Source organism: Frankia sp. CcI156 (assembly GCF_001983015.1).
Classification (GTDB): domain Bacteria; phylum Actinomycetota; class Actinomycetes; order Frankiales; family Frankiaceae; genus Frankia; species Frankia casuarinae.
In genome coordinates, this window is record NZ_MOMD01000020.1 from 1 (window position 1) to 54,157 (window position 54,157).

Sequence of the window (54,157 nt, forward strand, 5' to 3'; positions counted from 1 at the left end):
GACCGTTGGAACATCCGCAGCGCTTCCCCCGTTCCTCCCAGGGTTCGCAGCGCCCCGGCAAGATTATTCAAGGCCGCTACGGAGGCTATGTGGTGAGGGCCGTAGGCGGCCTCGGTGATGGCGAGGGACCGTTGGAACATCGGCAGTGCTTCCCCGGCCTGGCCGTGTTCCTGAAGGTAGGTCGCGGCCCGGTCACACAACCACACTAGATCAACGATCTCCATAGGCGCCGCGCTCTCAGGGCCGCGCGACGTTTCGYCCGGATCGGGCACCCGACTGACGACCGTGCGGACGTGCAGGAGTAGTTCCCGCCACCGGGGCCAGTTCTGCGGAGAACGCACGATGTCACCGGGCAGGTCGGCGCGCAGCAGCCGCAGCAACGTCGCGAGGACCACCGGTCGTCGATCGTCCGAGGTGCGCCGACGGGTTGTGGCCTGCACCAGCCGGTGCACCGACACCGCGTCCACGTCCCGGCTGGCCAGCCCATAGCCGACCAGCGCACCCACTACCCGGGTCCACGCCAAACGGTCCGCCACCGCCACCGCCAGCGAACCGTCACCCAGCAACTCCGACCGGCCCGCGAACAGATCCAGCGGAAGCACTTCGGGACCGCAGAACCCCAGCAGTTCCAACAGCTCCACCGCGGCCGGCATCTCCACGGMGAGCCGGGTGACCGACACCTCCCACAAGGTCGCCACCGTCACCCTGGCCCGTTCCGCCACCTCTCCCAGCTCAACAACCTCCTCCAACCGCTCCTCCAACAGCTCGGCGAACTCCCCGGCCGGGGTACCGGTCTGCTCACAGAACGCCGCCGCCTGCTCCACCGCCAACGCCAGATCTCCCAACAGCTCGGCGATCCGATCCGCCGTCACCGCATCCACCCGCGGAACACGACCCGACAGCAGCGTCACCGACTCCGACCGGGACAGCGTCGGGACCTCCACCACCGCACCCACCGCGCGCCAGCCCGCGCGCCGCGACGTCACCACCACCCGACCTCGCCCATCCGACGGACGAAACGGCGCCACCGCGCCGATCTGTTCGGCGTTGTCGAACACCAGCAGCCACCGCCACCCCCGCCGTCGCAACTCACCGAACACCCCCGCCGGCTCCACCCCCACCGGCAACCCCAACGCCTCCCCAAACGCCCCGATCTGCTCCGCCACCGTGTCCGACTGCTCCGCCTCCACCCACCACACCGCATCGAAATCCGACGCATGCCGATGCACGTATTCCACCGCCAACGACGTCTTTCCCACCCCGCCCATACCGGCCAGCGCCACCACCGACGAGCCCCGCAGCGCCTCCGCCAGTTCCTCCAACTGCCCCGACCGGCCGACGAATTGCCCCAGCCGTGCCGGCACGTTCCACACCCCCGGCACCCCACCCGGGAACGTCGCCCGCCCTGGCACCGCCCGCAGATCCGGCGGGAACGGCGGAGCTACCTCCGGCTTGTTCCGCCCCCCCGACACCGCCAACCGTGCCGCGCTCACCAACTCCGCCCGCGCCGCCTGCTCCGCACAGCCGAACAGATCGACGCCCACCACCTGCCCCAACAACCCCGGACGATCACAATCCGCGACCCGGAACACCAGCAGCTTGCGCTTCTCGCCCTTCGGATCCGCGGCCCACGCCGCCTGCCACTCCGCAGCCCCAAACACCGACCGGGTATACGCCTCTGACAGGATCGCCACCGTCCGCTGAGCCCGCCGCACCCCCTCATCCATCCCCGCCACCCAGTTCGTGCCCGGCACCAGGTCCCACGCCTGCACCAGAACCCGGAACCCCACCTCCTCCAACGCCCACGCCACCCACACCGCCCACGGCCGGTCCACAACCGTGTACGACACGAAGAAATCCCACCCGCCGTCGTCATCCACGACGCCCCCGCCCGTCACGCCGACAGTGTCCACCCCCACCCGGGCACACAGACCATCGCGGTACGACATCAGACAATCGCTCTCACGCACACCGGCGAGYCGGCCAGCGACGACAGCCCGTCCACCGGGCAGCGACTCGTGTAGCCAACCGTGTAGCCCAGCCGGCAGACCGGGGCGGACCACGGTGGACGCCAGTGGAACCGACACCGGCTCTGGGCCGCACCAGCGGACATCCATGGACGCCCGTGGACGAACCGGACCGACTTTGCAAGGCAGGGGTTAGGGGTTCGAGTCCCCTCGTCTCCACGCGCCGGCTTCGGCTGCTTGCCGATCTTTGATCGGCTGCGCCATCGGCCGTTATGCCTGCCCGGGGGGCGACCCCCGGACCCCCGAGTGTCGGGCTTCGCCCGACCTGGCGGGGGCTGGGTTGTTCGTTATGTAGCCACAGACGGACGGAGCATAATGATCTTGCCGGTTATGCTTCTGGATGAGCACCGCCACCTGGCTGGCCGATGGGCGGCGGGGCCGCGTCAGACGCGGAAGGGCCTCCTATCCGCCAGTCCCGGTGCTGGCGGGGCCGCCTCCTCGGTGCCCGGGGGCAGTCCTACCAGGTGTTCGGCCGTGTGTGGAGGCCGGACAACGCGGCCGACTCGACGAGCACGCGCCCTCACAGCATCGCGTCGGACCGGGACATCGCGGCGTGGACACAGGGGAGGGGACACAGGGGAGGGGACATAKGGGAGTGACGTGGGGATCGGAGTAACCGTTGCATAAGAGCGCCCGATAGCGGCGCTCATGCCGCCTCACCTTGCGGTGAGGCACTCCCGGTCTGACCGGCCGGAGCCGTGCCGGGTTCCCGTTTCCCAGCCGCCCGCCCCGYGGACGGGGTCTTACGGTCGGCTCCACGGGCGTTTACCGTCTCCGATGTACTGGCGGCGACGAGGTTGGACAGGTTGACCGCGGCGTTCAGGTCGCGGTCGCCTACCAGCCCGCAGGACTGGCAGGTGAACGTGCGTTCGGACAGTGTCAGGCTTGCGTGCGGCCGGGCGCACAGCGACGTCAGGATCTCGGTGACGTCGCGCACCAGGTCGTCGTCGACCTCGGCCGGGTCGACGACCAGCAGCCGCCGGCCCAGCGGGGCGAGCATGGCAGCGACGTCCGTGCCGGGGTGGGCGCGGCGGTGCCGGCCCACCCCGAGCTGTCGGGCTACTCGTAGGACAGGTTCGACTGCCCTTCGATCACGCGGCCAGCGATGTAGAGGTCTCCGTTGGAGTCCAGTACTGCGATGATCTTTTTCTGGTTGCCGTGGTGGGTCGTGAAGAAGATCTTGTCGGCTTCCTGGGAGGTGGAGTAGTTTGTGTTGACCGAGAGTTCGATGCTCACCGGTGAGCTGATGAGCACATCCTTCTTGGGCGAGTTCGGGTACTTCTGGTTCTGCCTCAACCTGATTCGGCCGTGGGTGTCGCCCTCATCCCAGTCCGTGGCCAATCCGAGATCAATTTCCGCCATGGTCTGCTCCATTCTGGCTTGCGCGGGAAACCTCTCCTGGCTGGAGTAGGTTCGTATGGTTTCGAGAAAAACCCGGCCATCGGCAAACAGGAGTTAGCAGGAGGCATCTCTGCGTGCGCCGGCGTGGAGAGAACACCGCACGTTCCGGCCGGAATTTTCTCGACTGCCGGCTGCGCTCCTGGCCAATTTTTCTACCCGATCGGACCAGTAAACGGGTGCGTGGAAGTCTCAATAGACAGGAACGATCGCTTCCTTGATCTCCGTATTCCCTGTTCCGGATGGGGCCGTTCAACCATCCGAGTCACAGGCATGAGGGCCACAACACCTCTCCCCCCAGAGCTAGTGATGGAAGCGTATCTCGCGTACGTAGCGTCACATGTCGGAGACGGTGGCGCACGGATATTACCTAAATATATCAAACCAGTTAACCACTGTCCGCTTTTGGGGGRAATCGAACCAGAGTTCCTACCTGGAGCTGTGTCCRATCTCGGCGGGGATCGAGTGGTCCGAGTCGGGTACCTCGCGGATACCGGCCCACACGCTGTCTCGTGCCCTCGTGATGGCCACGTACATCTGTCGGCGTTCCAACTGGGTTCGCTCGCGAAACGCGTCGGCCGATTCGGACGGYCGCCGCGGCTTTGGGAAGAGGTTGCGGTCGGGAATACAGACATGGGCGAAGTCGAGGCTCTTGACCCGGTGGTACGTCCCGACCTTGACCGCCTCACAGCTGGTTCCGTCATACTCCTTGAGGGAAACCGCTGGAATGCCCCGCTCGGTGAGGACGCGCAGCCACCGCGCAGCCGCGGCGTTCGTCGGCACGAGCACCGCCATATCGCCGTAACGGACGTTCCGATTGTCATGGAATTCCACGAGGTGCTCGCAGAGCGCCGCATCCTGCGCCACGGTGCCCGACACCGTGACCTCGCGGATCTCGCCTCCCGGCCGGTCGACGTCGACCTCGCGCCGCCCGCGTTCCTGGACGCCGTCGAGGTCGTCGAAGCTGTCGTCGGCGACTACCGCCTGAGCGTAGCGCAGGATCTTCTCGCGATTACGGTAGTTTCTCCCGAGCACGGTGGAGCGTCCGACGACGGCGACGCCGGCCTCGGCGAGGGTGAAACCGCCGGGATAGATGGACTGCTGGCCATCGCCGACCACGAGCAGGCCGTCCGGCTTGTCGCCGACGAAGGCATGCAGCAGTTGCAGACCGACGCACGTCAGGTCCTGTACCTCGTCAACGATCACCGCGTCGTACCGGGTGTCGGAACTCTCGCGCACCAGGTCGCGAGCCAGGAGCAGCACGTCGTCGCGATCGAGGACGCCGCGCTCTGTCCGGAGCTGCTCGTACCGTTCGTACAGCTCCCACACCGCACGTCGGTGGGTCGGTTGCAAGGGAGTGCTGCGCCCGACGCGTGCCAGCTTGGCGTACTGCTCGAAGTCGGTCAGGCCTCGGCCCTTGACGACTGTCGCGATCTCGTCCTTCCAATATCCGGGAGCCAGGCCGAGCCCGGGCAGAACCGAGAACTGCCCGACCTGCCCCCAGGCGCGCCAGAAACAGGTGTCGGCGGCCTCCTGCTGGTGCCGGTCTGCCAAGCCGTGTTCGCGAAGACAACGTGTGGCGACGGCGTGGACGGTGGCGAACTCGATCCGGTCGACGTGCTCGGGGGCCATCCGGGTCAGCAGTGCGCGGTAGACCGGCCCCAGCGTACGCACCAGCGAGGTGAACAACACCCGTTCCCCGCGGGCGGCCAGATACTTGGCGCGGTGCAACGCGACAACCGTCTTGCCGGTACCGGCTGCGCCGCGGACGCGGGCCGGACCCGACCACTGCCGGCCGGCCAGGCGGGCCTGCGTCGGGTGCAGCCAGGTCATCCACGTCTCGATCGGCTCTCGGGCGGCGGCGTCGAGAAGTTCTTGCCACAGCTCCTCGCGGCTCAGCAGCGCATCCTGATCTGGTGGAACCGATTGCTCGGGCGGCGACAGCGGCTCGGAAGAAGTCGGACGCCCGGCCGGAGCCGGACAGTAGGCCTGAGTGGGACGCTCGATAGCGGCTGGGCTTTCGGTCGCGGCCGTACCGTTCGAAGAGGGACCTGCCCGGCGCGCGACCGGACGGCGGACAGACCGTGAGGTCGGCGCCTCGGCGACCGTGACGGTGGTGACGGCGGCGGCGCGGGGCATCGGCGGGCAACCGCGTGCCAGACGGTCCAGTAGTTGTTCAACGAGGTCCGGTGCCAGGCGTGCGCCACGACGCGCCAGGTCGCGGGTCAGGTCCTGCTCGCCGAGCACCGTCACCCGGTCGAGTTGTGCCCGGACGTTTTTCCGCCTGGCCAGAACCAGCAGCGGAACCACCTCGGTCGGTGGCAGACCTGCCTCTACCAGCACCTCCTCCACCGCTACGGTCTGATCCAGAAGTTTGCGGACGTCGTCGTCCGCGTCGGCGTCGCCACGCCATAACCGGCCGCGTTCGACGGTGATCTCTCGCCAGTTCTTCACGTCTACCACGAAGACTCCGCCAGGCCCCACCACGATCACGTCGATGTTGGCCCGGCGGGTGCCTGGCCACCGTCGGTCCGGCAGCACGTGCCACCCTGCGTCGTCCATACCGACCAGCACTCGGACCACACTCTGCTCGGCCCGGCCACCGGCTTCCCAGTGCTGGCGGTGGCGGCGTAACTGCTTCAGCACGTCGGTCAGGTGCTGGATCTGTCGCTGGACTCCGTCGATCTCCATCCCGAGCAGGACGGCTTGACCGAGGGCCGACGGTTCTGGCAGCGGGTCGGCGTCTCGCGTCGACGAGGCGGTCGTCGACGAGGCGGTCGTCGGCGGATGGGCGGTCGACGTGCCGGCGGTCGACGCAGCGGTGGCGGGGATGCGCGCTGCCGGTCCATCCAAAAGCACGTCACTACTCCCTCACCTTATGTCACAGGTAAGAGTACGGTAATGAGCCATCGTTTGGCTACGTTTACGGGCAACGGTGGTCTGCAGGCCCTAGGGAAGAGCGGTTGTTCTTGTAAAGGTAAGTCCACTTTCGAACGCTGGTTCGAGCGTGCCGACTCGAACTCTTCGAACACTCTGGCCACGGCCGCTTTCGGCAGAGAAAGATCACGTAAGTTCGGTCTAGACCGCCAGCACGATGGCGGCGCTGATGCCGCCGAGGCCGAGGGCGAAGGCCGCCTCGGGCAGCCCGCCGTCGCGCCGCCGGAAGAGGCGGTCGAGCGCCAGCCGCCCGGCACCGACCGCAGCCACCGTGATCGCGACCACCGCGACGCACAGCGGGTACTCCATGCCGCCGTCGGTTTCCCACAGTCCGTTTGGTGCGGTCACGATCATTGCGTTGATCATCACACCGATCACGGCCGCGGCCGCCAACGGAGTCAGCAGGCCCACCGCCAGGCCGAGGCCGCCGAGGAACTCGGACGCGCCGGCCAGCCCGGCGAAGAAGGTGCCGGGATGGTAACCCAGCTGGGCGAATCCCTTGCCGGTCGCGGTGAGGCCGTGGCCGCCGAACATGCCGAAGAGCTTCTGCGCACCGTGCCCGGCGAGCAGCAGACCGAAGGTCATCCGAAGCAGCAGCAGCCCGAGGTCGGCTGCGGACACGGCCGTGCGGGACGGGCCCGTKCGGGACGGGCCCGGGTGGGAGGCGTCGGGCGGTGCGGGGGTGGCGGGTGCCAGGTGGAGGGATGCCCGGTGCCGCGTAGCGAGCAGTTTCATGTCGAAACCCTGATCCAGGCGAAAGCATACGGTGAAGCTTTGGTCACTACTGTGCCTGCCYGCTCTGCCGGGCAGATACCACCTCGGTCCTCCCCACGCCCGTGGGGGTGATCCGACCGGGGGCAGCGCGCACCTGAGCGGATAGATGGCGATCATCGGCGTCCTGCCGAGATGGAGCGGCCGGGGCGAGCTAGCCCGTCGTGGGCCTGGATCTGGCCGGTCTGTGGTTCRGGCGAGCCAGGCGTGGGTAGAGACTGAAAGTGGTCAGAATGGACACGCTGGGTGATGATCTGCATTCTTCTAGGGAGAAGAGAAGATTGTGACCTTACCCGCGCGACTCKGCGACCGTCTGGCGACGCTCATCCGGTGGCATCTGGACCCGTCTACAACGGGCCGGCGGCGTCCGGCAGGCGGGCGTGTGTGGCGCCGGCTGGGCCGGGYAGCTGCCTGCCGCCAGGACGGAACAACCAGATGGCGAGCATGGAACGCCAGCGCCCTCGGCGGAACTGGTCCGATCTGTTGGGTCTGCCCAGGTCGCAGGCGCGGACGTCCGCGGCGGGGCTGCTCGGCCGGCGCGGGGCTGGGGCCAGGGGTCACTGCCCGGGGGCGAGCACCTTCCTGGAGGGGTAAGCATGGCCGACATTCGTAGCACGATCGTCCGGCTGCCGGTCACCGTGGAGCGGTCCACCACGGTTCGGGACGCGGCGGCGCAGATGGAACGGCAGGGCGTGGGCGCGCTCCTCGTCATGGAGAACGACCGCCTGGTCGGGATCGTCACCGACCRCGACATCGTGCTACGCGGCGTTGCCCGCGGTATCCCGWCGGACAGCCGGATCGACGCCCTCATGACCACCGAGGTCATCACCGTACCGTCCGGCGTTGACCTCGAACGGGCCTACGAAATCTTCCGTGACCACGCGATCCGCCGGCTCCCGGTCGTCGACGGCCGCCGGCTCGTCGGCCTGCTGTCCGTCGACGATCTGCTCATCCGCACCGAGCACGAGATGGCCGAGCTGGTACACCCGCTCGCCGATGAGGTCTTTGCCCCCCACCGCGAGGCCCCACCGCTGGCTACCACCGGCGAGGAGCCCGTCGAGCTGGCGCTCGAACTGCCGCCCCGGCGTAGGGCGATGCGCGCCCATCCCGGCGACACCCTGGTTGTCCACCGTCCCACCGTCACGCAACCGGACCGCCTTGGGGAGATCCTTGAGGTGCGCTCGCCTGCCGGCGACCCACYGTTCACCGTCCGCTGGTCCGACACCGGGCACGTCAGCYTCGTCTACCCGGGACCGGACGCCGAGGTCCGCCACCCTCCCGAGGAGGCCCGCAGCGGCACCGGCTGAAAAGGACGACGGGTTCAACCCTGCATGCGTGACAAACACGCACCGTCAGGCTAATCATGCTACGGGATCGTGACGTTCCGCTGCGACCAGCCTGCCGGGAGGGCAGTGCAGCAGCCAGAAGCCGCCCTCCCGTACCCCGAGCTGGTCCGGGACCGGCCAGCACCAGCCGTCCAGGAGCCGTCGGATCAGGTCGGCAACGATGGTGCGCTGGCTACAGATCGCCGTCGGAGTCCCGGACGCCGCGAGCCCCATCAAGGTAGCGACCACCCTCGCCTCCGATCCGGGATAGCCGGTGTCCGCCAGCGCCGGCTCCGGTTCGACGGCGAGCCCGGCCGCGCGCGCGTACGGGGCGAGCGTGGCGGTGCAGCAGGGCAGGTCGGCGCTGATCAACAGGCGAATCCCCAGGCTGGTCAGCAGCGGCACCAGTGCGTTCGCCTGGGCCCGGCCGCGCTCATCGAGCGGGCGTAGCCGGTCAGGCCCGTCCCAGCGCCGATGGTGGGCGGCCCGAGCGTGGCGGATGACGACGAGTGCGGCCGTCGGCGCCGGCAGCCGACCCGCCGGCAGCCGACCAAACTCGGCGAGGACGTGGCGGTCGGTGTCGTAGCTGACCCGGCGCGCCRCATCCCCCTTCGCCAGCCAGGCAAGCCTGTCCACCTCCCGGGTGGGGACGAACGTGCCGGAACGGGCCTGCATCGCCCAGTACCGGACCGTCTTCACCGTCCTGCCGCCGTCCGTCAGGTAGCGGTACTCGCCGAGCGGGGGCCCGAGCCAGGCCCGGTAACCAGTCTCCTCCTCGACCTCCCGCAACGCACCGAGCAACGGATGTTCCCGCCGACGCAGCTTGCCCTTGGGCAGGGACCAGTCGTCGTACCGCGGCCGGTGCACGACCGCGATCTGCCGCCCGTCCCGCGTGGGCCGCCACAGCACCCCACCGGCGGCACCTACGACCCGTACCGGCCTATCCCAGGGATCAGCCGACGACTTCATGCCGTCCAGTCTTCGGCTCCAGCCGCCGCGGCGCCAGGACGACGGGCACATCCCCGCAAGACCCGGTCCCGCAAGCCTCGGTCGACAACCCGCCGCCGGCGGCGCGGATCGCGGTCGGGCCGTCCGCGGCGTCCATCGCTACCAGGGCGGGGATCCCCACCTGAAGCGCATGTTCCCCGACGGCACCCAGGGGTATGGAACTCGCCACAGAAGGTTACCGCTGTCCGGGGAGTGGAGGGTGAGGTGACGGACGCAGGTGTGGCCGAGCTCGTCGTCGAGCCGGCGGTGCTCGGGACGCTCGTTGACGTGCTGCGTGCACGCGGGTATCAGGTCGTCGGCCCGACGGTGCGGGATGGCGCGATCGTGTACGACAAGATCAGTAGCGCGGCGCAGCTCCCGGTGGGGTGGACCGATGTCCAGGAGGCGGGTCGTTACCGGCTCGAGCGTCGTCGCGACGCGGCGCTGTTCGGTTACGCGGTGGGGCCGCATTCGTGGAAGCAGAACCTGCTGCCGCCCCGGCTGCGCCTGCTGACGACCCGCCGCGACGGCGATGGCGGCTTCGGCGATGGCGGCTTCGGGGACGGCGGCTTCGGGGACGGCGGCTTCGAGGTGGCGGAGGAACCGCTACCGCGGGCAGCGGTGGCATTCCTCGGCGTCCGTTCCTGTGAGCTGCAGGCCATCGCGACCCAGGACCGGATCCTGCTCGGGGGGCGCCACGCCGACCGCGACTACGCTGCTCGCCGCAGCGATGTGTTCATCGTCGCGGTGAACTGCCACGAGCCGGGTGGGACCTGCTTCTGCGTGTCGATGAACACGGGCCCGGCGGTGCGGGAGGGCTACGACCTGGTCCTCAGCGAAGTCCTGGCCGGTGACCACCGGCTGCTCGTCGAGGCGGGCACCCCCCGGGGTGTCGAGATACTGGGCGAGCTGGCGGGGCGCCCGGGCGAAGCCGCCGACCGGAGCGCGGCCCAGGCGGCCGTGGATGGGGCGGCCGACCGGATGGGACGCACCGTCGACGCGGCCGACCTGCGTGACCTGCTCGCGGACAACCTCGAACATCCACGGTGGGACGAGGTGGCGCAGCGGTGCCTGAGCTGCGGCAACTGCACGATGGTGTGCCCAACCTGCTTCTGCACCTCGGTGGAGGACGTCAGCGACCTCACCGGAAGTGAGGCGGAGCGCTGGCGCAGCTGGGAGTCCTGCTTCTCGCTGGACCACTCCTACCTCCACGGCGGCAACGTCCGTGCCTCCGGACGCTCCCGCTACCGCCAGTGGTTGACCCACAAGTTCGGCACCTGGCACGACCAGTTCGGAACGTCCGGATGCGTCGGCTGCGGACGGTGCATCACCTGGTGTCCCGTCGGCATCGACGTCACCGAGGAACTGACCGCCATTCGAGCGAACTCCGCGGCYGGCGATGACGTTGGTTGAGGCACCGCTCGGCGAGGTCGGCGTCTTCGCCGGTATGCACCCGGACCACCTCGCCCTCCTCGCCGGGTGTGCCCGGCACGCCATCTTCCGCCCGGGCGACGTACTCCTGCGGGAAGGCGACCCGGCCGACACCCTCTACGTCATCCGGCACGGCACGGTCGCGATCGAAACCTTCGTCCCGACCCGGGGTCTGGTCCCCATCGAGACCGTCGGAGCCGGCAATGTGGTGGGCTGGTCCTGGCTGTTCCCGCCGTACCGGCTCCATTTCGACGCYCGTGCCCTCTCGCTGGTCCGCGCCACCGCCATCGACGGTGCCTGCCTACGCGGGAAGTTCTCCCAGGACCCGGCGCTGGGCTACGACGTGCTGTCCCACCTTGCGCAGGTGCTCATCGAGCGCTTGCAGGCCACCCGGTTGCGGCTGCTCGATGTCTACGCAAACCCGGGCCAGGGCTGACGGCGCGGCCGGGGAGATGACCCCTCGGCCGTTCCGGGTGACCCGCCGCCACCAGGAGACGGGTGACACGTGGACCCTGGAACTCGCGCCGCTCTCCGACGTTCCGATCATCGCCGCACCCGGCCAGTTCACCATGGTCTACGCTTTCGGCGTCGGCGAGGTCCCCCTGTCCGTGACGGGCTGCGACCCGGCGATGGGCGACGACTCCGTGGCGGGCGACGACTCCGTGGCGGGCGACGACTCCGTGGCGGGCGACGAATCCGTGGCGGGCGACGACTCCGTGGCGGCTGGTACCGACAGCCCGCTTGTGCACACCGTCCGAGCGGTCGGCGCGGTGACGGAAGCGATCTGCGCGTCCCGCCYGGGCGACGTCCTCGGGGTGCGTGGCCCGTTCGGGCGAGGCTGGCCGGTAGGCGCCGCAGCCGGGCTGGACGTCGTCGTGGTCGCGGGCGGGCTCGGGCTGGCGCCGCTGCGGCCGGTCGTCCGGCAGATCCTGCGACGGCGCGCCGACTACGGCAACGTGGTCGTGCTCGTCGGCACCCGTACACCCGCGGACATCCTCTACCGCCGGGAGCTGGCCGGTTGGCAGGACCGCACCGACCTCCAAGCCCTGGTGACCGTCGACGGTGCGCGGCCCGGATGGGACGRCCGGGTCGGCGTCGTCACCACCCTCCTCCCGCACGTGCGTTTCGATCCGGCCAGAACCGTCGCGTTCACCTGCGGACCCGAGATCATGATGCGGCTGACCGCACGGGCCCTGGTCGACGCCGGCGTACTCGCCGACCGCATCCACCTGTCCATGGAACGCAACATGCACTGCGGCCTCGGTCACTGCGGCCGCTGCCAGCTCGGCCCGCTGATGCTCTGTCTGGACGGACCGGTCTGCGGCTACGACCGCCTKGAACCGTTGCTCGCCGTCCGGGAGCTGTGATGCCGATGCCGATGTCTACGCCGACGCCGACRCCGACCAGCCCAGCCAGGCCCCGGCTCGCCGTCTGGAAGTTCGCCTCCTGCGACGGCTGCCAGCTCACCCTGCTCGACTGCGAAGATGAGCTGCTCTCGCTCGCCGGCGAGATCGACGTCTCCTACTTCCTGGAGGCATCCAGCGCGACCGTCGACGGTCCCTACGACCTCTCCCTCGTCGAGGGCTCGGTCACCACCGAACAGGACGTGGAACGCATCCACCAGGTCCGGGCCGCGTCCCGGCGTCTGGTCACAATCGGCGCCTGCGCGACCGCCGGCGGCATCCAGGCGCTCCGCAACTTCGCCGACGTCGGTGACTTCCTCGCGGCCGTCTACGCCACCCCGGCGTACGTCTCGACGTTGGCGACCTCCACCCCGATCTCCACGCACGTCCGGGTGGACTTCGAACTCCAGGGCTGCCCRATCAACCCTCGCCAGCTCCTCGAAGTCATCAGCGCGTTCCTCGCTCGCCGACGCCCGAACATCTCCTCGTCCGCCGTCTGCACCGAATGCAAACGGCGGGGGACGGTGTGCGTGATGGTCGCGCACGGCACGCCGTGCCTCGGCCCCGTCACGCATGCCGGATGCGGTGCGATCTGCCCGGCCTATCACCGCGGCTGTTACGGCTGTTTCGGCCCGATGGAGAGCCCCAACACCCCCGCGTTGATCCGCCAGCTACGGGTCCTCGGGATGAACGAGGACAACGTCGACCGAGTGTTCCGGACGTTCAACACCGCCGCGCCGGCATTCCGCGACGCCCCCGGCGAGGGTTCGGGAAGCGGTGAGACCGATGCGCGCGACTAGGACCATCGCACCTCCCCCACTCACCAGGGTCGAGGGCGAAGGAAGGCTGCTAATCAAGATCACCGACGGGCGGGTGGACGAGGCCCACCTGAAGATCTTCGAACCGCCGCGCTTCTTTGAGGCGTTCCTCCGYGGMCGGGCCTACACCGAGCCACCCGACATCACCGCCCGGATCTGCGGCATCTGCCCGGTCGCCTACCAGATGAGCGCGCTGGCGGCCATCGAACAAATCTGCGACGTCACGGTCACCGGCCCACCCGCCGCCCTACGGCGGCTCATCTACTGCGGTGAATGGATCGAGAGTCACGCACTACACGTCTTCCTGCTGCACCTACCGGACTTCCTCGGCTACGACAGCGCACTGCATCTTGCCCAGGACCAGCCCGCCCTGGTCAAGCTGGGACTCACGCTGAAGAAGGCCGGCAACACGCTCATGACGGTCATCGGCGGCCGCGCGATCCACCCCGTCAACGCGCGGGTCGGCGGCTGGTACCGGGCACCACGCCGGCGTGACCTGACCGAGCTTGTCGGGCAACTGGAACAGGCGCGAGACATCGCCCGGGACACGGCCCGATTCACCGCCGCCCTGGACTTCCCCGAAGACGAACTCCACCAGACCTTCGTCGCGCTCCACCAACCTGGCGAATACCCCGTTGAGCGCGGCCGGATCGCCTCCACCGCTGGCCTCGACATCGCCCCGGCCGACTACGACCGGCACTTCACCGAAGAACAGGTGCCCTGGTCGAACGCCCTGCACTCGACCCTGGCCGCGGGCGGCTCCTACCTCACCGGACCGCTGGCTCGCTTCGCGCTGGGCGCGGAGCGGCTGGCGCCCGCCGCCCGCGAGACCGCCGCCGAGATCGGCCTGCGCCCACCGGAGCGCAACCCCTACCGCAGCATCATCGTGCGCTGCATCGAGATGGTCCACGCCGCCGACGAGGCGCTGCGGATCATCGCGGACTACACCGAGCCCGACCCCTCCGCGCTGGAGGCCCCGCCCCGGGCGGGAACCGGATACGGGGTCACGGAGGCACCCCGCGGCCTGCTTTACCACCGCTACACGATCGACCACAACGGCACCATCCTCGACGCAAAGATCGTGCCACCAACCGCCCAGAACCAACGTCCGATCGAAGAAGACCTGCRCGGTGTGGTGGAACGCTTCATGAACCTGCCGGAGCCCGAACTCGCCCTGCGCTGCGAACGGGCCATCCGCAACTACGACCCCTGCATCTCATGTGCGACCCACTTCCTGACTCTCCACATCGAACACGGCTGACCGTCATCGGGATCGGCAATCCCTACCGACACGACGACGCCGTCGGCCTKGCAGTCGCGCGGCAGCTACGCTGCACGCTCCCAGYCGGCGTCGACGTACTCGAAGGCGCCGGCGAGCCGACAGGGCTGTTCGCCGCCTGGGAAGGGGCCGACGCCGTCTGGATCATCGACGCCGCCCATTCCGCGGCCCCGCCCGGAACTGTGCACCGCATACCGGCCAACGAGCGCACACTACCGGCGGATCTCGTCGGGCCATCGACCCACGCACTCGGCCTCGCGGACACCATCGAGATCAGCCGAACACTCGGCTGGCTTCCCCGGCATCTCGTCATCTACGCAATCTGCGGCCATACCTTCTCCGCAGGCCTCGGACTTGACCCCGAGGTCGCGGCGGCGGCCCGAAACGTGGCCGCCGCCATCCGCGCCGAAACAGCGATCTATGCCGCCAGGGAACCTGACGATGCCGCCAGGGAACCCCACGATCTCCGCTGACCGCCGCCAACCGCGGTAGCCGAAGGCCCGCGTTGGCGGTGGGGTTCGGTCACGGGACTTCGCGCGGCCCGGGGGCGGCGTTCATCAGCCACGTCACCGTGCGGCTGATGTCCGACAGGGACAGGATCCCGACGAGTCTGCCTTGATCCATCACCAGGACGCGGTGCTCGGCGCCGGGCTCCATGCGCGGCAGCAGATCCGCCAGCGGGTCGTCGGGACCCGCGATGGTGGTCCGCGACAGTGGCACCATCACCTCGCTTACCGTTACCGTGCCGCTCTTCTCCGGCGGCACCTGCTTGGCGCCGTCCAGGGTCACCAGCCCGACCGGGACTCCGTTCTCGCCGGTCACCGGGAACGCCGAGTGCCGGTACCGGTACAGCGGGCCGGCCAGCAGGTCCGCGACGGTCAGGGCCGCGGGCACCGTGAGCGGTTTCGTCGTCATGGCGTCATGTACCGGGACGCCGGCGAGCACACCGCGCAACTGCGCCTRCCGTCCCTCGGCGGTGGCGGCCGCGATGAGGAACGAGCCGATCAGGGCCAGYCAGAGCCAGCCGAATCCGCCGCCTCTCATGAACACGAGGAGTCCCAGAACGACGAGCAGCCAGCCGAGGACGCGTCCGGCCGCGGTGGCCCCGGCGGTCGCCCGCAGCCGATCTCCCGTACGCCACCACAGGAAGGCGCGCAGCAGCCGCCCACCGTCGAGCGGAGCGGCCGGAAAGGCGTTGAAGACGGCGAGCAGCAGGTTGATGCCCGCCAGCCAGGCCACCACCTCGACCAGGAGTTCGGGCGCGGACGCCAGGGCGAGCAGCCAGGCGCCCAGCACGAGGAGCCCGCCCAGCAAGAGGCTGACGAGTGGGCCGACACCCGCGATCCGCAGCTCCGCTGCCGGGCTCGACGCCTCCGACTTCAGCCGGGCCACCCCGCCCAGCAGCCACAACACGATGTCGTCCACGGCCACCCCGTTGCGCCGGGCCACCACGGCGTGCGCCACCTCGTGGGCGAGCAGCGAGGCGAAGAAAACCACTGCGGCGGCAAGAGCCGCCACCCAGTACACCACCAGGGCATGGCCCGGGTAGGCCTGTGGGAGGCGGCCCTGCGCGAGGCCGAACGCGATGATGCCGAAGATGAGCAGCACGCTCCAGTGGACCCCGATCCGGACTCCAGCGATCCGTCCCACCACGAAGGTCGCCCGCACAGCGTCTCTCCCCTGTTCGAACGTGCCCCGGGACCAAGACCCGGCTCGACTCCGCGGTTAAGCGCGCAGYCGGCCCCGTCAGGCTGTCGCGAGGGCCACCTCCGTCGACTTGACCAGGGCAGTCACCGAGGAACCCGCGGCCAGAGCGAGGTCGGTCGCGGCGGCCAGGGTGATCGCCGCGGTGAGCACGCCGCCACCGTCGAGGGCGATGTGCACGACGGCCATGGCACCGCCGGTCTCCAGGCTGGATACCGTGCCGCGCAGCCGGTTACGGATGCTCAGACCGTCCACGCCGCCCGTGGCCAGCGCCACCTCGGTGGACTTGATCAGAATCTCGACGGYGGCCCCCACCGAGAGGCCGAGATCCTTGATCGCATCAAGGGTCACCGCGGCGGTGACGGTCTGCCCGCCGGAAAGATCGACGGTCACGGTGCTCATCACCGCACCTTCGGTGATGTCGGTGACGGTTCCGGTCAGTCGGTTGCGGATGCTCAGGCTCATCGGTCCACCTTGTCCTCTCGGGTGCCGCCAGGTGCCGTCAGTCAACTCCTACCCGTCCGTCCGTGCCGCGTACATGCCTCACCTGCAGAAGAGTCGTGCGGAACAGTCGTGCGGAAGGGTCCTGYGGACGAGTGATGTCCGACAGGCGGTCGCGCCTGATCGGTCCGTGCGGGTCGCACCGCCCGCGTCGGGGGGAGCGGGCAGTGCGGTGCCACCGGTTCGCCTACCCCGAACAGGTCGATGTCGACCACCGACCCCGAGAGTCCGGCCTCCCGCACGCAGGCGCCCCGCACCGACAGAACACTGCCTTGACACAACGGATAGGCAGGAAATGTCGCCAGAAGCTCTACTGTTACCCACTGTCATGTCAGACAACACACCTACCTCGCCGCCAGCATGGGCGCCAGGTCACCCGCGCCTGATCCACCCACGTCTGCGACCCAAAGAAATCCCGGCCTCCCTCGGCGGCAGCCCCGCCGATCATCCGACTGGCGTCCACCCCCGCAACAACAGATCATCGTCGTATGACATCGGGCAATCGTGCTGAAGCAACGAAAGCGCACAACATTAAACAACGGCAACTCTCGGCGGACCGTCCGAGCGGCTGCCCCGGGTAGCCGACCGGGTAGCCGAGCCGCGGAGAATCACGATGGCCGATGGCCGATGGCCGATGGCCGGCGGCCGATGGCAACGGCTGCCGACGGTGGAACCGGCGCCTAGGCCGGACTACCCCCAGACTAACCCCCGAGCCAACCTCCGGACTAACCCCGTAGGGGGCTTGCGGAGGGCCTCGTAGGGCTGTTTTCGCTGTACCCGGCTGTCCCCGTCATCCGTATTCCCGACACGCCTGCGGGGAACGGTGTTCAGGGAAGCCGAGAATGTTCCGGGCCATGGCCTACCTCCCGATGAGGGGGCCAGAAGGGGTACCCCCGCTTCCGGTGTCGGACTACCTCGTAGGGGTGCGCATCCCTCGCGCTGGAACCGCCGCTGGAGTGCTCCGGAACGGGCGTCGGTCAACGACGTTGAGGGGACCGTTCCTCCTCGGCACCGCGTTCATGGTCGGCCGGATGTCTGGATGTGCGGCTGGCTGTGCATTGTGATCGGTGCGRCGCGGTCGCCCGATCCGCTCGTCGCGCGGCGGTGGTATCACTGGACCGGTCCGACGAGACGGACTGACCTTCGATAAGCCGGACGAGAAGTGGTCGAGCGGTGATTGCCGTGCTAGCTGATACGCTTTCAACAGTTAGCGCCCGCCTGCTAGCTCGGCTGCCGGCTGGAGTTAGCGCAAGTGCGCGCTCACTCATCACTTGCTATAGCGGCACGCCTGCGCCGGTCGCGGCGCTTGGTCGGTTGGGGGCATGGTTGCGGTATGGAAAAAGGCTTCTCGGTTTCCTGCGGAGCCTTTCACGTACGCGTGGTGTTGGCGGCGTTGCGTCGCGCGACCATCGATCCGGGGTTCGGAGCGTTCCTGTGGGTGGTGCCGCGGACCCCCGTCAGCAGTCGTCGGCTCTCGGCCGGCGATCCGCGGCGGCCGACATCTCTCGGCTGATCGGGGTCAGCCAATCGGGACCTGCGTCGAAGCCCGTGACGGGGCCCGTGACGGGACCTGCGTCGAAGCCCGTGACGGGGCCCGTGACGGGGCCTACGTCGAAGCCCGTGACGGGGCCCGTGACGGGGCCTACGTCGAAGCCCGTGACGAGGCCCGTGACGCGGCCTACGTCGAAGCCTGTGACGCGGTCTGGGCCGAATCCTGCGGCTCCCAGCGGGTGCTCGGATACGCCCGACGCAGTTCGGGGGGCGACGCAGTTCGGGGGGCGACGTCGGCGGCGAACCACTCAAGCTGCTCGCGCTGCCAGTCCACCGGCAGTGAGTCGACGCCGATACCGGTGAGCTGCTGGCCGTACAGTTCCCGGTAGTGGTCATCGATAACAGTCGAACCACCGGATTGCCGGCGTCGAATCCCGCCCGCCTGCCTCCGTCGACGGGGCCGGCCGGAACAACCGGCACCGCGGCCTGACTCCACCCCTGACGCCACGGATACGGGACGCCGGACCGGGCGGCCACCGAAGGCATCCACGTCTGTTCCGGGCGCTCAATGCAAGTGCAGCGGCGTCCGGCGAATGCGAGTGCAGCGGCGTCCGGCGAATGCGAGTGCAGCGGCGTCCGGCGAATGCGAGTGCAGCGGCGTCCGGCGAATGCGAGTGCTCAACAACAATGCGGGGCGCCGGGTAAATACGGGGGCAGGCCGACAGCGCAGGTGCGTTCCGGCAAATGCAAGTGCGCTCCGCGAATGCGGGGGCCGTCCCGGCGATGCGGGATTCGATCGACGGTGCATTGTCTCATGGCGTTCAACGCCAAGCTCAACGGCGAGTTCAATGCCKAAGACGGCGGGTGGCGTTGGAAAACRCCGCCCGCCGTCCCGGTCCGTGCCGCCAACCATGACGGTCAGCCACGATATGGCCACTTCCACTGGGCGATGGCGTGGGCGGAGCGGGACAGCGCCGTCGCCACGATGACGCTTTGTCGCCGTCGTTCCCACGCCGTGGTTCGCGGCCATGATCAAACATAGGCGTGACGAACACGAAGCTGCCGGATTTCCCCCGGTTGACCTGGCGGTCCACCGCCTCCGGCAGCCACGACCAGACACCTCCGTCGCCGACCGTCAGGCCGGCGACGGAGGTGACGGCCACCGGTCGCTTAATGCAGCGGGCGCATGCAGTCCCGGCAGCGGTCGTTCAGAATCGAGAGGAGCTCGACAGCCTTGAGTGAGGCGTCGCGCACCTTCGCGATGTCCTGCGAGGAGTTCAGCCTGACCAGCGCGGATTCAGCTCCGTCGGAGGCGCCCTCCCGGACCGCCTCGACGATCTCTGCYGCCGGTGTGCCGAACTGGAAGAGCAGAACCTCTTTGTCCTGGTAGGACGGTAGTTCCGTGGGCAGGTGCCCGAGACCGATGCCGGCGAGGTTCCGGCTCAGGATCTGCCGCACGTTGGTACCCAATCGGCCATAGCCGCCGATCTCCCGCAGTGTCCCCATGTTGATCCGGAAGACACCGTTGTTGCCTACTACGGTCGCACGCAGGTCCTCCCACGTTCCCGGCGGGTCGGACGGCACGCCGACCATCTGCGTGTCCGTCATCTCTACCATCCCGACTGGCAACCCAAGTACTCCACGTATGCGCGAACCGACACGCCCAGCTCCTTCCGCTCTCCATAGGAAAGCACTGCGTGCTGCCAGGTCGGCGTCGCCCGGCGTCGCCCGGCGGAAAATAACTGTTATCCATAAGATAACCGACTCCTCGGGCGAGGTCCACTCACGACGGACCTTGTCGGTTTCGGAAAAGTTAATCCTGGTGATCGGGATCGCGCGGCGGTCGGGAAGCTGCCAACATGAATGTGAGTCATCTTGTTCATCCGCCGTGACCAGCATCGATAGCGCCGACATCTCTACGTAACATGGCAGGTACCTCGCTKAAACTCTTGTTCGAATGTTCCGATAACATCTCATCTKCACGGGGCGTTTGCTACTGTCATCTACATCGCGCCGACGGAGCTGGGGGATCCCCGTAATCGGGCGATCTTCCTGGCGTACCGTGTGCTCCGGACCACTTCGGCGGCGCGCCCGGGGCTATGTGGGCGGCGCCACGGGGGAAAGTTTCCAGGAAAATTTTAATTAAAGATTTTTCCTTGAGAATATCCTTCGAGGTATCTTTCGGGAGAAGCTTCCAGTCATCCCGACGGAATACCTGTTAACGCCGAAGTTACCGGGGCTTGCAGGGCTGAAATAAACGGCTCCTAGTGTTCTTCGTGTCGCCACCGGACAAACGAAGAACCACTGTTCGGGGGCGATCCCATGGCCTTCTGTTCTCGATCGACGGCTGGTGATGACAGTGCCCGGTCCCCGTTTTCCCAGCTCATCCGCGCCTACGGTCGAGCCGGCCGCGCCGGTCAGGTTTTGCGACACCACCCTGCGCGACGGCGAGCAGGCGCCTGGAGTGGCATTCACCGCAGCCGAGAAACTTGCCATCGCCGCTGCTCTGGACGCCATCGGCGTACACCAGATCGAGGCCGGAATACCTGCCATGGGACCCGCCGAACGGGATGTCCTGCGGGAGATCCTCGCGACGCAACCCCAGGCCGGCGTGGTGGCGTGGTGCCGGGCCGACCGCCGCGACATCGATGCCGCGGTGTCCTGCGGAATTGTCACCGCGCACCTCACCATTCCCGTCTCCGACCTGCATCTGAAGAGCAAGCTGGGCCGGGACCGGGGATGGGCGCGGCGCCGCATCCGCGACTGCGTCTTCGACGCGGCCGACCGCGGGCTGCGATTCAGCGTCGGCCTGGAGGACGCCTCCCGCGCGGACGACAACTTCGTCATCGAGCTGGCCGGCGAGCTGCGCGAGTGGGGCGCCACCCGGATCCGCTGGGCCGACACGGTCGGTCTGCTGGACCCGGTCAGCGCCTACACCCGGCTCGGCCGGCTGGTCCAGGCGGTCCCGGGGGAGTGGGAGATCCACGCCCACGACGACTTCGGTCTGGCGACCGCAAACACCCTCGCCGCGGTTCAGGCCGGATTCACCTGGGTTAGCACCACGGTGCTGGGTCTGGGGGAACGGGCCGGCAACGCCCCGCTCGAGGAGGTGGCGATGGCCMTGCGGCACCTGTTGAAGGTGCCGGTGGACTTGGACACCACCTCGTTCCGCAGGCTCGCGCGGATGGTGGCCCGGGCCGCCTGCCGCCCGCTGCCGGTAGGCAAGGCGGTGGTCGGTGAGTCGGTGTTCGCGCACGAGTCGGGGATCCACGTCCACGGCGTGCTGCGACACCCGTCGACCTACGAGCCGTTCGACCCCGCCGAAGTCGGCGGGCAACGGCGGCTCGCGTTCGGGAAGCATAGTGGCCGGGCCTCGGTGCGTTACGCGCTGGCCCAGTACGGCATCACCGCCGACGACAGCGAGATCGAGCCGCTGCTTGAGCGGGTCCGGACCACGGCGACCCAGACGAAGCGCGGCCTGCACGGCCGTGACTTCCAGGAGCTTCTCGGGCGGGCCGAAGTGCCGGCCCCCCGAGTGGAGGCCCCGCCGTCCTAGGCCGGGTCCGGCAGGACCCGGACCCGGCTGACAGACGCAACGGGGTAGATCAACAACTAACGGTTGTGCCGATGTCCCGGCCAAACCCGGCCGGCGGCACGACTCCAGCCCAGGGGCTCTCGCGGCCCGACCTGCCCGATCGGCGTGGTCGTGGCACCGGTGCCCCCTGCGCTGGGCAACCGTTCCGAGGAGGAACACCGCATGCGCCAGATCGCATTCTATGGCAAGGGTGGTATCGGCAAGTCCACCACCCAGCAGAACACCATGGCGGCGATGGCCGAGATGGGCAAGAAGGTCATGATCGTCGGCTGCGACCCCAAGGCCGACTCGACCCGGCTCATCCTGCATTCCAAGGCCCAGACCTCCGTCATCCAGCTGGCTGCCGAGAAGGGCTCGGTCGAGGACCTGGAGCTCGACGAGGTCCTGGTAGAGGGCCAGTGGGGCAWCAAGTGCGTCGAGTCCGGTGGCCCGGAGCCCGGTGTGGGCTGTGCCGGCCGCGGTGTCATCACTTCCATCAGCTACCTGGAGGAGGCCGGCGCCTACGAGGACCTCGACTTCGTCACCTACGACGTCCTCGGTGACGTCGTCTGCGGCGGGTTCGCGATGCCGATCCGCCAGGGCAAGGCGCAGGAGATCTACATCGTCACCTCCGGCGAGATGATGGCGATGTACGCGGCGAACAACATCGCCCGAGGCATCCTCAAGTACGCGCACTCCGGTGGTGTCCGGCTCGGCGGGCTCATCTGCAACAGCCGCAACACCGACCGCGAGGACGAGCTGATCATTGAGCTCGCCCGCCGGCTCAACACCCAGATGATCCACTTCATCCCGCGCAACAACGTCGTGCAGCACGCCGAGCTGCGCCGGATGACGGTCATCGAGTACGACCCGAAGAACGAGCAGGMCGACCAGTACCGGCAGCTCGCCAAGAAGATCGTCGACAACGACATGAAGACCATCCCGACGCCGATCACCATGGACGAGCTCGAGGAGCTCCTCATCGAGTTCGGGATCATGGAGCAGGAGGACGAGAGCATCATCGGCAAGGCCGCCGCTGTCGCCTGACCCTGTCACCTGCTCCGACTCCGTCGAGGATGAGGTCCCGACCATGACGACGACGCCGGCACCTATCAAGGCCGAGACCGAGGCGATGATCGCCGAGGTGCTGTCTAACTACCCTGCGAAGACGGCCAAGTTCCGGGCCAAGCACCTCAAGGCCAACGACCCCGATGGGTCGAAGGAGTGCGAGGTCAAGTCCAACATCAAATCCCGCCCGGGGGTCATGACGATCCGCGGCTGCGCCTACGCCGGTTCCAAGGGTGTGGTGTGGGGCCCGGTCAAGGACATCGTCAACATCAGCCACGGCCCGGTCGGCTGTGGCCAGTACTCCTGGGCCACCCGGCGCAACTACGCCCGCGGCCCCTGGGGCGTGAATAACTTCGCCGCGATGCAGTTCACGACCGACTTCCAGGAGAAGGACATCGTCTTCGGCGGTGACCCGAAGCTGGAGACGGTCTGCGACGAGATCGTCGAGCTGTTCCCGCTGGCCAAGGGGATCTCGGTCCAGTCCGAGTGCCCGATCGGTCTGATCGGCGATGACATCGAGGCGGTTTCCCGCAAGGCCTCGAAGAAGCTCGAGCTGCYGGTCGTCCCGGTGCGCTGCGAGGGGTTCCGCGGGGTCAGCCAGTCCCTCGGCCACCACATCGCCAACGACGCGGTCCGCGACCACGTGCTGGGTACCGGCGGGAACACCTTCAAGCAGACGCCGTATGACGTCGCGCTCATCGGCGACTACAACATCGGCGGCGACGCCTGGGCCTCCCGGAAGATCCTGGAGGAGATGGGCCTGCGGGTCATCGCCCAGTGGTCCGGTGACGGCACGATCAACGAGATGGCCTCGACGCACCTGTCGAAGCTGAACTTGATCCACTGCTACCGGTCGATGAACTACATCTGCACGACCATGGAGGAGCGCTACGGCACTCCGTGGACCGAGTTCAACTTCTTCGGTCCTACCAAGATCGTCGATTCGATGCGGAAGATCGCGGCTTTCTTCGACGACGAGATCAAGCAGAAGACCGAGGCTGCGATCGCCCGCTACCAGGTCCGGTTCGACGAGATCACGAACGCCTTCCGGCCGCGCCTGGAAGGCAAGCGGGTCATGCTCGCGGTCGGCGGACTGCGGCCCCGGCACACCATCGGTGCCTACGAGGACCTCGGCATGGAGGTCGTCGGCACCGGCTACGAGTTCGCRCACAAGGACGACTACACCCGTACTTACCCCGCTCTCGCGGAGGGCGTGGTCCTCTACGACGACCCGACGGCCTTCGAGCTGGAGGAGTTCGCCAAGCGGCTCAAGCCGGACCTGATGGGCGCGGGCGTCAAGGAGAAGTACGTCTTCCACAAGATGGGCGTCCCCTTCCGCCAGATGYACTCCTGGGACTACTCCGGGCCATACCACGGCGTGGACGGCTTCGCGGTCTTCGCCCGTGACATGGACATCGCGATCAACAGCCCGACCTGGGACCTCATGGAGACCCCCTGGTCGAAGGCCGGAGAGGTGTTCTGACCGGCCGGTCCGGCCCCCGCCGGCGGTAGCCGGCAGTCATCAGCCACGGTAGAAGGGAGGATGTCCGGTGACGACGACTCCGGAAACAAACAGTTCCGTCCCGCTGCGGGTCCTCGACCACAGCGAGCTGTTCAAGGACGAGGTCTACCAGAAGCAGTTCGAGGGCAAGCGCGAGTTCGAGAACGGCAGCGACGCCGCCGAGGTCGCCCKGGTCCTGGAGTGGACCCGCGGCTGGGAGTACCGGGAGAAGAACTTCGCCCGGGAGGCGCTGACCGTCAACCCGGCCAAGGCGTGCCAGCCGCTCGGCGCGGTCCTGGCGGGCCTCGGCTTCGAGGGCACCATGCCCCTGGTGCACGGCTCGCAGGGCTGCGTCGCCTACTTCCGCAGCCACTTCGCCCGGCACTTCAAGGAGCCCGTCCCGGCGGCATCCTCGTCGATGACCGAAGACGCCGCCGTCTTCGGCGGGCTGAACAACCTGGTCGAGGCGCTCGAGAACGCGACCACCCTGTACAAGCCCAAGATGGTCGCGGTCAGCACCACCTGCATGGCCGAGGTGATCGGGGAGGACCTGTTCGCCTACATCGGCGCGGCGCGGGACAAGGGCGCGATCTCCGCCGACTACCCGGTGCCGTACGCGCACACGCCGAGCTTCGTGGGCTCGCACCTCACCRGCTACGACAGCATGCTCAAGGGCATCCTGGAGCTCCTGAGCAGGACAGCGGACGCCGACAAGGTCGAGTCCCCCGGGAAGCCCCGGCTGAACATCGTGCCCGGCTTCGAGACCTACGTCGGCAACCACCGCGAGTACCGCCGCATCCTCGAGCTGATGGGTGTCGACCCCCTGATCCTGGGCGACCACAGCAGCTCCCTGGACTCGCCGGCGACGGGTGAGTACGAGCTCTACCCAGGTGGTACCCCGCTCGCCGAGGCCGCCACGGCTCKGTTCAGCCGCGCTACCGTGATGCTTCAGGAGACCACCACCCGCAAGACGACGGAGTTCGTCCGGGACGGGTGGAAGCAGGAGACGGTGGTGCTCGAGACCCCTATCGGGGTGAAGAACACCGACCGCTTCCTGACTGAGGTGGCCCGCCTGGCGGAGGTCGAGATCCCGGCCGAGCTCACCGCCGAGCGTGGCCGCCTGGTGGACGCGCTCACCGACTCGCATGCCTATCTGCACGGCAAGCGGGTCGCCATCGCGGGTGACCCTGACCTCGTCATCGCGATGACCGGCTTCGCCCTCGAACTCGGGATGATCCCGGTCCACCTGCTGAGCACGAACGCCGACAACTCYTTCGCGCCCAGGCTGGAGAAGGTCCTCTCGACTAGCAAGTTCGGCGAGGCGGCGACCGTCTGGCCGGGCAAGGACCTCTGGCACCTGCGGTCGCTGGTCTTCACCGAGCCGGTCGACCTGCTCATTGGGAGCTCGTACCTGAAGTACATCTCCCGGGAGGCGAACGTGCCGCTGGTCCGGGTCGGTTTCCCGATCTTCGACCGGCACCACCTGCACCRCTTCCCGATCGTCGGCTACACCGGCGGTCTGCACCTGCTCACCCAGCTCGTCAACACGGTGCTCGACGAGTTGGACCGCACCAGCCCCGACCACAGCTTCGACGTCGTCCGCTGAGCGTCCGACCGGGCACAGCTGTGGCCGGTCCGGCTCCCGGCCGGATCTGAACGTGGTCGGCCGGCCGYACCCACCGCGCTCCCTGCGACCGGCCGACCACCCCGCCGTGGGGTCGATCGATCACCTCCCGGATCGATCGACCCCTCGCCCCCGTCTCACCTCTTTCAAGAACCGTGCCCGTAGAACCGCGTCCTTCCGAGGATGGCCCATGGCAGCCACAGAACGCGTCGCGCTGTTCACCGAACCGGCCTGTAACCACAACAACGCCAAGAGCACCAAGGCCCGCAAGGCGGGTTGTCCCAAACCCAAGCCCGGGGGCACTTCCGGAGGCTGCGCCTTCGACGGAGCCATGATCACCCTCGTCCCGATCGCCGACTGCGCTCATGTGGTCCAYGGCCCGATCGGCTGCGCGGGCAACTCGTGGGACGGCCGAGGCAGCCTGTCGTCCGGGCCGGTGCTCTACCGGCACGGCTTCACCACCGACATGGCCGAGAACGACGTGGTGCTCGGGGGGGAACAGCGCCTGTTCGACACCATCCTGGAGGTCGTCGAGCGGCACTCGCCGCCAGCGGTCTTCGTCTATTCGACCTGCGTCACCGCGATGATCGGAGACGATCTCGACGCGGTGTGCGCGGCTGCCGCCGCCGAGTCCGGGGTGCCGGTGATCCCGATCCACTCGCCCGGGTTCGTCGGCAGCAAGAACCTCGGCAACCGGCTCGCCGGCCAGGCCCTGCTCGACCACGTGATCGGCACCGTTGAGCCGGAGCTCACCACCGACCGGGACGTCAACCTGATCGGTGAGTACAACATCGCCGGGGAGTTGTGGGACGTCCTGCCGCTGCTGTCCCGGCTGGGCCTTCGGGTGCAGGCGTGCATCAGCGGTGATGCCCGCTACCGTGACGTCGCCGCGGCCCATCGGGCCAGGGCGACGATGGTGGTCTGCTCGCGCGCGCTGCTCGGACTCGCCCGTGGCCTGCAGGAACGCTACGGGATCCCGTGGTTCGAGGGCAGCTTCTACGGCACCCGGGCGATGGGCGACACCCTGYGCGGCTTCGCCCGCCTGCTCGAGGACGACGAGCTCTCCCGCCGCACGGAGGAGCTCATCGCTGTCGAGGAGGCGGCCGTCGCCGTCGCACTTGAGCCGTACCGGCGCAGGCTCGCCGGGCGTAAGGCGGTGCTATACACCGGCGGGGTCAAGAGCTGGTCGATCGTGTCCGCGCTGCAGGACCTCGGCATCGAGGTGGTCGGCAGCGGCATTACCAAGAGCTCCGACGGCGACGTGGACAAGATCCGCGAGCTGCTCGGCGACGCAAAAATGATCAAAGAGGGCAGTCCGCGCGAGCTGCTGCGGGTCGCCGAACAGACCGGGGCGGACATCCTCGTCGCCGGCGGCCGCAACCAGTACACCGCGCTGAAGGGCCGGCTGCCGTTCCTCGATATCAACCAGGAGCGGCACATCCCTTACGCCGGCTACACCGGGATGGTCGAGCTCGCCCGGCGCCTCGACCTGGCGATCGCGAGCCCGGTCTGGGAGCAGGTCAGCCGGCCCGCTCCCTGGGACCTGGTCGGAGCCCGCTGATGGCCGAGATCGTGACCGGAGAGCGGCAGGCGACGATCGACCCGCTCAAGCACAGCCAGYCGCTCGGGGGTGCGCTGGTCTTCCTGGGCCTCGCCGGCTCGCTGCCGATCATGCATGGTGCGCAGGGGTGCGCGTCATTCGCCAAGGCCCTGCTCACCCGGCATTTCAACGAGCCGATCCCGCTGCAGACCACCGCGATCACCGAGGTGACCGCGGTCCTCGGCAGTGGTGAGGCGATGGTGGAGASGCTCGATGCCATCCGGAAGAAGCAGCGGCCGGAGATCATCGGCCTGCTCACCACGGGGGTCACCGAGGTCAGCGGCGAGGACGTCGGCGGCCAGCTGCGCAAGTACCTCTCGGCCTGGAACGAGACCGACTCGAGCGGGCCGGAGGCGGGCGCGAACGGCTCCGCCCCCGGCAGGGCCCCGCTGATCGTCGGGGTCTCCACCCCGGACTTCATCGGGGGGCTGTCCGACGGCTGGTCGGCCGCGTTGGAGGCGCTGGTCCGAGCGGTGGTGCCGGCAGAGCATTCCGAAACGGAGCCTTCCGAAGCGAGATATTTTACCGGGCGCACCGCCTTCATCGCGGCCAGCGCTCCCGTAACGCATCTCACTACCCCCGGGTCCGCCGAGGCTGCCAGGTCCACCAGGTCCACCAGGTCCACCAGGTCCACCAGGTCCGCCAGGTCCCTGGGGTCCGCCGAGGCTGCCAGGTCCACCAGGTCCGCCAGGTCCCTGGGGTCCGCCGCCCGACGGGTGGCGGCGGCGGACGGTGGTGCTCTGGACCCGCGCCAGCTCGCCGTCCTGGTCGGCCCGTCCCTGACGGCGGCCGACCTCGACGAGCTCGGTGAGTTGATTCGCGCGTTCGGGCTCGACCCGGTACTCGTCCCCGACCTGTCCGGATCGGTGGACGGGCACCTGGCCCCCGCCTGGCAGCCCACGACGACCGGCGGCACCGGGCTCGCGCGGCTGCGGGCGCTCGGTCGGTCGCGGGCCGTGCTCGTCGCGGGTGCGACCGCGGCGGCGGCCGGTGACCTGCTCGCAGCCCGGACCGGCGCCCGGATCCTCCGCCACCGTCATCTCAGCGGGCTGACGGAGATGGACACCTTGGTCACCGAGCTGATCGAACTCACCGGAGCGTCCGCGCCGGCCCGGGTCCGGCAGGCCCGGGCCCGGCTCGCCGACGGTCTGCTCGACACGCACTTCGTCCTCGGTGGCGCCCGGGTCGCGCTGGCAATGGAGCCGGAGACCCTGGTCGCCGTCGGTTCCCTGCTGCACGACGTCGGGGCCGAGGTCGTGGCGGCGGTGTCCCCGACCGCCGCGCCGGTCCTCGCGGACGCGCCCTGGGACGAGGTCGTCGTCGGTGATCTGACCGACCTCGCCGAACGGGCTCGGGCGGGTGGTGCGCACCTCGTCCTCGGTTCCAGCCACGCCCGCGAGGTCGCCGACCGGATTGGCGCCGCGCACCTGCCCGTCGGCTTCCCGATCTTCGATCGGCTCGGCGCGGCGCTGGCCGGTACCGCCGGGTACGCCGGAAGCCTGCGCCTGCTCATCGACGCCGCGAATCGTCTGCTCGATCACGAGCACGTGCACCGCCGTTCCGGGCGGAGGTTCTCCGTGTCCGGCGCGGATGGACAGCCCGCCCACCGGACCGAGATCCCCACCCAACCCGGCTCCGCGGGTGAATCCGATCAACTCGACAACCTGTTCCAGGAGTCTCCGTGTTGAAGATCGCCTTCGCGACCAGCGACGGCACCGCTGTGGATCAGCATTTCGGGTGGTGCCAACGGTTCGACGTGTACGAGGTCGGCCCCGAGGGGGCCAGGTTCCTGGAGACCCGCGCGCTCGACGCGGCGCCGACGGACGAACAGGACAAGATCGAATCCAGGCTCGCCGCGGTCTCGGACTGCGCGATTCTCAACATCAGTGATATCGGCGGGACGGCCGCGGCGAAGGTGGTGAAGGCCCGGGTTCACCCGGTGAAGGTGGTCAAGGGCACCGCCATCCCCGAGCTGCTCCGCCGCTACACCTCGACGCTGGCCGGCAATCCTCCGCCCTGGCTGCGCAAGGTGCTGCGGTCCCACGAGCCGCAGCCGGCGGCGACCTGGACMCGCGGCGGTGCTACGGCTCTGAAGCCCAAGGGGGACGCGGCATGACCGCGAAGACCGGTTTCCTCGGCGACCTGGTCGACCAGCTGCGCGCCGGGGACACCTACGGCCAACTGGAACGGTTCTCCGACGAGGACCTGCTCCGCCCGTTCATCGTCACGCGGGAGCAGCGCCGCGAGATCGCGGTGAACTGCGACATCGACGCCGCCGTAGAGGGCCGGGTGCGCTCCTTTTACCAGGCGGTCGCGGCGGCCACCGAGAAGGCGACCGGGGCGTTCACCACCACCGTGCTCGACCTCAGCCACGAGGGGTTCGGGCGCGTGATCATTTGTGCCGGGCGGCTCGTCGTCCTCTCCGACGCGCTGCGGGACGTGCAGCGGTTCGGCTTCGGCTCCATGGACGAGCTCTCCGCCCGGGGCGAGTCGCTGGTGACCGGCGCGACCAAGCAGATCGAACGATGGAACGAGGTGGCCCGCGATGACTCCTGACGCCCAAGCCGCCGACACCCCGGCAGGGGGCGCCCCGGCCGACACCGAGCTGCGGCTGCGCAAGCTTCGCAGCCGGGCCTCCCAGCTCAAGCTCGACCTGCACGACCTCGCCGAGGACCTCCCGATCGGCTGGGAGGGCCTGCTCGACGCCGCCCGCCGCACCTACGACGCCTATGCGGAGATCGCCCTCCTCGAGGGCCTGCTCAAGAAGGAGACATCGCGATGAGCGTGAGCATGGCCGCCGGCCAGCTGGCGGACTTCCGCCGCTGTTCCACCGCCGAGGAGTACTTCATCCTGCTGGACGTCGACTACGACCCGCGAGTCCTGGCCGTCAACCGGCTGCACATCCTCCGGTACTTCGCCAACCAGCTGGTCGAGCTGCACGACACTCGGACCGAGGCCGGGAACCCGGTGGAGCTGCTGCGGGAGTATCGCGACGCGCTCATCCGCTCCTATGAGGCCTTCACCACCGCCTCCGCCCTGGACCACCGCCTGTTCAAGGTGCTGCAGGACCGCGCTCCGCAGTCGTCGTTCGTGCCCGCGTCGTCGATCACCGTCGAGCGGCTGACCCCGACGGTGCCCCAGCCGTCGGCGCCGTCCGACCCGGTGGAGCCGTCCCAGTCCGCCTGGCCGCACCACGCCGCCGCGTCCGCCGACTACCTGGGTGGAACCCGATGAACAGCACCTACGACGTCGGCGACATCGTGGTCGCCGTCAAGGCATTGCGTAACGACGGCACGTATCCGGACCCGGCGATCGCCGTCGGTGAGGTTCTCGTCGAGGCCGGCACCCGTGGCCAGGTCATCAACGTCGGCCTCTACCTGCAGGAACACATCGTGTACGCGGTGGCTTTCGACCACGGCCGCATCGTCGGCGCGCTGGAACGTGAGCTCGTCTCCCCCGAGCAGTGGCAGCAGGCCGCGGCTGTCGCCGCCGGTACCGCCGCACCCGCCGCGACGACCACCGCGACCTCCTCGGCGACCGCTCCGGCCACCGGCACGGCGACCGCCGGGGGGAAGGAAGGGCGGTCGTGAAGGCAACCCCCGTCAGCCTGCCGATGCTGCCCACCGACCCGGCAGGCGAGATGCCCCGGCAGGCCACCGGGCCGGCGCCCGACACCGCCGCCGGCTGCGCGAGCAAGTCCAGCTGTGGCACCAGCGCTCCGGTGCGGGACCCGGAGATCGCGGAGAAGATCGCCAATCATCCCTGTTACAGCGCCGAGGCCCACCAGTACTACGCCCGGATGCACGTGGCGGTCGCCCCAGGTTGCAACATCCAGTGCAACTACTGCAACCGCAAGTTCGACTGCGCCAACGAGAGCCGTCCCGGCGTCACCAGCACCCTGCTGTCCCCCGAGGACGCMCTCGCCAAGGTCAAGCTGGTGGCCAGCGAGATCAAGCAGATGAGCGTGCTGGGGATCGCCGGCCCCGGCGACCCGCTGGCGAACCCGAAGCCGACCTTCCGGACGATGGAACTGGTGGCCCGGGACTGCCCGGACATCAAGCTCTGCCTGTCTACCAACGGGCTGACCCTGCCGGACCACGTCGACCGCATCGCCGAACTGAACGTCGACCACGTCACCATCACGATCAACATGATCGACCCCGAGGTCGGGGAGCGGATCTACCCGTGGATCGCCTTCCGCGGTAAGCGGTACACCGGCCGGGAGGCGTCCCGGATCCTCTCCGAGCGTCAGCTCGAGGGCCTGGCGATGCTCACCGAGCGGAAGATTCTCTGCAAGGTCAACTCGGTGATGATCCCCGGGATCAACGATGACCACCTCGTCGAGGTCTCCCGGAAGGTCAAGGAGCTCGGCGCCTTCCTGCACAACGTGATGCCGCTGGTGTCGGCGCCCGAGCACGGCACCCACTTCGGCCTGACCGGGCAGCGCGGCCCCACCCCACAGGAGCTCAAGGCGCTGCAGGACCGCTGCGAGCAGGACGACGGCGCCGAGATGAACATGATGCGGCACTGCCGGCAGTGCCGCGCCGACGCCGTCGGCCTGCTCGGTGAGGACCGGGGTGAGGAGTTCACTCCCGAGGCGTTCCGTGGCCGTGAGATCGAATACGACCTCGAAGGCCGCCGGCAGACGCATAGCGAGATCGAACGGTGGCGCTCCGAGGTGGCTGCCACCCGGGGAGCGCTGAACATCTCGACCGGCGCGGTCATTCCCTCTGGCCCGGGCGCATCCCCCGATGAGGGCACCCCGGCCGGGGCCCGCCCGGGGAACGCCCGCCCGGAGAACGTCGTGCTCGTCGCTGTAGCGACCAAGGGCAGCGGCGTGGTGAACCAGCACTTCGGTCACGCGACCGAGTTCTGGATCTACGAGGGGGGTCCGGGCTGGGCCCGGCTCGTGCAGACCCGCGACGTGGACCGCTACTGCAACGGCCCGTCGGACTGCGACGAGGACGCCTCCAAGCTCGACAAGACGGTCGCGATGCTGTCCGACTGCGCGGCGGTGTTGTGCAGCAAGATCGGCCTCGGGCCGCGCGAGGCGCTCGAGAATGCCGGGATCGAACCGGTGGAGCTCTACGACCTGATCGAGAAGGCGGTGGCCGAGGTCGGCTYCCGCCTTGTCGCACATCGTGCCGAAGCGGAGGTTGCCGTCYGATGAGCGCCACCACCCCCACCGTCGAACTGACCGACCGGGCCGTGAAGCAGGTCCGTCACCTGCTCGCCTCGACCCCCGGCACGGGCGGGTTCAGCCTGCGGATCGGCGTCGACCCCGGTGGCTGCGCCGGCTTCACCTACAACCTGGCGCTCGTCCCCGGTGCCGAGGCCGAGGACGTCGTCATCGGCCAGGACGGCTTTGACGTCGTCGTCCACTCGTCGATGGTTCACCTGCTGCGCGGGCTGCGCGTGGACTACACCGAGACGCTGACCTCCTCCGGGTTCACCTTCCAGAACCCGAACGCGACCAGCTCCTGCGGCTGCGGGACGTCCTTCGGTGCCTCGGACTCCACCGAGCGCACCGCCGCGGACGCCCGCCTGCGCGAGCAGGTCGAGGAGATCATGGAGGAGATCCGGCCCTTCCTGCGGGGAGACGGCGGGGACGCCGAGGTCGTCGCGACTCTCRCCGGCAACGGCGAGCCCGGGACGGCGGAGGTGCACCTGCGCCTTACCGGAGCCTGCGGCGGGTGCTCCAGCGCCACCGCGACCCTGACCGGCGTCATTGAGAGCCGGTTGAAGGAGGCCCTGCCCGAGATCGGCCGGGTCGCGCTGGTGTCCTGACAACGCACTACTTGATCACCTGTTCGGCCTAACCCGGGGAGCGCCCGATGGTCACCGCCCGATTCCGTTCCCACCCGCGTCTGCTGGGGTCCATCTGTGCCGGGCCGCCGGCACCGTACCCATCCCGTCGGCAGGCGCCGTCCGTCTTCGACCCGAATCGACGGTACGAGCGGCAGTTGGGTATTCCGGGCTTCGGAGTGTCCGCTCAGCGGCGGCTCAGCGGCGCGACCGTCCTGGTGGCGGGGGTGGGYGGGGTCGGCGGAGCGGCGGCGACCTACCTGGCCGCCGCCGGCATCGGCCGGCTGATCCTGGTCCATCCGGGCGTTCTGGAGGAGCCGGACCTCAACCGGCAGACCCTGATGCGGCCCGACCGGGTGGGCGACGCCCGGGTGGAGTGCGCGGCCGACACCCTGCGCGCACACCACCCGGACGTCGAGATCGTCGCCCTGGACCGGGATCTGACCGATCCCAGCCTGCCCCGTCTGATCGCCGAGGCGGACGTGGTGGTCGACGCTCGGCACAACTTCCCCGAGCGGTATCTGCTCAACCGGCTGTGCCTGGCGACGCAGATCCCCCTGGTCGTCGCCGCGATGAACGCCACCGAGGCGTATCTGCTGGTGGTCCGGTCGGGTTCGCCCTGCCTGCGGTGTGTGTTCCCGGAGGGGGACCCGTCCTGGGAGCCCCTCGGTTTCCCGGTGCTCGGCGCGGTCGCCGGAACGGTGGGCTGCCTGGCGGCGACCGAGGCGCTGAAGATCGCCGGTGGATTCGCCGAGCCGGCGGTCGGCCGGCTGATCCACCTCGACCTGTGGGACACGGACCTGCGTACGCCGCGGACGCGGCGCGATCCCGCCTGCGTGGACTGCGGCTCTGGAGGCGCACCGTGATCTATCTTGACCACAACGCGACGACCCCGGTCGACCCGGAGGTTGTCCGGGCGATGCTGCCGCTGCTGCGGGACCACTTCGCGAATCCGGCCAGCTCGCACCCGGCGGGGCAGGCCGTCGCCCGGCTCGTCGAAGGAGCCCGGCGGGACGTGGCGAACCTCGCCGGCGCCCAGCCGCGTGACGTCATCTTCACCAGCGGGGCGACCGAGGCGGCCAACCTGGCGATCGCCGGGGTCCTGGCCACCGCCCCGCCGTCCTGCCGCCGCGTACTCGTCGGAGCGACCGAGCATCGGGCGGTCCTCGCCGCGGCGGAGGCCGCGGCGCGGGTGCACGGGGCGATCGTGCAGACCATCCGGGTTCATCCCGACGGCACGATCGACCTCAATCATCTGCGCGCGCTGCTGCAACCGGTATGGGACGGTTCCGCCGTCGCGGGGAACGGGGGGGTTCTCGGGGCCTCCGTCTCGAAGGTCGCCCTGGTGGCGGTGATGACGGCGAACAACGAGACCGGGACGCTGAACGACCCGCGGCCCATCGCCGAGCTCGCCCACGGGGCGGGGGCGTTCTACCTCGCCGACATCACCCAGACACTGGGCCGGATGCCGGTCTCGGTCGCGGACGCCGGCATCGACCTCGCCCTCGCGTCCGCGCACAAGCTCTACGGGCCCAAGGGCACCGGCGCGCTGATCGCCGGCCGACACGCCCGGTCGCAGCTGGCACCGCTGATCCACGGCGGTGGGCAGGAACGGGGCCTGCGCGCCGGCACGGTCAACACCGCCGGGGTGGTCGGCTTCGGCGCCGCGGCGCGGATCGCCGCCGCGGTGATGGACGACGAGGCCCCGCGGCAGCGGGCCCAGACCGAGCTGCTGCACGATCTGCTCGTCGAGTGGCTCGGCGTCGATGCCGTCGAGCTCAACGGGCCGAGTGAGCGCGGCGGGAGCCGCGAATGCCGGCTGCCGAACACCATCAACCTGCGGTTCGTCGGTGCCGACGCCGACGCCGTCCAGGCCTGTCTGCCGGACGTGGCGGTGTCCGCGGGCTCCGCCTGTCACGGGGGCGGCGCCGAGCCGTCCCATGTGCTCACCGCGATGGGCCGGTCGACCACGGCGGCCATGGAGAGCCTGCGGTTCAGCGTGGGCCGGTTCACCAGCGTCGACCAGATCCACGCCGCCGCCGCCGCGGTGGCTCGCGCGGTGCTGCGCGTGCGTGCCCTGGAGCAGAACCGGTCGAACGATCTTTTCGACGGCCCCACCACCGAGTTCCGGGCGCAGGAGATCCCCACCGACCGGGTGTTCTCGCGGGCCCTGCGCATGCCCGAGGTGCCCGCCCCCCGATCCGCCTATCCCTGACCCGTTCCCCCCACGCTTCCCTGACCCCGCTTCCGTGCTGTCAGCGTTGCCACGCGCGGTTCCGCTCGCCCGGCGCGGGCGTGCGTAGCTGAGAAGTTGAGATGAGGTTTCGCCATGCCAACCGAACAGTTGTCCGAACGACCAGATCCGGGGGTCACGCAACTGGAACACGTGGTGATCCGTTTTGCCGGTGACTCCGGCGACGGGATGCAGCTCACCGGTGACCGGTTCGGCGCCCAGGCCGCCGCGGGCGGCAACGACGTGGCAACGTTGCCGAACTACCCGGCGGAGATCCGGGCGCCAGCCGGAACCGTGGCCGGGGTGTCGAGCTACCAACTCCACATCRCTGACCACGACATCAGGACCCCGGGCGACCGGCCCGACGTTCTGGTCGCCATGAACCCCGCGGCGCTCAGGGCGAACATCGCCGAGCTGCGTCCCGGCGGGGTCCTGATCGTGGACACCGACGCGTTCACGGTGATGGGCCTGGAAAAGGCCGGTTACGAGGCCGATCCCCTGACCAACGGGTCGCTGGACGCCTACCACGTGCACGCGATCAACCTCACCGGTCTCGCCGCCACGGCCGTCGCCGAGTTCAACCTGAAGCGCAAGGACRCCGCCCGGACGAAGAACATGTTCGCGCTCGGCCTGGTGTCCTGGATGTTCAGTCAGCCCATCGAGGACACGATCGCCTACCTGCAGAAGCGGTTCGCCGCGAAGCCGGACGTGCAGGCCGCGAACATCGCCGCGCTGCGGGCCGGGTGGATCTACGGCGACACCACCGAGGCCTTCGCGCTCTCCTACGAGGTGAAGCCGGCCAAGCTGCCCGCCGGCACCTACCGGCACATGAAGGGCAACAAGGCGATCGCCTACGGCCTGGTCGCCGCCGCGCAGCAGGCCGGGATGCCGCTGTTCCTCGGCGCCTACCCGATCACTCCCGCCTCCGACATTCTGCACGAGCTGAGCGCGCTCGCCTCCTTCGACGTGCGCTCCTTCCAGGCCGAGGACGAGATCGCCGCCATCGGTTCCGCGATCGGCGCGTCCTTCGCCGGGATGCTCGGCGTGACCGTCACCTCCGGTCCCGGGATGGCCCTGAAGACCGAGGCTCTCGGCCTTGCGGTGATCATGGAGCTGCCGCTCGTTGTCGTCAACGTGCAGCGCGGCGGGCCGTCGACCGGTCTGCCGACCAAGACCGAGCAGTCCGACCTGCTCCAGGCCCTGTACGGCCGGCACGGCGAGGCGCCGCTGCCGGTGATCGCGGCGCGTTCGCCCGCGGACGGCTTCGACGCCGCGCTGGAGGCAGCCCGGATCGCGCTGGCCTACCGCACCCCGGTCATCCTGCTGTCCGACGCCTACGTCGCCAACGGCAGCGAGCCGTGGCGGGTGCCCGAGACGGCGGAGCTGCCCACCATCGGGATCGATCTCGCCACCGGCCCGAACGGGGTGGACGAGGCCGGTAACCCGATCTTCCTGCCGTACGTGCGGGACCCGATCACGTTGGCCCGCCCGCTGGCGATCCCGGGTACCCCGGGGCTCACKCACCGCATCGGCGGTCTGGAGAAGGCCGACTTGACCGGTGCGGTCTCCTACGACCCCGACAACCATGACCTGCTGGTCCGCACCCGACAGTCCAAGATCGATAACATCGACGTGCCGCTCCTGGAGGTCGATGATCCCAGCGGGCCCCCCGGATCCGGCGCCGATGTGCTGGTGATCGGATGGGGCTCGACGTGGGGGCCGATCGGTGAAGCCTGCCGCCAGGTGCGGCGCGACGGCATGAAGGTCGCCCAGGCGCACCTGCGCCATCTCGCCCCGCTGCCGGCGAACCTGGCCTCGGTGCTGTCGGAGTACCACACCGTGCTCGTCCCCGAGATGAACCTCGGGCAGCTCGCCGGACTCCTGCGCCGGGAATGCCTGATCGACACCGTCGGCTACAACCAGACCCGCGGCATGCCGTTCCGGGTCGCCGAGCTTACCTCCGTCATCAGCCGGATCATCCAGGGCATCGACGAGGAGCCGTCGGCGGATGCGGCCTCGAAGCCGGTCGGGGACGTGAGCGCCCGGTTGAACGTACACCTTGGTTCGAAGCTCGGCACGGCCGGGGAGGCAGGACGATGATCTCGCTGAATGGTGGATCCGGAGAACCGTCGGGTGACTTGGCGGGACGGCCGGCGCTGACCGCGCAGGACTACATGACCGGCAACGAGGTCCGCTGGTGCCCCGGCTGCGGGGACCACGCCATCCTCTCGACGATGCGGGGTCTGCTGCCGGCCCTCGGCGTCCCGCCCGAGAACATCGTGATCGTGTCCGGCATCGGGTGCTCCTCGCGGTTCCCCTACTACCTCGACACCTACGGCATCCACTCGATCCACGGCCGGGCGCCGTCCTTCGCGACCGGTGTCTCGATCAACCGGCCGGACCTGGCGGTGTGGGTCGTAACCGGTGACGGCGACGCGCTGTCGATCGGCGGTAACCACCTTATTCACGCGCTGCGTCGCAACGTGAATCTCAAGATCATGTTGTTCAACAACCAGATCTACGGTTTGACGAAGGGTCAGCATTCGCCGACCTCCAGGATCGGCACGATCAGCCCGTCGAGCCCCCACGGGTCGCTCGACAACCCGTTCGACCCGGTTGCGCTCGCGCTCGGCGCCGGCGCGACGTTCGTCGCCCGCACGATCGACTCGGACCGTCGCCACCTCACCGCCACCCTCACCGCCGCCGCGGCGCATCAGGGAGCGGCGCTGGTGGAGATCCGGCAGGGCTGCCCCACGTTCAACGCGATCCCCCGTCAGCCGAAGCGGTCCGATGCCGATGCCGATGCCGGCGCCGCCGGGGCGAAGGGCGAGCAGGGGCCGATCCGGCTCTCGCCCGGTATGCCGGTGGTTTTCGGCGTGGACGAGCAGTACGCCGTGATCCGCGACCCGGCCACCGGGGAGCTGGCGGTCGGGCACAGCGGTGACCCCCGCGTCGTGGTGCACGATCCGACGGTGGAGAACTCGACCTATGCCTACGCCCTGGCCCAGTTGGCGCAGGCGGAGTTTCCGGAGCCGCCGATCGGCGTCTACCGGTCGGTCTCGCATCCCGTGTTCGACCAGCTGTTCCAGGAGCGGCTGGCGACCGCCCGGCCCGGCGGCCTGGGCGATCTGCGGACGTTGCTCCAGGGCGCCGACTCCTGGACGGTGGCCGGGTAGGTCGCAGCCGGGTGACCTACGGCCGGGATGAGACCTACGGCTGAGGCGAACCGGACCGATGGACGGTCGTCGGATGGATGCTCGGGGGGCGGGGGATCAGGCCTGTCGGGGCTGGCCTGATCCCCTCAGGGGGTCCGTTACGGTGCCCGCCCCGGCCTCGGCCCGGAGTGATTTCGGTTCCGGCCCCACGTGGTTTCCGTCATGTTCTCCGGTCGCCTGGCGATGACGTCTGCATGCCGTTTTCCGGGATTTTTGTCACGCCGCCTTCTCGTCAATCGACATTCCGCGGCGCGTCATCTGGTCGACGGCACGACCGGTCGACATCACCCGTTGGGAAACCCGCAACTCTGCTTCGGTCTCGGCCCCTGTTTCGCCCCCGAAATGTAGAGGGCCGGTGCCCGGACGGGGTGGGTCCTGAGCACCGGCCGTGGGCCGGCGGTCTCGCTGACGCCGTGGCCGCGTCAGCCTTCGCCGGCGGCTTGTCTCGTCAGCGTCTGTAGGACGCGACGAAAGCGGTGTCCGCTCCGATCGGGCCGATCTTGCCGGCGCCGCCCGGATTACCGATCGGAGCATCCCGACCAGGCAGGATGTCGGTGAAGAACCGGGCCTCGTCCGCGATGAACTCGGCCTCGCTCGCCGGCACGATCCGGGTACTCTTGATCGCGTCGACCGGACAGACCGACGCGCAGGCTCCGCAGTCGATGCACTCGTCCGGGTTGATGTACAGCTTGCGGCTGCCCTCGTAGATGCAGTCGACCGGGCACTCCTCCACGCAGGCGGTGTCCTTGACATCAATGCAGGGCGACAGGACGACAAACGTCATCGGAGCCTTCTTCCCCGTTCGCCTGCGGTCACGGGAAAATCGTAACAGGATGCCGCCGGCCGGGGTGGGTGGAACTGTAAAGGACAGGTAAACAACTCGTCCGTAGGGCAACGAATTTCGATGGCCCGAAACGGGGGACGAGGAAATCTCCAGGGATATTTTTAACCATGAGATTTTCCTTGCCTGTAGCCGGGCCGTCCGGGCCCGTCCGCCGGAGGGCGGTGGCACCCGCGCCGGCGTGTCCTCAGCCGGTCTTGACGACGGTCTGCGGGCACCACCGTCCGTTGGGCCGCCGGCGCGGCGGGTCCTCTGTCGCCGGTTCAGACGTCGGTGTTGCCGGGGGGCTGAACCTGGGCGGTTGATGGAGCGTGTCCCGGCGAGGCCGGGGTTACGTGCCCGAGCGGCGCCGTACCGTCCCCCGCCTCGTGCCGCTCGGCGCGGAAACGCCTGAAGGCGGYGAACGCGCGCGGGCCGTAGACCGACGCCGGTCCGCCGTTCATCAGCAGTGCCACCCCGATGGCCTCGGCCGCCTCCTGGCAGGTCGCACCCTGCCGGACGGCGCCGTGAGCGTGTGCCTCGATGCAACCGTCGCACTGGGTGCTCACGGCGAGCGCCAGTGCGATCAGCTCCTTCGTGCGGCTGTCCAGGGCGCCGTCACGGAGAGCCGCGTCGCCCAGGGTGCCGAGCCCCCGGTATACGTCCGGGATCAGCCGACGCAGTTCGCGGGCATGCGGGCGGATCTCGTCTTGGACCGGGCTGCCGGAGCTCATGACCCCTTGCCTTCCCGCCGGGGACGACCGGGAACCGCCACGCCGGGAACGGCCGAAGCCCGGCCTCGTGCCCGGGCGGTCGGGGTAGCCGGGCGGTCGGGGTAGCCGGGCGGTCGTGGGGTCGTGGGTGCCCGGGYGGTCGCGGCGAGGCCGAAAACGGTGAGCCTCGGCTCGTCCTCGGACTTGTCCCTGTTAGGGGGGCGACAGACCACTTCCATTGGCGTACCGTCAGACATCGCCAAAGTCCGTGCATCGATTCCGGGGTGTCCGGTTACCGTTCCGGGCCGGACGGACTCCGCCCGCGCCTGCTCGCGGCCCCGCTCACGCTCTCGAGGAGCGGCCGTCCCGCGCCGTAGGCGCTGATTGTCCTGTCCGCCCTGGCCCCGCTTTACATCCCCTACCCCCGCTTCTCGTCCGGCTGCCATGCCATGGCGGCCTCTACTTCGAGGTATCCAGATGACGGCGAGTGTCCGTACGGACCCGTTCGACGTACTGCTGGTTGAGGACGACCCGGGGGATGTCCTCATGACCCGCGAAGCGTTCGCGGATGATCGGATCAACGGCAGGCTGCATGTCGTGAACGACGGCATCCAAGCCATGGCGTTCCTTMGCCGGGAGGAGCCCTTCACACAGGCCCCGGCGGCCGACCTGATCCTGCTGGACCTCAACCTGCCGCGCCGGGGCGGCATCGAGGTGCTGGCCGAGGTCAAGGCCGACACCGACCTGCGACGCATCCCCGTCGTGGTGCTCTCCACCTCGGGCGCTGCCGAGGACATCCTGCGCAGCTACAACCTGCACGCCAACGCCTACGTGACGAAGGCGGTCGATTTCGACCGGTTCGTCGACGACGTGCGGTTCATCGACGACTTCTTCATCACCGTGGTTCGGTTGCCCGGGCGCTGATCTGGTCGCTCGTCAGGTGCACATGGCCCATGATCGAGCGGTGCCCGCCGACGGCGTCGGTCAACTACTGCGGTGAGACTACCGGCCTGCCAACACAACATCGGCCAACGCAACATCGGCGCGCGGCTCCCACGGGAGCCGCGCGCCGACGCGTAAGGCTGGGGGTGGTACGGCCTCAGACGGGCTGGACGTTGTCCGCCTGCGGTCCCTTCTGGCCCTGCACGATCTCGAACTGGACGCTCTGGCCCTCATCCAGGGACTTGTAGCCGTCCGCCACGATCGAGGAGTAGTGGACGAACACGTCCGGGCCGCCACCGTCGAYGGAGATGAATCCGAAGCCCTTCTCCGCGTTGAACCACTTGACGGTACCCTGCGCCACGATTATTTCTCCTTGCCGCGCTCCCGGTAAGCGTCCTTCGCGTACCGGCCTCGCCCCAGACCCCGGCCGGTGCCGTGGTCCAGTCGTGCCGTTCTCTGCGTAGGTCACGCACGGAAGAACAAGCAACACCTACAGCCTACCCCTCCACCGACGTGGTGTGCCCGCTTGGCTCTTRTCCCGTCGGACTCGATGCGAAGCAGCTGGCGAAACGTCGGTTATCGGCACCCAGCGAGTGTAGTAGCCGGGGGCCGGCGCTCGCGTGCCGCTGCATCTCGGCGTCGGCGATGATGACCCGGGACCTGCCATCCGGGTGGCGCCGCGGGTGGCGCCGCGGGTGATCCACCCCGGTAGATCCGGGCGTCGAGGGCTGGGCAGGATGGCCGGTCACGGGGGACGAGGGGAAACCGTGGTGCGACGAGAGCGAACGTCGTGGGTGCCGCATCTGTCGATGTGGTGAAGGCCATCGGGTCCCGCCTCTTCTCAGGGCTGCCAGCGGACGGTGAGTCGGCTGTTCGGCCRATCGACGCGGTGTCCGGCGACGGTCTGGTCCTCCAGGGTGTCCGCGGCATGGGCCGTTACGACAGGTTCGGCGGGGCCTTCTTTGCGCCACTGGTGCAGCAGATCGGTGAGGTGCGCGGTGAGGGTGGCCGCGTGGGGTCCGTGGGCGGTGACGCCGAGTTCGTCRGTGTCGGATGCGAGGGGACGCAGGGTGACGTAGGCGATGGTGGTGCCGTCGTGGATGGTGGCCCCGGCCCAGCGCCGTGTCGGAGTGAGCTGRCTGTCAGGGCGGACGGTGGTGTCGACGGCGAGGCGGCCGAAGCGGGCGCCCATGGTGACGAGCCACAGGTCGAGGTGCGCGGTCGGTTCGTCGTCGTGGATCGTCAGCCCCGTCCACAGGTTGTGGGGTGGGCTGGCCGCCGCGGCGCGCAGCGCCGGCTCGTCGGCGGGGTCGTGGTCGTCGACGTGCAGGGCGACACCGTCTGCGAGGGCGAGGGTACGGCCGGTGTGGGCGTCGGCGCCACGTAGGGGGACGAATCCGCAGACGAGCGCCGAGCGGCTGACGAGCCGGCCCGGCTCAACGGCGTCGAGCGGGAGGGAGCGGGTCAGGCCGCTTCCGTGGAGACGGAGAGGCACGACGATACGACCGGCGGGGGCGAGCTGGTTCCACCAGCCCTTGGCCAGGTCCCAGGCCCCGGCCGTGATGACGATCCGATCGTAGGGCGCTCCGCCCGGGTGGCCCGCCGCACCATCGGCGTGGACAACGTCCACGCGTTCGTAACCGGCCTTGACCAGTGCGGTGCGCGCGCCTGCGGCGAGCTCCTCGTCGATCTCGATGGTGGTGACCTGGCCGGTCGGGCCGGTGAGTTCGGCGAGGAGTGCTGCGTTGATGCCGGTGGCGGTGCCGATCTCCAGGACGCGGTGGCCGGGGTGGACGCCGGCCTGTTCGAGCATGGCGGCGACGAGGCTGGGTTGGGATGCTGAGGACAGCGCGGTGCCGTCGGGGGCGCGGCGGGTGACGACGACCTGGGGGGCGTAGGCGGTTTCCAGGTCGACGTCGGGCAGGAACAGGTGTCGCGGGACCGTGCGGAACGCGGCTTCGACCTGGGCGGTTCGGAATGTGCCCCAGCGGTGGATGTCGGCGACCAGGTTGTCGCGGAGCTGTTCGGGGGTGCGGGTGGTCATCGTGGTCACCGTTCGTCAGGGATCGGGCCGGGGTCATCGAAGATGATGGCGGCGGTGGTGTGGGCGAGCTGCGCCTGGTCGGCGGCGGGGAAGCCGAGCCGGTTCCAGGCGAACAGGATGTGATGGGCAAGAACGGCGCGGAGGCCGCGGGTGAGCTGGCCCTGGTTGGCGAGGTTCGCGAGTGACCGACCCGCGTGCCGGAACGCTGCCGGCCACGCCGGTAGCGCTTTGAGGGGCTGCACGGTGCGGGCGGCGAGAAGTTGCCGGACGGCGTTTCGGGTAGCCGCCGTGGCGGCGGGCTGCCGCGCACTGGCCTGGCGGGTGCGGCGGTGACTGGCGACGCGGGTCCAGACGTCACCCTGTTCGTAGTAGTCCTGGCCWGCTGACCTCAGCAGCGCCGCGGCCAGCACGAGTCCGACCTCGGCCCGATGCTCGGGGCGGGCTCGGTCGAGGTGGGCGAGGACGTTGCGGCTGTCGTGGTGGAAGAGCTGATGCGCGACGTCCATGCCGGCGGGGCCACCGAAGGCGTGGATCTCAGGCTCGTAGACGGCGGGTGCCCAGCGGTGGACCGCGTCGCCGTTGAGCACGGCGCGGAGCCTGCCGTCGCCGGACTCCGCGGGGTTGCGCCCGTCCCGATTTGGGCCTGGGCGCCAGCGGATCCGCCAGGAGGCTGCCTTCCTGGTGAACCACCACAGGCTGATCCCGTCCGTCTGCTCAGCTGAGGTCAGCAGTGGTGCCAGCTGGGTAACCCCCAGATGTTCGGCGGCACGCCAGTCTTGGCACCACACCGTAGCGCTCTGTGGCGGTCTATGATGGTCACGCGAGCCTTAAGGAGTGGGCCGAGTCGCAGGCCGTGGCGTACGTGACCGCGCGCCGTTGGTACGCGGCCGGTGTGCTCCCGGTTCCGGCGCGCAAGGTCGGTGGGCTGATCCTCGTCGGCGGACATGCGGCAGGGCCGGTCCGCGCCACGCCGTTCAAAGGACCTCATCCCCAGCGCGGTGGGCGTCCATCTGGCCCCGCTGGCCGGGACCGATGGCCCCTGATCAATACCGTTCATCGTCCTAACCTCGGCATGGCAGGTACAAGACGTCAGGGGGGCGTGATGAACGGACCGAGAACGAAGTCAGCCGATGCGCTCGCGCGCGACGTGATCCGGACCGCCCATGGGCAGGACATGATCATCGGACGGCTTCCCCTGGATGGGGAGGGCCAGGGCGCCAGCCAGATCATTCTGAACGTCGGCTGCCAACGGCACGACCGCGGCGAGGAGTGGGCGCACCTGACCGTGCCCGAGGCGCGGCAGCTGGCCGGACGGCTGCTGGCGCAGGCCGCGGCAGCCGAACGCGACCGCGAGGATGCCGTCGGGACAGCAGACTCGGCGCTTGACCGCGGGCGGGACACGGCTGGGTCCGGAGACGGTCACCCGGGCCGGATCGATGTGGCCTACCTTGCGGGTGAGTCGTACGCGATCGGGGTCCGTGGACACGAGATGCTGGTTGACCAGCCGCTGCGGCACGGTGGTGACGACATCGCGGCGACGCCGACAGAGTTGTTCGTCGCCTCACTCGCATCCTGCGTCGCCTTCTACGCCGGCCGGTACCTCACCCGCCATGGCGTGTGCCGGGACGGTCTGCGGGTTGCTGCCGAGTTCGACATGGCGACTGACCGACCCGCCCGGGTGGYGGCGGTGCGGCTGCGAATCGCCGTTCCCGCCAGTCTGCCGGAACGGCGCCGGCCCGGCCTCGTAGCGGTGGCCTCGCACTGCACCGTCCACAACTCGCYGCACCAGCCGCCCGACGTCGGCATAGAGATCGCCTGATAAAGGCCGCTACCGGTTCGGGTACCTACCGTGGGCGATCATGGGTAGGCCGTCCTTCGGTCGCAGGGTGACCAGGGGTTGCGGTGTGACGGGCAGGCCGGGTACGGGGGTGAAGGACCAGCGGCGGGCGATAGCGGCCAGGGCGAGCACGCCTTCGGTGATGGCGAAGGTGTTGCCGATGCACTGGCGGGGGCCGGCGCCGAACGGGAAGTAGGCGAAGYGAGGCCGCATCTTCGGCCCGGCGTCGGCCGGCTCATCGGCGGTGTCGGGCCCGGTCCAGCGGATGGGGTCGAAGAGTTCCGGTCGCGGCCACCAGCGCTCGTCGCGGTGCACCACCCATTGGCTGAAGACCAGGGTGGAGCCGGCGGGCAGGCGGTAGCCGGCGACGTCGCGGTCTTCGACGAGGTGGCGGCCCATGGCCCAGACGGGCGGGTACAGCCGCATCGCCTCGCTGATGACCGCGTTGGTGTAGGGCAACTGGGGCAGGTCGTCGATCGTCGGCCGCCGCTCGCCGAGCACCCGGTCGAGTTCGGCCTGCAGAGTCGCCAGTACTTCCGGATCCCGGCCGAGTAGGTGGAACGTCCAGGTCAGTGCGTTAGCGGTGGTCTCGTGGCCGGCGAGCAGGAGGGTGAGCGCCTCGTCGCGGACCTGGGAGTCGTCCATCGACGCGCCGGTGTCGGCGTCGCGGGCGGTCAGCAGCAGGGACAGCAGGTCGTTACCGGTGGCGCCGGTGGCGCGGCGGTCGGCGATCAGATCGTGGACGACGCGGTCGAGCGCGTTCCGGGCGTCTCGTCGGCGCCGGGGCGCCGGGAGCGGTAGCCGTTCGAGGGTAGTGAAGCCGGGAAGTTGGGCTCGGCGGGCTGCGGGCATGTTCTGGTCGAGAGCGGCCCGAATGACGTCGACGACGTGGCTGTCCAGGTCGACGTCGAACAGGGTCCGGGCGACGATCGCCAGGGTCATCTCGGTCATCTCGGTGTGCACGTCGAGGCGCTGCCCGTCCCGCCAGCCGTCGGCGGTCTTGTCCGCGATGGCCGCGAAGGCGTCGGCGTAGCCGGCGATCCGCTGCTTGTGGAACAGCGGCTGCAGCAGCCGGCGCTGCTGGCGGTGGGTGTCCCCGGCGCTGGTCAGCAGGCCCTGGCCCAGCAGCAGTGCCAGCGGCTGCACCACCGTTCGCCGGGAACCGGCGCCGCGGCGTACGGCACCTTTGGCGTAGGCCCGGTGTCCGCTGACCAGGGCGTCAGCGATCGCGTCCGGGTCGGTGACGAGGAAGGCCGACACCGGCCAGCTCGCCAGGCGCACCACCGGCCCATGGGCGCGGGCCAGCTCGTTGAGCCGGGTGAGCGGGTCGGCACGCAGCCGCCGGATCGCCTCGACCKGCCCCTCTCCCGAGCCGGGCACCCTGTCGGAGGTCTTGATGTCGGAGGTCTTGATGTCGGAGGTCTTGGCTGTGGATGGTGGCGCGGCGACGGAGCGGACGTGGGGAGCGCGGCTCATCACGACTTCCTTTCGGGCGGAGATGGGAGCGAGTGGGGTGGACGCAGGGGAAGCGGGCGCGCGGTGCTGAGGGCGCGCGGTGCTAATAGCCGATTAGCTGACGAGCACCACYGCGACGAGAAGGCCGATCTTCACGGCGAGGGCGACGTCGGCGGTCCGGCCGGTGGCGTGCGGCAGGCCGACCGCCGTCAGCAGGGTTACGGCGGCGCGCCGGACCGCCGGCCACAGCAGGACGGCCAGGCTCGCGCCGCACCCCGCGACGGCCAGTCGAAGGCCCACCGGGCCGGCAGCGACGACGCCGGCGATGGTCGACGCCGCGATAAGGGCGAATGCCTTGACAGCCGCGAAGGCCGTGACCGTCCGGCGAGCGCGGAGCAGAAGGGCGGACACGGCCGCGGACACGGCGACCATGACCAGAGCGGTCAGCGGGGTCAGCGGCTCGGGCCCAGTCTCGGCCAGGCGGGTGACATGCAGGTGCGGCAGCGGCTGTTCGAGCCGCAGTGCCGCTGCCGTCAGCACGGTGAGCGCAGCGACGCCGGCTTGCACACCGCGCAGGACCGCCACGGCCGCGACCACCAGGAGCAGACGGCGCAGACGTCTCCGGGCCGGCGTGCCCCCGTGGCCGACGAGCGGCCTGGTCACCGAATGTTCTCCTAAAGTCACTGGTCGCATGTGCGCCTACGCGGAGCAGGCCCACGCGATCGAACCGGCGAGCGTTCGGCCGCCGGTGCTCGTCGCCGAGAAGGAGACGTCGCCACCAGTAGCGGTGACCTGCGCGGTGGCCGGTACGGCGGTGACCGCGTAGTGGGCATCCGGGCCGGTCATCGACACGGTCACCGAAGCCTGGTAGCTCCCTGGCCCGTGGTAACCGGCCACCCGCACGACGTCCGAGACGGCGTAGCCGTGGACCGAGCCGCTCGCCGACGCCACGTAGCGGGCGCCCGCGGTCTGGCAGCTCACCACCGTGTCGACGTGGCCGGAGACCGCCACCGGGGAGGTGATGGCCACGGTCAGGGAGCCCGGCCCGCCGGCACCCTTCCCGACCGCATCCGTGGATGTCGCGGCAGCCGACGTCGCCGCCGACACCGGTGTCGTTGAGGTTGGCTGGTCGGCTGCCTGCTCGGCGGTCGCCGTCGCCGGCGCGGCGGTCACTACCCGGGTGCCAGGCTGGCAGGCCGCGATGGTAAGCAGCGCCGCGCCGGCAACGGTAGCCGTTGCGAGACCTCGACGGACCGGAGCCTGAAGGTTCATGGGAACGGGACACCTGCCTTCGGGAGATCGGAGATGGTCAGGTGGCCCCGACGGGTGACCGTGGGAGCCAGCCGGCTGGGTGCCACGGTTTCCGTGGACCGGCTGTGCCCGTGTCCCCTGCCAGCAAGGCAAGAACATCAGCCTGGAATGAGAACCCTTTCCCGGCAAGATGTGAGGCACATTCGGATCCGCAGTTTTCTTGCTATGACCGGGCAACCCGCGGAGGCGGTGAACGCGGCGTCACTGGTCGAAACGGGCCGGCCCGGTCAGAGGAGGTTGACGGGCCGGACCGCGGCCAATTCCTCCCCTGTACCGGCGGGGAGGACGATGCGGACGGTGGTGCCGGCGCCGGGGGCGCTGTCGAGGGTGGCGGTGCCGCCGTGGGCGGCGGCGATGGCGGCGACGATCGCCATTCCGAGGTCGCTGCCGGTCCGGCCACCGCCGCGGCTGCCGGCCGCCGACGGTCCTCGAAGGCCGCCTGAATCTGGCCGAGCATGGTGTTGAGCGCCGCCGCGAGCTGACCGGTCTCGGTGCGCGGACGCCCCGGCGGGACCCGCCGAGCCAGGTCGCCGCCGGCGATGGCGGCCGCCGTACGGGTGATGTCCCGCAGCGGGCGTAGCCCCCGGCCGAGCAACAGCCAAGCCGCYGTACCGGTCAGCGTGAGTACGGCCGCACCAGCGGCGGCCTCGTCCAGGGTCACATCGGCGAACGTGAGCACCGGCGCCGGCGGCACCCTGGCCGGGTCTCCCGCACTCATCCCCACCTCTTCCCGCATCCCCACCTCTTTCCGCCGCCCTTCAGCCCTCGCCAGCCCGGCCGGCGGGCTCCACCCCCGGCCACTACGAGGTCAGCGGCTCGTCGCACCCCGCATTCCATACAAGAAAGATGTGAATTCCGTACGAAAGCGGGTGGTGAGACGTAGTGGCGTAGGTGGCTGTCGAACTCGTACTCGGCGCGGTCGGCACCACGCCGCCCGCTCCCGGCACGCTATGGCGCGAGCAGATCAAAATCATGGTTGGGCGGGTATGCCAGGCTGTGGGCATTCCCTTGCCCGCTTATGGGCGCCGACCAGAGGGGTTCGATGATCATCCGCTTCCCCCGCACGTCTTGGTTGCTCGCCGTGTTCGTCGCTGGCGCGGTCGCCCTCACCGGCTGCTCGGGGCCGCTTCGGCGCTCCGCGGCAGGCCCGGCAGAGCCCGCCAGCACCGCGACGGCTTCTACGCCGGCCGCTGTCCCGGTCGGATCGTCGGTACGGTCGATCAACGTCGGCGGCGCCACCCGCGCCTACCGGCTGTACCGGCCGCCGACTCTGCCCGCGCGGGCGCCGCTCGTCGTCATGATCCACGGCGGTTTCGGTGGCGCGGAGCAGGCCGAGAACTCCTACGGCTGGGACGCCGAGGCCGACCGCGGCCATTTTCTCGTCGCCTATCCCGAAGGGCAGAACCATGCCTGGTCCGTCGGCGGCGGTTGTTGCGGAAAGCCCGGTGCGACCGGCGTGGATGATGTCGCCTTCATCACTGGCATGGTAGCCGCCATCCAAGCCGCCGTACCGGTCGACACCGCCCGTATCTACGCCACCGGAATCTCCAACGGCGGCATGATGGACTACCGGTTGGCCTGCGACACCACCATTTTCRCCGCGATCGGACCCGATTCGGCGACCCTGCTCGGCACCTGCCCCGCACCGCGGCCAATCTCCGTCATCGCCATTCACGGCACCGCGGACCACACCGTACGCTACTACGGCGGCGAGGGTGACGGGGTCGCAAAAATCAACGGACCGGCCGTCCCGTTCGTGAACGCGATGTGGCGTACCGCCGATCATTGTGCCACCCCGGCCACAACCACTACGGAAAGCGTCACCACCTTTATCGCCACCTGCCCGCAGGGACGGGCCGTGGAACTGGTCACCATTGCCGGCGCGGGCCACCAGTGGCCCGGCGGTGCCCGCCACCCGACGGCCGAGCGAATCCTGCATCTCGACCCGCCGTCAACCGCCCTGAATGCCACCGCGACCATCTGGGCCTTCTTCACCCATCAGGCAAGGTGAACCGCACGCCGGCGGGACTCTCGTTCTCCTCGTCCGCGGCGCTGCTGTGGCGGGCGGGCCCTGACCCGGCTGGATCTGCCCGTCGTGACCCGCACCGAGGCGGCCGTCGCCCGGGCGACGGCTCGATGTGCGCTGACCCGGGCGCTGGCCGCCTGACGGCCGCGTGGCCCGCCCCACCGGGAGCAGATGATCCTCGTCGTCATACACTGCCCTGCGCGATCAGCAGGTGGCGTGTACCGGTGCGGAAGGGTCCATGTGAACGTCCTGGAAGCGGTGTTTCTCGGCGCGGTCGAGGGGCTGACGGAATTTCTGCCGGTGTCCAGCACCGGACATCTGACAATTTTGGAGAAGCTGCTCGGCCACGACATCGACGACCCGGACATCACCGCTTTCACCGCGATCATCCAGGTCGGTGCGGTCTTCGCCACCCTGCTTTACTTCCGGCATGATTTCCGGCGCCTTCTGGCGGCGTGGGGCCGCGGTGTGCGCGATCCCGCCTGGCGGGAGCATCCGGATTACCGGTTCGGCTGGGCCGTCATTCTCGGATCGATTCCCATCGGCCTGGTCGGGGTGGCCTTCAAGGATCAGATCGAGACCACGCTACGCAGCCTGTGGTTCGTCGGCGGTGCGCTGATCCTCTGGAGCGGGGTGATGGGGTACGCGGACCACGTCGGTACCCAGAAACGTCACGAGGAGGACGTGACGTGGAAGGACACCCTGGTGATCGGCATCGTGCAGTGCATGGCGCTGATCCCGGGTATCTCGCGATCCGGGGCGACCATGTCGGCGGGGTTGCTGCGTGGCCTGGACCGGGTGGCGGTGACCCGGCTGTCCTTCTTCCTGTCCATCCCGGCCCTGATGGCGGCCGCGGCGCTGCAGGTCCTCACGAAGTCCGACGACATCGCCGACGGGGTGGGCTGGCCGGCGACGATCATCGCGACCGTGGTCAGCTTTGCCGTCGCCTACGTCGCGATCGCCTGGCTGTTGAAGTTCATTGCCAGACACAGCTACAGCGTTTTCATCGGTTACCGGCTGGCGCTCGGTGCCACCGTGCTCTTCCTCGTGGCCACTGGGATCGTCTCGGCGACCTGAGCCGGCGACCTGAGCCGGCGACCATCTTCGTCCGGCTCCCGCGGGGCGGCTCGACCACGTAAGTTTCAATCCACCGTCTTGCGGGTTCGTGGTTGTCCCCACGGGATGGGGAGACCGCCGGCCGCGCGGCCACGGAGGAAGGACTGTGATGCGGGATCTGCGTTCGCTGCCCAAGGGCCATCTGCATCTGCATTTCGAGCTGGGGATGCGGCCGTCGACACTGGCCGACCTGGCCGCCGCCGCGGGCGTTCCGACTCCCCGCACCACGGGGTTTACCGAGTTCGGGGGCTTCAGCGAAGTGATCGCCGGCATCCTGCCGGTCTTCCGCCGGCCCGAGGACTTCGAACGTCTCGTCGACGAAATGATCATCGATGCCGCGGATGAGGGCGTCACCTACCTCGAACCCAGCTTCTGGCCGTACGTTCATCTAGGCGTCTTCGGGAGCGCGGAGGCCGCCTGGGAGACGGTGCTGGCCCGATCGGATCAGGTCGGCGCGCGGTACGGGGTGACCGTCCGCTGGATGGCGGCCGTCGACCGGGTCTTCGACTCCCCCGAACAGGCCGTCTCCGTGGCCCGGTTGGCCCTGCGTTACGCCGATCGGGGCATCGTCGGCCTAGGGCTGCACAACGACGAGAACGGCTGGCCGCCGGAGCCGTTCATGGCGGCGTTCCGGATTGCGCGCGACGGCGGGTTGCTCTCGACCCCCCACGCCGGGGAACTCGACGGTCCCGCGTCGGTGCGTGGCGCCATCGAGACCCTGGATGCCGATCGTCTCCAGCACGGTATCCGCGCCATGGAGGATCCCCGACTCGTCGACACCCTCCTCGAACGAGGGACCTGCCTCGATGTCTGCCCGACGTCCAACCTGCTGCTCTCGGTCGTCCCGTCGATGGCCGAACATCCGCTTCCGGCCCTGCTGCGGGCCGGGGTGCGATGCTCGATCAACGCCGACGACCCGCTGCTGTTCGGGCCCACCTGTCTGGAGGAGTACGAGCTGTGCCGATCGGCGCTGGGCCTGACCGACGAGGAACTGGCCGCCTGCGCCCGCAGCTCGGTGGAATCCGGAGCCGCGCCGATCGAGGTGCGGACGGCGGCCCTCGCCGGCATCGATGCGTGGCTCGCCGACGCGGGATGTCTCGACGGCCGGTGACGCTCCGACGGCCGGTGACGCTCCGACGGCCGGTGACGCTCCGATGACGGGGGTACCGTCCCCCCACCGGCCCGCGCGGGTGGTCCTCGCACCCGACTCGTTCAAGGGATCGGCGACCGCGGCCGAGGTGGTCGCGGCGCTGGGCGCGGGCTGGCGCTCCGAGCGGCCCCGCGATCAGGTCGTGGGAGTACCGATCGCCGACGGTGGCGAGGGCACCCTCGACGTCTTCGCCGTCGGCGTACCCGGGTCGGAGCGGCACCCGGCACGGGTGACTGGTCCGGACGGGCGGGGCCACGACGCCGAATGGCTGTCGCTGCCCGATGGCACCGCAGTGATCGAACTGGCGAGGGCGAGCGGGTTGCCGCTGATGCGGGAACTCGATCCGTTGGGCGCGCAGACCGTGGGCCTCGGCGAGTTGGTCGCCGCCGCGATCGACGCCGGAGTCGACCGCGTTCTCATCACTTTGGGCGGTTCCGCCTCGACCGACGGTGGTACCGGTGCCCTCGCCGCGTTGGGTGCCCGGTTCCTCGACGCGGCCGGCCGGCCGTTGGCCGTCGGCGGCGGCGCCCTCACGTCGCTCGCGCACATCGATCTGACCGGGTTGCGGCCGGCGCCGGCCGGGGGAGCGTACTGTCTCGTCGACGTCGACGCGCCCCTGCTGGGCCCTGCCGGCGCCGCCGCCGTATTCGGGCCGCAGAAGGGTGCCGGACCCGCGGACATCACCCGGCTGGAGGAGGGGCTGCGCAGGCTCGCCCACCTGTTGGGTGGTGCTCCCGACGCCGCGGGAGCCGGGGCTGCCGGCGGCACCGCCTACGGCCTCGCCGCGGCCTGGGGAGCCGAGGTGGTCCCCGGCCTGCCGACGATCATCCAGGCGGCGGGCCTGCCGGCGGCCCTTGCCGGCGCCGACTGGGTGGTGACCGGCGAGGGCAGGTTCGACCGCACCTCGTTGTCCGGCAAGGTGGTCGGCGGAGTCCTCGCGCTGGCGCGGGACGCCGAGGTGCCCGTGCTCCTGGTGGCTGGGCGGGTTGACGCCCCCCGACCGGAGGGGGTCCGGGCCGAGATCGCCCTCGTCGATCTCGCCGGGGGGCCGGCCATGGCGATGGCCGAGCCGCTCCGGTGGCTGCGGAGGGCCGGCGCCGAGCTGGCCCGCCGGGTCACGACCGCCCGGTGAGCGGGAGCGCCCGGTGCGGGGGAGCGGCCGGGCCCGGTCTGTGGGTCAGACCCGGCGGTTCATCCCGGTGAGGAGGTAACCGATCTTACGCCAGGTGTTGGGCCCGCAGACCCCGTCGTCCGGGATGCGGCCGAACCACGGCGCGGCGTAGCGCTGTAGGGAGGCCACCCGGGCAGTGGTCCGTGGCCCGTACACGCCATCCGGCGTTATCCGGTTGGGATCACCGGTGGGGGCCTCATGGCCAAAGATGATGTTCAGGGCGTTCTGGAGCTCCACGACGTCCGGACCACGCGATCCCTCCCGCAGGGTCGGACGGTCGTCGTAACGGTGCCGGGGATCGGCGGCTGCGCCGACTCCGTTATGCCGCGCGGCGGCGAGGATGTCCCGGCGTCGGTTGGCCCGGATGTCACCCGGGCAATTGTGGCCCCCCCACGCCTGGCCGCCCATCCGGTGGGTACCGATACCGTAACCGGCGGGAGAGTCGGTGATCTCTTCCTGCCATCCGAACTCCCGCATCCCCCACTGAAAGAGCTCGCCGAGCCGGATGATTTGTAGGGGTGTGTAGTCCTCGGTCTCGTACCCTTCGCATTCGCAGGAGATCCAGTATGGATTTCCTGCCGCCTGGGCCCAGGCCCTCCGGTCGAAAGGAACGTACTGCTCGAAGTCGCCGCTCCTCGACAGCCACAGGTGTGAGCTGACCTGGCTGGCGGGGTTGTCGAACCAGCCGAACAGGGAGCCGCCGCCCACCTGGACGTGCGGGATGAGGCCTSGGGTGGGTTGGATCATCACTCCGGTCGTGTTCCGCACCGGACGGAAGCGGGCCGGCGGGTACAAGGTCGGTGCCATCGCTACCGGCTCTCCTTCCCACGTGTGTCGCCGCGACAGATCCTCGTCTGGGAAATCACGATTCCCCTACCTG

48 protein-coding genes and 2 pseudogenes are annotated in these 54,157 nt (G+C 69.4%); 30 read left to right on the plus strand and 20 right to left on the minus strand.

Annotated elements, in window-relative coordinates; all coding sequences use genetic code 11:
* The 5 genes and pseudogenes from fxsT to CcI156_RS09105 form a co-directional block, all read right to left on the minus strand.
* Window positions 1-1,949: FxSxx-COOH system tetratricopeptide repeat protein (fxsT, locus tag CcI156_RS09080; protein ID WP_139341457.1), on the minus strand; the 1,949-nt coding region annotated here is incomplete at its 3' end.
* A gap of 724 nt (window positions 1,950-2,673) precedes the next feature.
* Window positions 2,674-3,036, minus strand: a pseudogene (locus tag CcI156_RS09090) (zinc ribbon domain-containing protein); the annotation flags it as partial.
* Between the two features lie 50 nt (window positions 3,037-3,086).
* Window positions 3,087-3,401, minus strand: a complete 315-nt coding sequence (locus tag CcI156_RS09095; RefSeq protein WP_254847343.1) for a DUF6342 family protein — start codon at window positions 3,399-3,401, stop codon at window positions 3,087-3,089.
* Between the two features lie 453 nt (window positions 3,402-3,854).
* Window positions 3,855-6,284, minus strand: a complete 2,430-nt coding sequence (locus CcI156_RS09100; RefSeq protein WP_023839994.1) for a UvrD-helicase domain-containing protein — start codon at window positions 6,282-6,284, stop codon at window positions 3,855-3,857.
* A gap of 219 nt (window positions 6,285-6,503) precedes the next feature.
* Window positions 6,504-7,097 carry a DoxX family protein gene (locus CcI156_RS09105; protein ID WP_035729052.1) on the minus strand — a complete coding sequence of 198 codons (594 nt, stop codon included), beginning with the start codon at window positions 7,095-7,097 and terminating at the stop codon, window positions 6,504-6,506.
* 632 nt (window positions 7,098-7,729) lie between these two features.
* Here CcI156_RS09105 and CcI156_RS09110 point away from each other — a divergent pair.
* Window positions 7,730-8,440 carry a DUF1918 domain-containing protein gene (locus CcI156_RS09110; protein ID WP_076805296.1) on the plus strand — a complete coding sequence of 237 codons (711 nt, stop codon included), beginning with the start codon at window positions 7,730-7,732 and terminating at the stop codon, window positions 8,438-8,440.
* A gap of 54 nt (window positions 8,441-8,494) precedes the next feature.
* Here CcI156_RS09110 and CcI156_RS09115 read toward each other — a convergent pair whose 3' ends face one another.
* Window positions 8,495-9,427, minus strand: coding sequence for an NUDIX hydrolase (locus CcI156_RS09115; RefSeq protein ID WP_076805297.1), 933 nt, complete (start codon window positions 9,425-9,427; stop codon window positions 8,495-8,497).
* 243 nt (window positions 9,428-9,670) lie between these two features.
* On the opposite strand from CcI156_RS09115, the gene CcI156_RS09120 reads away from it, so the two are divergent.
* From CcI156_RS09120 to CcI156_RS09145, 6 genes are read left to right on the plus strand one after another with little or no spacing between them, the layout of a single operon-like run.
* The gene (locus tag CcI156_RS09120) at window positions 9,671-10,858 is read left to right on the plus strand and encodes a 4Fe-4S dicluster domain-containing protein (RefSeq protein ID WP_023839997.1); all 1,188 of its coding nucleotides are present in this window, start codon (window positions 9,671-9,673) and stop codon (window positions 10,856-10,858) included.
* Window positions 10,845-11,312, plus strand: coding sequence for a cyclic nucleotide-binding domain-containing protein (locus CcI156_RS09125; protein WP_011438853.1), 468 nt, complete (start codon window positions 10,845-10,847; stop codon window positions 11,310-11,312). Before CcI156_RS09120 ends, CcI156_RS09125 begins: the two co-directional genes overlap by 14 nt.
* Entirely contained in the window at window positions 11,284-12,243 is a 960-nt protein-coding gene (locus CcI156_RS09130) for an FAD/NAD(P)-binding protein (RefSeq protein WP_254847344.1), read from the plus strand. The genes CcI156_RS09125 and CcI156_RS09130 overlap by 29 nt, the downstream gene beginning before the upstream one ends.
* 11 nt (window positions 12,244-12,254) lie before the next feature.
* Window positions 12,255-13,079: an oxidoreductase gene (locus CcI156_RS09135; RefSeq protein ID WP_049761148.1), complete on the plus strand. Its 825-nt coding sequence runs from the start codon at window positions 12,255-12,257 to the stop codon at window positions 13,077-13,079.
* Entirely contained in the window at window positions 13,066-14,358 is a 1,293-nt protein-coding gene (locus CcI156_RS09140) for a Ni/Fe hydrogenase subunit alpha (protein ID WP_076805299.1), read from the plus strand. The genes CcI156_RS09135 and CcI156_RS09140 overlap by 14 nt, the downstream gene beginning before the upstream one ends.
* Window positions 14,316-14,849 (plus strand): hydrogenase maturation protease, encoded by a 534-nt coding sequence (locus CcI156_RS09145; protein WP_076805300.1) that lies wholly within the window; start codon window positions 14,316-14,318, stop codon window positions 14,847-14,849. Before CcI156_RS09140 ends, CcI156_RS09145 begins: the two co-directional genes overlap by 43 nt.
* A 49-nt stretch (window positions 14,850-14,898) precedes the next feature.
* Here the strand turns inward: CcI156_RS09145 and CcI156_RS09150 are convergent, their stop codons facing one another.
* The 3 genes from CcI156_RS09150 to CcI156_RS09160 form a co-directional block, all read right to left on the minus strand.
* Complete coding sequence (locus tag CcI156_RS09150) at window positions 14,899-16,044, minus strand: site-2 protease family protein (RefSeq protein ID WP_076805301.1); 1,146 nt, start codon at window positions 16,042-16,044, stop codon at window positions 14,899-14,901.
* Window positions 16,045-16,122: 78 nt separating this feature from the next.
* Complete coding sequence (locus CcI156_RS09155; protein WP_076805302.1) at window positions 16,123-16,545, minus strand: molybdopterin-binding protein; 423 nt, start codon at window positions 16,543-16,545, stop codon at window positions 16,123-16,125.
* Window positions 16,546-19,242: 2,697 nt separating this feature from the next.
* A complete protein-coding gene (locus CcI156_RS09160; protein ID WP_011438844.1) occupies window positions 19,243-19,680 on the minus strand; it encodes a hypothetical protein in 438 nt (145 codons plus the stop codon).
* Window positions 19,681-20,422: 742 nt separating this feature from the next.
* Here CcI156_RS09160 and nifV point away from each other — a divergent pair.
* From nifV to CcI156_RS09245, 17 genes are all read left to right on the plus strand, one after another.
* A complete protein-coding gene (gene nifV / locus CcI156_RS09165; protein ID WP_076805303.1) occupies window positions 20,423-21,628 on the plus strand; it encodes a homocitrate synthase in 1,206 nt (401 codons plus the stop codon).
* Between the two features lie 201 nt (window positions 21,629-21,829).
* The gene (gene nifH, locus CcI156_RS09170; RefSeq protein WP_076805317.1) at window positions 21,830-22,693 is read left to right on the plus strand and encodes a nitrogenase iron protein; all 864 of its coding nucleotides are present in this window, start codon (window positions 21,830-21,832) and stop codon (window positions 22,691-22,693) included.
* Window positions 22,694-22,736: 43 nt separating this feature from the next.
* Window positions 22,737-24,197 (plus strand): nitrogenase molybdenum-iron protein alpha chain, encoded by a 1,461-nt coding sequence (gene nifD / locus CcI156_RS09175; RefSeq protein ID WP_076805304.1) that lies wholly within the window; start codon window positions 22,737-22,739, stop codon window positions 24,195-24,197.
* Between the two features lie 67 nt (window positions 24,198-24,264).
* A complete protein-coding gene (gene nifK / locus CcI156_RS09180; protein ID WP_076805305.1) occupies window positions 24,265-25,821 on the plus strand; it encodes a nitrogenase molybdenum-iron protein subunit beta in 1,557 nt (518 codons plus the stop codon).
* Window positions 25,822-26,029: 208 nt separating this feature from the next.
* Entirely contained in the window at window positions 26,030-27,400 is a 1,371-nt protein-coding gene (gene nifE, locus CcI156_RS09185) for a nitrogenase iron-molybdenum cofactor biosynthesis protein NifE (RefSeq protein WP_076805306.1), read from the plus strand.
* On the plus strand, window positions 27,400-29,127 hold the full coding sequence (locus tag CcI156_RS09190; protein ID WP_076805307.1) for a nitrogenase component 1: 1,728 nt from the start codon (window positions 27,400-27,402) through the stop codon (window positions 29,125-29,127). The genes nifE and CcI156_RS09190 overlap by 1 nt, the downstream gene beginning before the upstream one ends.
* Window positions 29,121-29,555, plus strand: a complete 435-nt coding sequence (nifX, locus tag CcI156_RS09195; RefSeq protein ID WP_011438837.1) for a nitrogen fixation protein NifX — start codon at window positions 29,121-29,123, stop codon at window positions 29,553-29,555. The genes CcI156_RS09190 and nifX overlap by 7 nt, the downstream gene beginning before the upstream one ends.
* Window positions 29,552-29,995, plus strand: coding sequence for a NifX-associated nitrogen fixation protein (locus CcI156_RS09200; protein WP_011438836.1), 444 nt, complete (start codon window positions 29,552-29,554; stop codon window positions 29,993-29,995). Before nifX ends, CcI156_RS09200 begins: the two co-directional genes overlap by 4 nt.
* Window positions 29,985-30,221, plus strand: coding sequence for a CCE_0567 family metalloprotein (locus CcI156_RS09205; RefSeq protein WP_023840004.1), 237 nt, complete (start codon window positions 29,985-29,987; stop codon window positions 30,219-30,221). The genes CcI156_RS09200 and CcI156_RS09205 overlap by 11 nt, the downstream gene beginning before the upstream one ends.
* A complete protein-coding gene (gene nifW / locus CcI156_RS09210) occupies window positions 30,218-30,673 on the plus strand; it encodes a nitrogenase-stabilizing/protective protein NifW (protein WP_011438834.1) in 456 nt (151 codons plus the stop codon). Before CcI156_RS09205 ends, nifW begins: the two co-directional genes overlap by 4 nt.
* The gene (locus CcI156_RS09215) at window positions 30,670-31,029 is read left to right on the plus strand and encodes a nitrogen fixation protein NifZ (protein ID WP_011438833.1); all 360 of its coding nucleotides are present in this window, start codon (window positions 30,670-30,672) and stop codon (window positions 31,027-31,029) included. Before nifW ends, CcI156_RS09215 begins: the two co-directional genes overlap by 4 nt.
* Before the next feature lie 50 nt (window positions 31,030-31,079).
* Window positions 31,080-32,609 carry a nitrogenase cofactor biosynthesis protein NifB gene (gene nifB / locus CcI156_RS09220; protein ID WP_371681789.1) on the plus strand — a complete coding sequence of 510 codons (1,530 nt, stop codon included), beginning with the start codon at window positions 31,080-31,082 and terminating at the stop codon, window positions 32,607-32,609.
* A complete protein-coding gene (locus tag CcI156_RS09225; RefSeq protein ID WP_076805308.1) occupies window positions 32,606-33,226 on the plus strand; it encodes an iron-sulfur cluster assembly accessory protein in 621 nt (206 codons plus the stop codon). The genes nifB and CcI156_RS09225 overlap by 4 nt, the downstream gene beginning before the upstream one ends.
* Window positions 33,227-33,273: 47 nt before the next feature.
* Entirely contained in the window at window positions 33,274-34,110 is an 837-nt protein-coding gene (locus CcI156_RS09230) for a HesA/MoeB/ThiF family protein (RefSeq protein WP_011438830.1), read from the plus strand.
* Window positions 34,107-35,459, plus strand: a complete 1,353-nt coding sequence (locus tag CcI156_RS09235; RefSeq protein ID WP_011438829.1) for a cysteine desulfurase family protein — start codon at window positions 34,107-34,109, stop codon at window positions 35,457-35,459. Before CcI156_RS09230 ends, CcI156_RS09235 begins: the two co-directional genes overlap by 4 nt.
* Before the next feature lie 114 nt (window positions 35,460-35,573).
* A complete protein-coding gene (locus CcI156_RS09240) occupies window positions 35,574-37,577 on the plus strand; it encodes a 2-oxoacid:acceptor oxidoreductase subunit alpha (RefSeq protein WP_076805309.1) in 2,004 nt (667 codons plus the stop codon).
* Window positions 37,574-38,653 (plus strand): 2-oxoacid:ferredoxin oxidoreductase subunit beta, encoded by a 1,080-nt coding sequence (locus CcI156_RS09245; RefSeq protein ID WP_011438827.1) that lies wholly within the window; start codon window positions 37,574-37,576, stop codon window positions 38,651-38,653. Before CcI156_RS09240 ends, CcI156_RS09245 begins: the two co-directional genes overlap by 4 nt.
* 487 nt (window positions 38,654-39,140) lie before the next feature.
* Here the strand turns inward: CcI156_RS09245 and fdxA are convergent, their stop codons facing one another.
* Window positions 39,141-39,476: a ferredoxin gene (fdxA, locus tag CcI156_RS09250; RefSeq protein WP_011438826.1), complete on the minus strand. Its 336-nt coding sequence runs from the start codon at window positions 39,474-39,476 to the stop codon at window positions 39,141-39,143.
* Window positions 39,477-39,796: 320 nt separating this feature from the next.
* Window positions 39,797-40,246, minus strand: a complete 450-nt coding sequence (locus tag CcI156_RS09255) for a carboxymuconolactone decarboxylase family protein (protein ID WP_076805310.1) — start codon at window positions 40,244-40,246, stop codon at window positions 39,797-39,799.
* Between the two features lie 456 nt (window positions 40,247-40,702).
* On the opposite strand from CcI156_RS09255, the gene CcI156_RS09260 reads away from it, so the two are divergent.
* Complete coding sequence (locus tag CcI156_RS09260) at window positions 40,703-41,149, plus strand: response regulator (protein WP_076805311.1); 447 nt, start codon at window positions 40,703-40,705, stop codon at window positions 41,147-41,149.
* A gap of 175 nt (window positions 41,150-41,324) precedes the next feature.
* Here the strand turns inward: CcI156_RS09260 and CcI156_RS09265 are convergent, their stop codons facing one another.
* From CcI156_RS09265 to CcI156_RS09275, 3 genes are all read right to left on the minus strand, one after another.
* The gene (locus tag CcI156_RS09265) at window positions 41,325-41,528 is read right to left on the minus strand and encodes a cold-shock protein (RefSeq protein ID WP_076805312.1); all 204 of its coding nucleotides are present in this window, start codon (window positions 41,526-41,528) and stop codon (window positions 41,325-41,327) included.
* Window positions 41,529-42,008: 480 nt separating this feature from the next.
* Complete coding sequence (gene fxlM / locus CcI156_RS09270) at window positions 42,009-43,211, minus strand: methyltransferase, FxLD system (protein WP_076805319.1); 1,203 nt, start codon at window positions 43,209-43,211, stop codon at window positions 42,009-42,011.
* 5 nt (window positions 43,212-43,216) lie between these two features.
* Window positions 43,217-43,999, minus strand: coding sequence for a thiopeptide-type bacteriocin biosynthesis protein (locus CcI156_RS09275; protein ID WP_011438820.1), 783 nt, complete (start codon window positions 43,997-43,999; stop codon window positions 43,217-43,219).
* A gap of 314 nt (window positions 44,000-44,313) precedes the next feature.
* On the opposite strand from CcI156_RS09275, the gene CcI156_RS09280 reads away from it, so the two are divergent.
* Window positions 44,314-45,030, plus strand: a complete 717-nt coding sequence (locus CcI156_RS09280; RefSeq protein ID WP_254847345.1) for an OsmC family protein — start codon at window positions 44,314-44,316, stop codon at window positions 45,028-45,030.
* Between the two features lie 9 nt (window positions 45,031-45,039).
* On the opposite strand, the gene CcI156_RS09285 is transcribed toward CcI156_RS09280, so the two are convergent.
* From CcI156_RS09285 to CcI156_RS27675, 5 genes and pseudogenes are all read right to left on the minus strand, one after another.
* Window positions 45,040-46,524, minus strand: coding sequence for a cytochrome P450 (locus tag CcI156_RS09285; protein WP_076805314.1), 1,485 nt, complete (start codon window positions 46,522-46,524; stop codon window positions 45,040-45,042).
* A 93-nt stretch (window positions 46,525-46,617) separates the two neighbouring features.
* Entirely contained in the window at window positions 46,618-47,166 is a 549-nt protein-coding gene (locus CcI156_RS09290; RefSeq protein ID WP_023840008.1) for a hypothetical protein, read from the minus strand.
* Between the two features lie 36 nt (window positions 47,167-47,202).
* Window positions 47,203-47,775 carry a hypothetical protein gene (locus CcI156_RS09295; RefSeq protein ID WP_023840009.1) on the minus strand — a complete coding sequence of 191 codons (573 nt, stop codon included), beginning with the start codon at window positions 47,773-47,775 and terminating at the stop codon, window positions 47,203-47,205.
* 266 nt (window positions 47,776-48,041) lie between these two features.
* On the minus strand, window positions 48,042-48,188 hold the full coding sequence (locus tag CcI156_RS27670) for an ATP-binding protein (protein WP_023840010.1): 147 nt from the start codon (window positions 48,186-48,188) through the stop codon (window positions 48,042-48,044).
* A gap of 77 nt (window positions 48,189-48,265) precedes the next feature.
* Window positions 48,266-48,550 (minus strand): annotated as a pseudogene (locus tag CcI156_RS27675) (HAMP domain-containing protein); the annotation flags it as partial.
* A 306-nt stretch (window positions 48,551-48,856) separates the two neighbouring features.
* Here CcI156_RS27675 and CcI156_RS09310 point away from each other — a divergent pair.
* From CcI156_RS09310 to CcI156_RS09325, 4 genes are all read left to right on the plus strand, one after another.
* Window positions 48,857-49,825: a PHB depolymerase family esterase gene (locus CcI156_RS09310; RefSeq protein ID WP_076805315.1), complete on the plus strand. Its 969-nt coding sequence runs from the start codon at window positions 48,857-48,859 to the stop codon at window positions 49,823-49,825.
* A 255-nt stretch (window positions 49,826-50,080) separates the two neighbouring features.
* Entirely contained in the window at window positions 50,081-50,917 is an 837-nt protein-coding gene (locus CcI156_RS09315) for an undecaprenyl-diphosphate phosphatase (protein ID WP_011438813.1), read from the plus strand.
* 148 nt (window positions 50,918-51,065) lie between these two features.
* Window positions 51,066-52,067, plus strand: coding sequence for an adenosine deaminase (gene add / locus CcI156_RS09320; protein ID WP_011438812.1), 1,002 nt, complete (start codon window positions 51,066-51,068; stop codon window positions 52,065-52,067).
* A gap of 43 nt (window positions 52,068-52,110) precedes the next feature.
* On the plus strand, window positions 52,111-53,238 hold the full coding sequence (locus tag CcI156_RS09325) for a glycerate kinase (protein ID WP_011438811.1): 1,128 nt from the start codon (window positions 52,111-52,113) through the stop codon (window positions 53,236-53,238).
* Window positions 53,239-53,283: 45 nt separating this feature from the next.
* On the opposite strand, the gene CcI156_RS09330 is transcribed toward CcI156_RS09325, so the two are convergent.
* Entirely contained in the window at window positions 53,284-54,084 is an 801-nt protein-coding gene (locus tag CcI156_RS09330; protein WP_076805316.1) for an N-acetylmuramoyl-L-alanine amidase, read from the minus strand.
* Between the last annotated feature and the right edge of the window lie 73 nt (window positions 54,085-54,157).

Coding starts and splice junctions, on each gene's coding strand:
- add (WP_011438812.1), top strand. CDS start 51,066: ATGCGGGATCTGCGTTCGCTGCCCAAGGGCCATCTGCATCTGCATTTC.
- nifW (WP_011438834.1), top strand. CDS start 30,218: ATGAGCGTGAGCATGGCCGCCGGCCAGCTGGCGGACTTCCGCCGCTGT.
- CcI156_RS09295 (WP_023840009.1), bottom strand. CDS start 47,775: ATGAACCTTCAGGCTCCGGTCCGTCGAGGTCTCGCAACGGCTACCGTT.
- CcI156_RS09325 (WP_011438811.1), top strand. CDS start 52,111: ATGACGGGGGTACCGTCCCCCCACCGGCCCGCGCGGGTGGTCCTCGCA.
- CcI156_RS09215 (WP_011438833.1), top strand. CDS start 30,670: ATGAACAGCACCTACGACGTCGGCGACATCGTGGTCGCCGTCAAGGCA.
- CcI156_RS27670 (WP_023840010.1), bottom strand. CDS start 48,188: ATGGCGATCGTCGCCGCCATCGCCGCCGCCCACGGCGGCACCGCCACC.
- CcI156_RS09245 (WP_011438827.1), top strand. CDS start 37,574: ATGATCTCGCTGAATGGTGGATCCGGAGAACCGTCGGGTGACTTGGCG.
- fdxA (WP_011438826.1), bottom strand. CDS start 39,476: ATGACGTTTGTCGTCCTGTCGCCCTGCATTGATGTCAAGGACACCGCC.
- CcI156_RS09205 (WP_023840004.1), top strand. CDS start 29,985: ATGACTCCTGACGCCCAAGCCGCCGACACCCCGGCAGGGGGCGCCCCG.
- CcI156_RS09200 (WP_011438836.1), top strand. CDS start 29,552: ATGACCGCGAAGACCGGTTTCCTCGGCGACCTGGTCGACCAGCTGCGC.
- CcI156_RS09095 (WP_254847343.1), bottom strand. CDS start 3,401: ATGGAGCAGACCATGGCGGAAATTGATCTCGGATTGGCCACGGACTGG.